Annotated in this window: 48 protein-coding genes and 3 tRNA genes (1 of these 51 running past the window's edge); 16 read left to right on the plus strand and 35 right to left on the minus strand. The window is 60.7% G+C overall.

Annotation, left to right across the window (positions count from 1 at the left end):
• The 16 genes from tnpA (CK501_RS17260) to CK501_RS13140 all read right to left on the minus strand — a co-directional run.
• On the minus strand, positions 1 to 106 hold a 106-nt coding region (tnpA, locus tag CK501_RS17260; protein ID WP_408607574.1), incomplete at its 3' end, for an IS66 family insertion sequence element accessory protein TnpA.
• A 71-nt stretch (positions 107 to 177) separates the two neighbouring features.
• Positions 178 to 279, minus strand: a complete 102-nt coding sequence (gene tnpA, locus CK501_RS17265) for an IS66 family insertion sequence element accessory protein TnpA (protein WP_408607573.1) — start codon at positions 277 to 279, stop codon at positions 178 to 180.
• A 297-nt stretch (positions 280 to 576) separates the two neighbouring features.
• Positions 577 to 1,680: a PDDEXK family nuclease gene (locus CK501_RS13075; RefSeq protein WP_095618194.1), complete on the minus strand. Its 1,104-nt coding sequence runs from the start codon at positions 1,678 to 1,680 to the stop codon at positions 577 to 579.
• Between the two features lie 138 nt (positions 1,681 to 1,818).
• Positions 1,819 to 2,799 carry an Abi family protein gene (locus tag CK501_RS13080; protein WP_198949519.1) on the minus strand — a complete coding sequence of 327 codons (981 nt, stop codon included), beginning with the start codon at positions 2,797 to 2,799 and terminating at the stop codon, positions 1,819 to 1,821.
• The gene (locus tag CK501_RS13085) at positions 2,799 to 4,538 is read right to left on the minus strand and encodes a restriction endonuclease subunit S (protein ID WP_095618195.1); all 1,740 of its coding nucleotides are present in this window, start codon (positions 4,536 to 4,538) and stop codon (positions 2,799 to 2,801) included. The genes CK501_RS13080 and CK501_RS13085 overlap by 1 nt, the downstream gene beginning before the upstream one ends.
• On the minus strand, positions 4,535 to 6,019 hold the full coding sequence (locus CK501_RS13090) for a type I restriction-modification system subunit M (RefSeq protein ID WP_095618196.1): 1,485 nt from the start codon (positions 6,017 to 6,019) through the stop codon (positions 4,535 to 4,537). The genes CK501_RS13085 and CK501_RS13090 overlap by 4 nt, the downstream gene beginning before the upstream one ends.
• A gap of 84 nt (positions 6,020 to 6,103) precedes the next feature.
• A complete protein-coding gene (gene hsdR / locus CK501_RS13095; protein WP_095618197.1) occupies positions 6,104 to 8,524 on the minus strand; it encodes an EcoAI/FtnUII family type I restriction enzme subunit R in 2,421 nt (806 codons plus the stop codon).
• Between the two features lie 865 nt (positions 8,525 to 9,389).
• Positions 9,390 to 9,773 carry a hypothetical protein gene (locus CK501_RS13100; RefSeq protein WP_095618198.1) on the minus strand — a complete coding sequence of 128 codons (384 nt, stop codon included), beginning with the start codon at positions 9,771 to 9,773 and terminating at the stop codon, positions 9,390 to 9,392.
• Positions 9,770 to 10,024 carry a hypothetical protein gene (locus CK501_RS13105; RefSeq protein WP_143421436.1) on the minus strand — a complete coding sequence of 85 codons (255 nt, stop codon included), beginning with the start codon at positions 10,022 to 10,024 and terminating at the stop codon, positions 9,770 to 9,772. Before CK501_RS13105 ends, CK501_RS13100 begins: the two co-directional genes overlap by 4 nt.
• A 355-nt stretch (positions 10,025 to 10,379) precedes the next feature.
• Positions 10,380 to 10,634, minus strand: a complete 255-nt coding sequence (locus CK501_RS17105) for an AlpA family transcriptional regulator (protein ID WP_332888983.1) — start codon at positions 10,632 to 10,634, stop codon at positions 10,380 to 10,382.
• A 52-nt stretch (positions 10,635 to 10,686) separates the two neighbouring features.
• Positions 10,687 to 11,304 (minus strand): hypothetical protein, encoded by a 618-nt coding sequence (locus tag CK501_RS13115; protein ID WP_143421437.1) that lies wholly within the window; start codon positions 11,302 to 11,304, stop codon positions 10,687 to 10,689.
• An 83-nt stretch (positions 11,305 to 11,387) separates the two neighbouring features.
• Entirely contained in the window at positions 11,388 to 12,641 is a 1,254-nt protein-coding gene (locus tag CK501_RS13120) for a tyrosine-type recombinase/integrase (protein WP_095618342.1), read from the minus strand.
• Positions 12,642 to 12,818: 177 nt separating this feature from the next.
• Positions 12,819 to 12,895 (minus strand) — tRNA-Val (locus tag CK501_RS13125).
• 6 nt (positions 12,896 to 12,901) lie between these two features.
• Positions 12,902 to 12,978 (minus strand) — tRNA-Asp (locus CK501_RS13130).
• Between the two features lie 90 nt (positions 12,979 to 13,068).
• Entirely contained in the window at positions 13,069 to 13,326 is a 258-nt protein-coding gene (locus CK501_RS13135) for a hypothetical protein (protein WP_095618202.1), read from the minus strand.
• A gap of 1 nt (position 13,327) precedes the next feature.
• Positions 13,328 to 14,155: a hypothetical protein gene (locus tag CK501_RS13140; protein WP_143421438.1), complete on the minus strand. Its 828-nt coding sequence runs from the start codon at positions 14,153 to 14,155 to the stop codon at positions 13,328 to 13,330.
• Positions 14,156 to 14,319: 164 nt separating this feature from the next.
• Between CK501_RS13140 and purE the strand changes: the two genes are divergently transcribed.
• The 3 genes from purE to CK501_RS13155 all read left to right on the plus strand — a co-directional run bounded on the left by purE (position 14,320) and on the right by CK501_RS13155 (position 18,108).
• On the plus strand, positions 14,320 to 14,817 hold the full coding sequence (gene purE / locus CK501_RS13145) for a 5-(carboxyamino)imidazole ribonucleotide mutase (protein ID WP_095618204.1): 498 nt from the start codon (positions 14,320 to 14,322) through the stop codon (positions 14,815 to 14,817).
• Positions 14,818 to 14,845: 28 nt separating this feature from the next.
• The gene (locus CK501_RS13150; protein WP_095618205.1) at positions 14,846 to 15,952 is read left to right on the plus strand and encodes a 5-(carboxyamino)imidazole ribonucleotide synthase; all 1,107 of its coding nucleotides are present in this window, start codon (positions 14,846 to 14,848) and stop codon (positions 15,950 to 15,952) included.
• 107 nt (positions 15,953 to 16,059) lie between these two features.
• Positions 16,060 to 18,108, plus strand: coding sequence for a putative bifunctional diguanylate cyclase/phosphodiesterase (locus tag CK501_RS13155; RefSeq protein WP_095618206.1), 2,049 nt, complete (start codon positions 16,060 to 16,062; stop codon positions 18,106 to 18,108).
• Between the two features lie 87 nt (positions 18,109 to 18,195).
• On the opposite strand, the gene gspD is transcribed toward CK501_RS13155, so the two are convergent.
• The 6 genes from gspD to CK501_RS13185 form a co-directional block, all read right to left on the minus strand.
• Positions 18,196 to 20,184: a type II secretion system secretin GspD gene (gene gspD, locus CK501_RS13160; protein ID WP_233128907.1), complete on the minus strand. Its 1,989-nt coding sequence runs from the start codon at positions 20,182 to 20,184 to the stop codon at positions 18,196 to 18,198.
• Between the two features lie 48 nt (positions 20,185 to 20,232).
• Positions 20,233 to 21,045, minus strand: coding sequence for a type II secretion system protein N (locus CK501_RS13165; RefSeq protein ID WP_095618207.1), 813 nt, complete (start codon positions 21,043 to 21,045; stop codon positions 20,233 to 20,235).
• Positions 21,042 to 21,866: a type II secretion system protein N gene (gene gspN / locus CK501_RS13170; RefSeq protein WP_095618208.1), complete on the minus strand. Its 825-nt coding sequence runs from the start codon at positions 21,864 to 21,866 to the stop codon at positions 21,042 to 21,044. Before gspN ends, CK501_RS13165 begins: the two co-directional genes overlap by 4 nt.
• A gap of 116 nt (positions 21,867 to 21,982) precedes the next feature.
• A complete protein-coding gene (groL, locus tag CK501_RS13175) occupies positions 21,983 to 23,632 on the minus strand; it encodes a chaperonin GroEL (RefSeq protein ID WP_095618209.1) in 1,650 nt (549 codons plus the stop codon).
• Between the two features lie 55 nt (positions 23,633 to 23,687).
• Entirely contained in the window at positions 23,688 to 23,978 is a 291-nt protein-coding gene (groES, locus tag CK501_RS13180) for a co-chaperone GroES (protein WP_095618210.1), read from the minus strand.
• Between the two features lie 127 nt (positions 23,979 to 24,105).
• Positions 24,106 to 24,609: an FxsA family protein gene (locus tag CK501_RS13185; protein ID WP_095618211.1), complete on the minus strand. Its 504-nt coding sequence runs from the start codon at positions 24,607 to 24,609 to the stop codon at positions 24,106 to 24,108.
• An 80-nt stretch (positions 24,610 to 24,689) separates the two neighbouring features.
• Here CK501_RS13185 and CK501_RS13190 point away from each other — a divergent pair, with 80 nt between their 5' ends.
• Positions 24,690 to 26,045 carry an AmpG family muropeptide MFS transporter gene (locus CK501_RS13190; protein WP_095618212.1) on the plus strand — a complete coding sequence of 452 codons (1,356 nt, stop codon included), beginning with the start codon at positions 24,690 to 24,692 and terminating at the stop codon, positions 26,043 to 26,045.
• A 158-nt stretch (positions 26,046 to 26,203) separates the two neighbouring features.
• Positions 26,204 to 27,184, plus strand: a complete 981-nt coding sequence (locus CK501_RS13195; protein WP_095618213.1) for a response regulator — start codon at positions 26,204 to 26,206, stop codon at positions 27,182 to 27,184.
• A gap of 238 nt (positions 27,185 to 27,422) precedes the next feature.
• Here CK501_RS13195 and CK501_RS13200 read toward each other — a convergent pair whose 3' ends face one another.
• The 5 genes from CK501_RS13200 to CK501_RS13220 form a co-directional block, all read right to left on the minus strand.
• On the minus strand, positions 27,423 to 28,982 hold the full coding sequence (locus tag CK501_RS13200; protein ID WP_095618214.1) for an FGGY-family carbohydrate kinase: 1,560 nt from the start codon (positions 28,980 to 28,982) through the stop codon (positions 27,423 to 27,425).
• Positions 28,979 to 30,577 (minus strand): glycerol-3-phosphate dehydrogenase/oxidase, encoded by a 1,599-nt coding sequence (locus CK501_RS13205; protein ID WP_095618215.1) that lies wholly within the window; start codon positions 30,575 to 30,577, stop codon positions 28,979 to 28,981. The genes CK501_RS13200 and CK501_RS13205 overlap by 4 nt, the downstream gene beginning before the upstream one ends.
• Positions 30,574 to 32,190, minus strand: coding sequence for an FAD-binding oxidoreductase (locus tag CK501_RS13210; RefSeq protein ID WP_095618216.1), 1,617 nt, complete (start codon positions 32,188 to 32,190; stop codon positions 30,574 to 30,576). Before CK501_RS13210 ends, CK501_RS13205 begins: the two co-directional genes overlap by 4 nt.
• Before the next feature lie 101 nt (positions 32,191 to 32,291).
• Positions 32,292 to 33,605 (minus strand): sensor domain-containing diguanylate cyclase, encoded by a 1,314-nt coding sequence (locus CK501_RS13215; protein ID WP_095618217.1) that lies wholly within the window; start codon positions 33,603 to 33,605, stop codon positions 32,292 to 32,294.
• Between the two features lie 117 nt (positions 33,606 to 33,722).
• Positions 33,723 to 35,918 (minus strand): sensor domain-containing phosphodiesterase, encoded by a 2,196-nt coding sequence (locus CK501_RS13220; protein ID WP_198949520.1) that lies wholly within the window; start codon positions 35,916 to 35,918, stop codon positions 33,723 to 33,725.
• A 201-nt stretch (positions 35,919 to 36,119) separates the two neighbouring features.
• Here CK501_RS13220 and CK501_RS13225 point away from each other — a divergent pair, with 201 nt between their 5' ends.
• Complete coding sequence (locus CK501_RS13225) at positions 36,120 to 37,328, plus strand: M24 family metallopeptidase (protein WP_095618218.1); 1,209 nt, start codon at positions 36,120 to 36,122, stop codon at positions 37,326 to 37,328.
• Positions 37,329 to 37,333: 5 nt separating this feature from the next.
• Here the strand turns inward: CK501_RS13225 and CK501_RS13230 are convergent, their stop codons facing one another.
• Positions 37,334 to 38,218 carry a LysR family transcriptional regulator gene (locus CK501_RS13230; RefSeq protein ID WP_095618219.1) on the minus strand — a complete coding sequence of 295 codons (885 nt, stop codon included), beginning with the start codon at positions 38,216 to 38,218 and terminating at the stop codon, positions 37,334 to 37,336.
• A 230-nt stretch (positions 38,219 to 38,448) separates the two neighbouring features.
• Here CK501_RS13230 and CK501_RS17110 point away from each other — a divergent pair, with 230 nt between their 5' ends.
• The 6 genes from CK501_RS17110 to CK501_RS13255 all read left to right on the plus strand — a co-directional run bounded on the left by CK501_RS17110 (position 38,449) and on the right by CK501_RS13255 (position 44,504).
• On the plus strand, positions 38,449 to 38,571 hold the full coding sequence (locus CK501_RS17110) for a hypothetical protein (RefSeq protein ID WP_269844205.1): 123 nt from the start codon (positions 38,449 to 38,451) through the stop codon (positions 38,569 to 38,571).
• 2 nt (positions 38,572 to 38,573) lie between these two features.
• Positions 38,574 to 40,055, plus strand: a complete 1,482-nt coding sequence (locus tag CK501_RS13235; protein WP_095618220.1) for a sodium:solute symporter family protein — start codon at positions 38,574 to 38,576, stop codon at positions 40,053 to 40,055.
• Positions 40,056 to 40,148: 93 nt separating this feature from the next.
• On the plus strand, positions 40,149 to 40,898 hold the full coding sequence (locus CK501_RS13240; RefSeq protein ID WP_095618221.1) for a 5-oxoprolinase subunit PxpA: 750 nt from the start codon (positions 40,149 to 40,151) through the stop codon (positions 40,896 to 40,898).
• A gap of 246 nt (positions 40,899 to 41,144) precedes the next feature.
• Positions 41,145 to 42,656 (plus strand): Na+/H+ antiporter NhaC, encoded by a 1,512-nt coding sequence (gene nhaC, locus CK501_RS13245; RefSeq protein ID WP_095618222.1) that lies wholly within the window; start codon positions 41,145 to 41,147, stop codon positions 42,654 to 42,656.
• Positions 42,657 to 42,877: 221 nt separating this feature from the next.
• Entirely contained in the window at positions 42,878 to 44,242 is a 1,365-nt protein-coding gene (locus CK501_RS13250; protein WP_095618223.1) for a type II toxin-antitoxin system HipA family toxin, read from the plus strand.
• Entirely contained in the window at positions 44,229 to 44,504 is a 276-nt protein-coding gene (locus tag CK501_RS13255; protein WP_158223124.1) for a helix-turn-helix domain-containing protein, read from the plus strand. Before CK501_RS13250 ends, CK501_RS13255 begins: the two co-directional genes overlap by 14 nt.
• 46 nt (positions 44,505 to 44,550) lie before the next feature.
• Here CK501_RS13255 and CK501_RS13260 read toward each other — a convergent pair whose 3' ends face one another.
• Positions 44,551 to 44,862, minus strand: a complete 312-nt coding sequence (locus tag CK501_RS13260; protein ID WP_095618225.1) for a hypothetical protein — start codon at positions 44,860 to 44,862, stop codon at positions 44,551 to 44,553.
• A gap of 187 nt (positions 44,863 to 45,049) precedes the next feature.
• On the opposite strand from CK501_RS13260, the gene CK501_RS13265 reads away from it, so the two are divergent.
• Entirely contained in the window at positions 45,050 to 45,949 is a 900-nt protein-coding gene (locus CK501_RS13265) for a LysR family transcriptional regulator (protein WP_095618226.1), read from the plus strand.
• A gap of 132 nt (positions 45,950 to 46,081) precedes the next feature.
• Here the strand turns inward: CK501_RS13265 and CK501_RS13270 are convergent.
• The 3 genes from CK501_RS13270 to CK501_RS13280 all read right to left on the minus strand — a co-directional run bounded on the left by CK501_RS13270 (position 46,082) and on the right by CK501_RS13280 (position 50,971).
• Positions 46,082 to 46,158, minus strand: a tRNA-Met gene (locus CK501_RS13270).
• 128 nt (positions 46,159 to 46,286) lie between these two features.
• Positions 46,287 to 49,619: an Ig-like domain-containing protein gene (locus CK501_RS13275; RefSeq protein ID WP_095618227.1), complete on the minus strand. Its 3,333-nt coding sequence runs from the start codon at positions 49,617 to 49,619 to the stop codon at positions 46,287 to 46,289.
• 14 nt (positions 49,620 to 49,633) lie between these two features.
• A complete protein-coding gene (locus tag CK501_RS13280) occupies positions 49,634 to 50,971 on the minus strand; it encodes an outer membrane protein transport protein (RefSeq protein ID WP_095618228.1) in 1,338 nt (445 codons plus the stop codon).
• A 432-nt stretch (positions 50,972 to 51,403) separates the two neighbouring features.
• Here CK501_RS13280 and CK501_RS13285 point away from each other — a divergent pair, with 432 nt between their 5' ends.
• Positions 51,404 to 52,441: a GGDEF domain-containing protein gene (locus CK501_RS13285; protein ID WP_095618229.1), complete on the plus strand. Its 1,038-nt coding sequence runs from the start codon at positions 51,404 to 51,406 to the stop codon at positions 52,439 to 52,441.
• Here the strand turns inward: CK501_RS13285 and CK501_RS13290 are convergent.
• On the minus strand, positions 52,417 to 53,427 hold the full coding sequence (locus CK501_RS13290; RefSeq protein WP_095618230.1) for an AraC family transcriptional regulator: 1,011 nt from the start codon (positions 53,425 to 53,427) through the stop codon (positions 52,417 to 52,419). The two genes, CK501_RS13285 and CK501_RS13290, sit on opposite strands and share 25 nt — an antisense overlap.
• Positions 53,428 to 53,539: 112 nt before the next feature.
• Between CK501_RS13290 and CK501_RS13295 the strand changes: the two genes are divergently transcribed.
• A complete protein-coding gene (locus CK501_RS13295; RefSeq protein ID WP_095618231.1) occupies positions 53,540 to 54,652 on the plus strand; it encodes a CaiB/BaiF CoA transferase family protein in 1,113 nt (370 codons plus the stop codon).
• 26 nt (positions 54,653 to 54,678) lie between these two features.
• Here CK501_RS13295 and CK501_RS13300 read toward each other — a convergent pair whose 3' ends face one another.
• Complete coding sequence (locus tag CK501_RS13300; protein ID WP_095618232.1) at positions 54,679 to 55,737, minus strand: NAD(P)-dependent alcohol dehydrogenase; 1,059 nt, start codon at positions 55,735 to 55,737, stop codon at positions 54,679 to 54,681.
• A 170-nt stretch (positions 55,738 to 55,907) separates the two neighbouring features.
• Between CK501_RS13300 and CK501_RS13305 the strand changes: the two genes are divergently transcribed.
• A complete protein-coding gene (locus CK501_RS13305) occupies positions 55,908 to 57,113 on the plus strand; it encodes a TraB/GumN family protein (protein ID WP_095618233.1) in 1,206 nt (401 codons plus the stop codon).
• 9 nt (positions 57,114 to 57,122) lie between these two features.
• Here CK501_RS13305 and rnhB read toward each other — a convergent pair whose 3' ends face one another.
• Positions 57,123 to 57,671 carry the 3' portion of a ribonuclease HII gene (gene rnhB, locus CK501_RS13310; protein WP_095618234.1) on the minus strand. The gene runs 42 nt beyond the window's last position, so the window shows 549 of its 591 coding nt (coding positions 43-591); its start codon lies off the right edge, out of view; the stop codon is at positions 57,123 to 57,125.

Genomic DNA, 57,671 nt, shown 5'->3' on the forward strand with positions numbered 1-57,671 from the left:
CATAGCCGATGCTCTGCTGCTTGCAGAACTGCATGGCTGACAAGCCGCTGTCTCGCTGTTGATCGACCAGGGCCTGCCATTGTTCGGGAGTGCGGCGTTTGCTCATGGGAGTAGTAACCTCGTATTGGAGAATTTGAGGCTACTGTAGGGCGCTATTCGCTGGAGTGGCAGGGTGTCTTAGAATGAACGCTTACTGCAGAACTGCATGGCTGACAAGCCGCTGTCTCGCTGTTGATCGACCAGGGCCTGCCATTGTTCGGGAGTGCGGCGTTTGCTCATGGGAGTAGTAACCTCGTATTGGAGAATTTGAGGCTACTGTAGGGCGCTATTCGCTGGAGTGGCAGGGTGTCTTAGAATGAACGCTTACTCACGTAAGCGTATTAGCCAAGGATAAGTGACGCTGATAGTCGGTTTTCCGATTTATAAAAAAATATCACCTCGTCTTTCTCGAAGCCCTGTCACGCCGCCATTCTTGCGTCTGAAAGAGGTGACTCGTAATACCTTCGGTAATACCGACAGGATCGCCCTCATTGTTGTCGCTGGATCCGAATTCAGCAGCCCTCAGGGTGTGTCACGCTATCCTTCGTGCCGAATACCGATACTCCAAACTTCCTGCAACCGCTCGACCGTGTGCCTCCACTTGGAGGAGCGTGGCTTGCATACGGTGTTCTGATTCCCGAAGAGTCCGACCTCCGAAAACGCATGATCCCGGCTTACCGTGTGCAGCCAGCGCACCGGCACCAGGTATTCTGCGGTATCGTCATCCGCTTGTGGATCCAGGTGGGGGTAAGGTTCGGACAGCGTCATCTGAATAAGTGTCTTGTGGCCATCGGACGTCTCAAACTCGTACTGGTCCGCACGACAGCGCTCCCCGGTGACGATCCCGACGCCAACGTAGCCGGTTTTAGGGATGTTGACCCATACCCGGTCCCCTTCCGAGAGCATGGCTAACGTCTTGGAGTACCAGGTCGCACCACCGCCTGCGATGAATCCAAGTCGCCGGGCATCTTCCCAGGGCCGGTCGTCACCGAAGGAGACGTAGAACTCCCCATTCCATGCCTCTTTGGGAGTGCGGCTGACCGCCCGCTCCTGGTTCTCCTCAGGGTCAATCATCCAGGCACGGCTGAGGTATTGATTGCCTTCATCCTCGAAGGCCGCAAAGAACAGAGCATTGATGGAGAGCTGTGCCACGTCATTGAGGTAGTTGATGATGCGCTCTGTGCTCGCATCGAGCTCCGTGGCGACGACCACCATCTGATGGCTTTCATTTACCGTGACACTGGCCAACGGTATGCCGAACTTGGCCTCGAAGGCATCGTCAATGGAGTCGTGCGGCTGGGCGTATTGTCGGGCAAACTCCCTGTAGATTTCAGAGATTCTGGAGTCCTCCAGAGTCATCACCCATGAGGCGTAATCGATCGCCTGGGCGACCACTTCCCGTGGGGTTTTGCCGCTTTTGAGCTCCACGATGATGATGGAGCCGTTAGCGTCCATTGCCAGCAGGTCAATGTACTTGTCGAAGTCGGTCCTGACCTGTCGGCCGATGAGGAGCCAGTCGGCACTGAGGATCGAAACATCCTTCATAACCATATCTTCCAGAAGAGACTCATCGGCCAGACCGGATGGTTTCAGTTTTCGAGGCTGGTCGCCGACCTTCCAAATGCCTTGTTCAATTGCCATAGCCGTAGAGCTCGTGTCTGTAACAAAATTGAATAAGCCAGAGCTTGATTACCCCGATTAGCGGGGCTACTATTCCCCATAACACGACCCCGGCCTCTTGGTTGTCCGCAACCTACGCTGGGGTTTTTTATTGCCTGCTCACCACCATGCCCTCCAATCCTCGGTAACGCCCATCCCGGATAGCGTAAGCTGTTTGGAGGAGTGCTGTTCCGGGAAGTTATCCAGATGGTCCGCCACACGCTGATGCCACTCCGTGTTAGGGCAGACAGCCTTCACCAACATCCTGGTAATGGCCAGTAGAAGAAATGGCTTGAAACGCGTTTCCTCATCCTCGATGAAAGCGTCACACCACCCCAGCACACCCGCTTGAGGCAGTTTCGGCTTGGACGTGATATTTCGGTTCCACAGGCGACTGTGGTGCGCAACCAGGTTCCTAAGGTAACTGAGACTGAATACCCAGCTATTGAACACTTTCCAGTCCGGCACGCCATAACGGTCAGCGATGGCTTGCTGGTCTCGCGGGTGCATCATGTTCAGGAGCTGGGAAATGGCGCCGAAATCCATCACTTCCACGGCGACCCAGATTGGCAGTTCATCGCCGTGCGTGCGGTGGTAATGTCGCACGAAGTCCTCTTTGGAGCGGGCCACGAGTCCTCTGTACTTGTTCAGCCAGGCATCGAATCGAGAAATGGGGTTGGACCGGCTGAAGGGCTTGGAAACAAATCGAGGGTGGAAGTGGGCTTTCGTGTTCTCGATATGGGCAAACGGACTGCGTCGCCCCAACAGGTAGGCGACGTCAACGCGCAGCGAGATCTCGATGCGCTCCAGAGCATCCGCCACGTACAGCCGTAATTGCTTGTCGAACAGGTACAGGCGCACCGCATCAACGAACTGCGTTCCGGGTTGAAATTCATCCAGCGCCCGGGTCGTCGGCTTGCCGGTCTTTGGATCCTCAATGACCTCAAAATGCCTGAATGGGTACCAGTAGGCACTAAGGCGGTAGTACCCGACACGCTCCAGGTAATCCAGAGCGGCAGGTTCATCGGTGACCACCATCCCTCGGGACTTCAGTAGCTCCAGCTGCTCTGCAAAGGACTTCCATGGTCTGTCGTAGGGCATCAGTTCAGGGCTCCTTCCACGACCGCTTCCGCCAATTGACAGCGGATTTCGCTGGTGCGGCTCAAGCGCTCCTTGAGTTGGTCGCAAAACGCCATAAGTTCATCAACTTTTCGAACAATTCGGTCCTGTTCTTGTTCAGGAGGGAGCGCAATCACGTATCCTCTCATGTCGCTGACGTTCACATGTTTCGCACCAATCCCTTTATGCATTGATAAAAGAGTTTCAAGGGCTAGCGGATTCGATAGAGTAATTCTCAAAAAATGTGGATTCGTATAAGTTGACGGGCGAAACAGCATGACTCTTTGCCCCAAGCAACACTCGAGTCCTTCAGGTATCACTACAGATTCGCCTACGCTCCCCTCACGAGCGAAAACAATATCGTTAGGCTCTGGCTTCAAACGATTATTTCGAGCCACAAACGTTTCATCAGAAACACACCTGACTTTCGAGGGTATGATTTTCCCAGCCTTGAAAGAATTCGTATCCAAGCACGTTTTCCCGGATTCGACAAATTTGGGAGTAGAGTGGGGACAATCAACTATATTGATGAAAACATCTTTCAGCCTAGCCCACTCCCAACCAGCAGGAAGCGTAAACAGTTTTTCGCCTTCAGAAATCGGAGCAAAATCTCTTTTCTTTTTCAGAGATCCTTCTTTTATCAGCCCCTTTTTCTCAGAAGAGATCTTCTCCAATAAACTTAAAGCAGAGTCGTCATCTGGGCTCTGTTCTACCAAACGCCCCATCACCGCCAGCTCCAGGATGGTCTGTTTGAGCTTGTCGATGCTCTGTTCGGTGGTAAACAGAGTATCGAAGTGGGCGGCGAGTCGTGCCCAGTTGTCGGCCAGTTCGGTTGCGTTTTCGGATTGGGTAAGGGTATTGAGCAGGGTGTCGACGAGGGTTTCGTGGGCCTCGAGCTGGTCACTGGTCTGCTGCTCCAGTCGGTCGCAGAGGGCCATGAGTTCATCGACTTTTTGGACGATGCGATGTTGTTCCTGTTCAGGGGGAAGCCCTAATACAGTCCCAATAATTTTCTCTCGGGAAATGTTCGGTTGAGCCCCGCCAGCTCCCATTTCAACAAATCTAGATCTATATGCTTTGAGCAGAAGAAGTAGAAATTTGTTGGATATGCCTGGCCATGGTGTGCATGCACAAACAGCTTGATTGGTGGTGCCTGGGACATTCAGTATTGAAGCTTTGCCAATGGTTGCGCCATACATGGCGATGAGCACATCGCCAGGGTTGTTCATGCGTACGGATGTTTCTTGTATCGCTAGGTCCGTGATGGTTTCTTCGGATGTATTGACGAAATCTTGGTAGAGCTCGCCCGATTTGAGCCAAGGGATCCCGCCGCCGTAGTAACTGGTATTCCCTCTCCTGGGTGTCGCTCCCGATCCCCAAACTCCAATATCGTTTAGCCTGCAATACTGCCAGTTCGCGGGAATGGGGAACGGGTATTCAGCGGCATTTATCGCCGGTAGCTCTTTTGGTTTTCTGATTGTCTTGGCTTTTACTTGCACCTGCTTTTCCTGTTCTATTTTGTCGAACAACACAGAGACAGGCTCATCATCAGAGTTTTGCTCAACAAGTTTCCCCCTAATCGCCAACTCCAGGATCAACTCTCGGAGTTTCTGAATACCAGTCAGCTCAACCTTGCCGTTCTTGCCTCGTCCGTTCGCCGCATGCGTGGTGGCACTCGTCCACAGGTCAAGATGTTCGGTAATCAGCTCCTGAGCGCTCATGCCTTATCCTCCTGAGAGCGGGAACTCAGCGCGTCATCGAGGATAGTCCGGATCTGGTCACGGATTTCCTGGATTTCCGTCTGTTGCTGTTCGTATTTGGCCAGCAGCTCATCCGGATCGTGGATTTCCTCTTCGTCCTGCCAGGGGTTCTTGATATCCAGGTTGTAGTCGCGTTCGCGGATCTCCTCGATGGAGACCTTCCAGGCCTGTTCCGTCTCCACGCGGCTGGCGAAGCCATCGCGCTCGCTGCCCCACCATTCGATCTCCGGCCCGAACTCCTCAAAACGCATGGGTTTGGTCTTGCTGTAGTTCTTGTAGCCCTCTGGGTAAGGGTGCTCATAGAACCACACGGTCTCGGTCGGCTGCCCTTTCGTGAAGAACAGCAGGTTGGTCTTGATGCCGGTGTAGGGGTTAAACACACCGTTGGGCAGGCGCACGATGGTGTGGAGGTTGCACTCGTTGAGCAGCTTTTCCTTGAGCCGGGTTTTCATACCCTCACCGAACAGAAAACCATCCGGCAGCACCACGGCGGCCCGGCCACCCTTTTTGAGCAGGTGAATGAACAGGGTCATGAACAGGTCGGCGGTTTCACGAGTCCGGAATGCCTGGGGGAAGTTGACTTCGATGCCGTCCTCCTCGGTACCGCCGAAGGGGGGATTGGCTACGATGACATCCACTCGGTCCCTGGGCCCCCAGTCCGTGAGCGGGCGCGCCAGGGTGTTGTCGTGGCGGATATTGTCGGGCACCTCGATGCCGTGCAGGATCATGTTGGTGGTCGCCAGCAGGTGCGGCAGGGGCTTCTTCTCTACGCCATGCACAGAGCGCTGCAGGACGCGCTCGTCGTCCGGCGTCTTCACGTAGTTCTGGCGCTTGTGCTCAATGGTTGAGGTGAGAAAGCCGCCGGTGCCACAGGCGGGATCCATCACGGTCTCGTTGAGCTGCGGATCAACGCGGTTGACCATAAACTCGGTGACGGCCCGGGGCGTGTAGAACTCGCCCGCATTGCCCGCACTCTGCAGGTCCTTGAGGATCTGTTCGTAGATGTCGCCAAGCTCGTGACGCTGGTCGGATCGGTTGAAGTCGATGCCTTCCTGCAGCTTGTTGATGACCTGCCGGATGAGGTGTCCGGACTTCATGTAGTTGTAGGCGTCCTCGAAGACGTTTCGGATCATGACCCCACGCAAGTCATCGCCTTCGGACTGGAGGTTCTGCAGGGTCGGGAACAGTTCGCTGTCGATGAACTGCTTGAGCTCCTCCCCGGTCATGCCCTCAGGGTCGGCCGCCCAGTTGCGCCAGCGCATGCGCTCCGGCAGGGGGGAGCGGTAGTCGTCATACAGGAATTCCCACTCGGCTTCCCGGTCGTCATAGATCTTCAGGAAAAGCATCCACACAAGCTGGCCGATGCGCTGCGCATCGCCGTCCACGCCGACGTCCTGGCGCATGGTGTCCTGAATACTCTTGATGGTCGTGCTGATAGCCATTAGGGGTGTGGTATCCGTTGTCGTTAGTCAAAAGGCGTTCACCCGGCATGCGCACGCATACCGGCCTATTGGATTCTCATCGGGTTATGACGGCTGCTGGTAGAGCTCGTCCTCGAGCTCGCGCACGGCCTCTCTGTAGCCCTGCTTGCCGCCAAAGGCGTTCGCCAATTCCATGGCCGAGCCCAGTTCGGTGAATGGCGCCAGGGTGAGCACCTTGGGGTCTTCAATGGGCTCGATGCCGACGTCTTTGTATTTCTCCAGCAGGCGCTCAAGAACATCCTGAGCCTGGTCGCCGTATCGCGTGAAGACGTTGCGCTTGCGCACCTGCTCCGCCCGCTCACGGCGTGTGAGCGCAGGCTGGTCGTAGACGATGTGGCAGATGACGTCGAAGGGATCCGGGTCGTCACCGAGCTTTTTGCCGACGTCCTTCATGAGGTCGTCCCAGAACACACCCACCTCCGCCAGCTCTTCGATAACACTCTGCTTGCGGTCGGCCTCATTCCAGCGTCGAACGAACTCGTCCATGGAGGCGAACTGTTCCTTGACCTTCTTGCGTGTGTAATCACGCAGGCTTTCGGTGATGAGCTTACCGTCCGGGCCCAGGTATTGGACACGTTCAGCGGCAACCGTAACCACCACATCGTCCACAATGTAGCGAGTCCGCTCCGGGGGCGGTTCAGGTTCACCACCTCCCGGCCCGTCAGGCCGCCAAGGCTGTTCCGGATCGGGACCGTATTCACCTGGCTCCTCGCCCTGTTCTGGCGTGGGCTTGGCTCCCGGGTCGTGTGGGTCATAGTCATCCCCGGGAACGGGGCTCTCGCCTGGCCCTGAGGGTTCATACACTTGCACCGGGTCACCGTCGAAGTCGGGGTCGGCGAACAGTTCCGTGGCTTTCTTGAAGTCGAGGATGGTGAACCAGTGCTTGTTGTAGTCCTCATCGATGCGCGTGCCACGGCCGATGATTTGCTTGAATTCGGTCATGGACTGGATGCGCTGGTCCAGCACGATGAGCTTGCAGGTCTTGGCGTCCACGCCGGTGGTCATGAGTTTACTGGTGGTGGCGATGACCGGGTAGGGCTCCTCTGGATTCGTGAAGTTGTCCAGCTCGGCCTTACCCTCCATGTTGTCGCCAGTGATGCGCATGACGTAGCGGCGGTTCTCGGCCGCGCGTTTGGGGTTGGCGTTGACCAGAGCCTGGCGCATGCGTTCGGCGTGGTCGATGTCTTCGCAGAACACGATGGTCTTTTGATACGGATTGGTCTGTTCCAGGAACTCAGTGACCTTCTTCGCCACCAGCTCTGTCCGCTTTTCCAGGATGAGGTCTTTGTCGAAGTCCTTCTGGTTGTAGATGCGATCCTCGATGAGGTTGCCGTGCTTGTCGGTCTGGCCCTTGTCCGGCCGCCAGCCTTGCAGGTCCCGGTCGAGGTCGATTCGAACCACCTTATAAGGCGCCAGGAAGCCATCCTCGATGCCTTGTTTCAGCGAGTAGGTGTAGAGCGGATCCCCGAAGTAGTTGATGTTGGAGACATCCTTCGTCTCTTTGGGGGTGGCTGTGAGGCCAATGTGCGTGGCGGACGAGAAATACTCGAGGATGGCCCGCCATGAGGAGTCCTCAGAGGCGCTGCTGCGGTGGCACTCGTCAATCACGACGAGGTCAAAGAAATCCGGGGAGAACTCCTTGTAGATGTTCTTGTCCTCCTCGACACCCGTCACGGCCTGATAGAGCGAAAGGTAGATCTCGAAGGATTTGTCGATGGTGCGGTTGCCGACCTTGGTCATAGCCTGCCCAAAGGGCTTGAACGCGCCGTTTTTCGCCTGATCCACCAGCACGTTGCGGTCCGCCAGGAATAGGATTCGTTTCTTCTGACCGGCTTTCCAGAGACGCCAGATAATCTGGAAGGCGGTGTAGGTCTTGCCGGTGCCGGTGGCCATGACGAGCAGGATTCGGTTCTGACCGCGCGCTATGGCCTCCACAGTGCGATTGATGGCCACCATCTGATAGTAACGTGGGGTCATCCCCCGCCCGTCATCATAATAGGGCTGTTCGGCGATGGTGCGCGCTGTGGATTCCAGCCCCTTCCACTGGCAGTAGCGTTGCCAGAGCCAGTCGGGCGATGGGAAATCGTCCAGCGTAATGGTGGCTTCGGTGTGGTCGCCCAGGCCGGTGTTGTCGTGGAAGAGGAAACCGTCCCCGTTGCTGCTGAAGGCGAACGGGACGTCGAGCGCTTCAGCGTAGGCCAGTGCCTGCTGCATGCCGTCACCGAGGCTGTGCTTGTTGTCCTTCGCCTCGATAACCGCGATGGGTTGGTTCTTCTGATAATTCAGGACGTAATCCGCGCGGCGAGGCCTGGCTCGGGAGTGCATGCGGCCACGCACAATGACCCGGCCATCGGTCAGCGGAAACTCCTCGCGCACCTGGCTCTTGATGTTCCAGCCTGCCTGTTCAATGGCGGGCGTGATGAACTTCGTGCAGATGTCGCGTTCGCTGAGCGTCTTCTTATCCATTGAGACAGCACCGACGGTTACTTGCTCCACTGATCTGTGGCTGGGCACATAGGCCTCAACCGCACCCGAAGTGCAGGGTAGTTCATGCAGGAAAGGGACGGAAGGAATGAGCCTTGATGGGCCATGCCTGGATCTATCTAATGCAAAGCCAACACAACCCGTCTCTGGTAGTCCGTGCTGAACTGAATCCATGCAACGCATCAAAGCCCACCTAATAATGAGCAGACAGAGCAAAGGTGAGGTCGACCGCATCCAAACGCACATGGATAACCTCACCCAAGGCACTCCGTGCACGTCCCTCGTGAGCTGAGCCGAAAATTTCAGCGCCTCTTCATCTCTTCGGACCGCCTCTTATGGAAACCTTAGCATTTCCTTATCGTTTCCTTCGTCTTTCTTATCGTTCACCGGCGGGCCCTTGCTGCAACCTCAGGGGTAATTGACCTGTGCCAACCTTGAGATTCAACCGCCCTCAAAAGCGCTATGCGCCGTTTCTGGCAGTCATCGGATGTCCCGTCCGGCATCGGTGCGCGGTCTCTTTTTAGCCTCTGAGGCGTTTTCTGACCCTTAACTTTTATTAGCTTTCGGCGACTATCCCTTCAGGGTGGACTGCCCCCAGCACTGCCTTAAAAGACTGACAAAGCCTCAGACGAACGCTCGTGAGTCTCGCTGGGCTCATACTCTGATGATGCCCCCTCACGGGCTGAACACATGGTACTAATAAGTGCCCGCCCTTTTACGCCTCGGGCCCTGCCCTGAAAACTCTATAAGTCGTTGATTGTTCGTTGGCCGAGGGCGCCATTTTACCCCTCGGAATCCGGGCGAGGGTGTCTTTTTACCCCTCGTAAAAGAGGGCGAGGGGTCCCTTTTACGCCTCGAAATTATTTGTGTGCCACCCCTTCCAGTCGTCTGTAGGCTGCTTTCCGTTGGGCGACGGAAAAAACGTCAAACGCCATTCCCTGGCCTTGCGTTCATTCCTCGGGTACACCATGGCGAGATCTATGAATCCGGCATCCTGTAGCTCATCAAACGCCGCTGACGCCGTCTTCTCCCTCACCCGACACTCTTCCGCCGCCTGGCGAACGCTGTATGCTATGCGGCCGTTGCGGCTGTGAGGATCACACTTCACTGTTAGCCTGAACAGCAGTAATTGAGCAACCTTCGATAGCGCTTTGCTCTCCGGCGAATCCAGTACTTCAGGGTACGCCTGAACATACCTACCGCCGCGTAACCTCGGAATCTTCCCGCTCATCGCTCACCCCGTGCATCCTTGCGACTCATTCCGGGTTTGCTGTCGAGTCCGCGTACTCCGTCTTCGCTCACCTCGGCAACCACGCGTGTGTCCGGTTCGCCAGGCCGTGCCAGCTCGATGACATAAACGCTGCCGGTTTCGCGGTGACGGTCGATTGCCCACGCCAGACACTGGGGCCACGACCCTGTAAAGCGATCCCCGCCCCGCTTCTTGTAGCTCGTCATATTGACCGCGATGAACACCCGCATCATGCACCCCCGAGCGTTGAGCTGTTGGCGAGGAGCTGGCGGGCATAACGCCGCGATGAAGCCTGGAGTCGGTAACGGCCGGGACGGCATGGCCGCCCGTCGCGATCCAACGACTCGACGCGCTCACAGGAGATCTGAAGCTCGAGCGCTCGGAGCTGATAGATACAATGCGGCCCATTACTAGTCCCTGCTATTCGGTCAACGCTTTCGCGCATAACTGGCCCATCCAATAGCGCGGCAAGCAGGCGCTGGTAGCGTGGCGCTAGCTTTCGACTCAGATCACGGGTTACGCTGTCATTGCTGGTGTCGTTGGCCCCCTGCATGCCCTGGCCGGTGGCGGGGGCTGGCGCTCCTTTGCTCATGTCGCATTGCCCCCTGCCCGCTCATCAATCCAGCGTTGTATGTCCGATTCACGCCAGGCCACGGCCCTTGAGCCTGTGAGGCTTACAGGACGCGGGAATTGGCCCCGCTTCATTGCAAGGTAAATGGATGACCGAGACATGGCCGTCCGGCGCATTACTTCGGGTAAGCGGTTCAGCGTTTCAGGCTGGTTTTTGACTTCGTTCGGGTTTGGATTAGCCACTATTGCACCTCTATGTTCTTTCGTGGACACAGGTGCAATTAGACAGGGGCATCTATCCAAATAGTCCCAATTGGGGCGAGCGCTATCCCAATTGGGATTTGATTGCTTTCAGGACTTTGGCAATGGTTTCCTCAGATTCCGGCACCTGGAGGCGATGCCAGGCAGCCTTTTCCTGAATGGTCCTAGCCGCCGGGTAATTCTGGCTTGTATCAATGCCCGCTTCCGCCAGCAGTGCGCGGATCAATTGCAGGTGGGTTGTTTCTTTCCGTGGATCGAGCTGTTCCGTATTGTCTCTGCTACTGTGCGCGCTGTTTTCAGAGGGTTTGCACGCTGGTTCTTCCTCTTGGTTATCAAGGCCGTCAGGAATGGCGTAGCCCTTTTTTGATAAAAAATTCAGTAGCTCATTCTGATTGACGATCCCCTCGCCATAATTATCTTCCGGATTCGTACCATTAACCCCAGTCACGTAAAGACCTTGGTATATCCAGTGTAGGATGAGTTTTCGCACGAATTGGCTTTTCAAGTGGCCTTTGTCTTCAAGTGATGCCATTCGACCACGTACGGAGCTGCTGAGGAGGTTGCGTTGGATGTACTCTGCTGCTGGATACGGATGCCCATTCACTCCATGGAGAAGGATGCGATGTTCCAAGTCAGGAAGCGTGATTTCGTGACTGTTTCGAGGTGAGTTGGTGTCTCGCATTACTACGCCCCCTCAGCACCCCTAGTTGAAGTAGGAGGCCGCATCAGGCGAGCAGGGTGTTACCGCTATTCGCCAGGCCAAGGCTAGATGCGACCATACTCGTTACCCGCAGGCAGCCCAATCGAGACTACATTGCTGCCACCGGCCTTCAGTTGATCCAGGTAATCCGCCCACTGCTGCATCATGCGAGTACGCTCATCGAGCCACTGAGTGCGGTTGTAGGCGCGTCCGTGGGTGTCCGCCACTCGGTGGCCCAGCTGCATCTCGACAAGCTCCACGGGGAAGCCCAGACGCTCTACAAGCATCGTGCGGGCGACGGCGCGGAAACCGTGGGCCGTCTGCCGATCCTTCATGCCCAGGTTGCGCAGCGCAGCGCTCAATGCGTTATCGCTCATGGGCCGGGCAGCGCTTCGGGCACCAGGGAAAACGAACCGGCTTCGGTGCTGACTCAATGGCTCCATGCGCTGCAAAGCGGCCAGGGCTTGATCCGACAATGGCACCACCAGCGGATCGCCGTTTTTCGTTATCGCCAGCTCGATGCGCCGGGCCTCGATGTCCACCTGTTCCCATTCCAGCGCCCTCAGATTGCCGGGGCGCAGCAGTAGAAGTGGCAGCAGCTCCAGGGCCGTCACCGTCTCCGGGGCACCCCGGTATCCGTCGATAGCGTTAAGAACCGGCACCAGGTCATCCGGTGTCGTCTGGGCAGCGAAGTGTTTTTGCCGGATCGGCGCGAGTGCTCCCTTGAGGTCAGCAGTGATGTCGCGGGTGGCAACGCCTCGGGCAACGCCATACCGCATGATTTGCCCAATAAGCGTTTTCACCCGATGAGCAGTGTCCACGTGGCCCTGGCGTTCAATGCGGCGCAGCACCTCCAGAATCTCCGGGGGCTGGATGTCAGCGATGGGACGTACCCCAATGTGGGGGTACACCATACGTTCGAGGCGGCGCTTGTTGCGGTTGAACGTGGACGCGCCCACCGACTCAGAGTGCACCTGCTCAAGCCATTCATCCGCGAGGGTCTGAAACGAGTTGTCGAGCTTCACGCGCCGTTGCTGTTGGCGCTCGCGCCGGGCCTGCACCGGGTCAATGCCCTGGCTTACCAGTTGCCGGGCACGGTCGCGCTCATCGCGGGCCTGTTTTAGGGGTACTTCGGGGTACACGCCAATTGCCAGCAGCCGCTCCCTACCCCCAAGCCGGTACTTCATCCGCCAGTAGCGCCCGCTCTTCTGGACATGCAGATACAGCCCGCCGCCGTCGAACAGCTTGGTATTGCCGTGGGTCTCGTAGAACGCCTTTTTCAGCGTGGAATCAGTCAGCCGATTCAGTTGTCTCGCCATGTTCGGAGCCTCGAGGTAGCAGATACCCCCGCATGCTTCGGTATACCCCAAAATGTACCCCAATTCTGCTGCACTGCCAAACAGGTTCAAGGGTGTCCAAGGGGTGCCTTACACGGGCCTAAACTCGGGTATTTTCAAGAGGTTATGGCGTTTTTCGGAATTGCAGGGAAGGGATAATGGTGGGTGGTGCTGGGATCGAACCAGCGACCCTCGGCTTGTAAGGCCGATGCTCTCCCTAACTGAGCTAACCACCCGAAAGATGGCGGAGCGGACGGGACTCGAACCCGCGACCTCCGGCGTGACAGGCCGGCATTCTAACCATCTGAACTACCGCTCCGAAACCGCTCTGCAGGGCTTTCCCTGCCGAACGAGATGCGCATTTTAAGCATTTCAGTAAAGCTGTCAAACCCCTTTCCGCGATTTTTTTTCAGGAATCCCCGGACTCCCGGCCGTCACCGCCCTCGATCACTTCCAGCGAGGGGCCACGCTGCCGGCGTTCGTTGAGCAGCGCTTCCACGTGCTTGCGCCGGGATCTGGGCACGGCCCGCTTTGCAAGCGTGCGGTTAAGCGCGTCCAGGCGGCGGGTAACCAGACCGGTGAGCGATTCCAGGTATTCGCTCTGCCAGGCTCCCCAGCGATCCAGCCGGCGGCGCAGCCGTTCTCCCGATCTCTGTCCACGGGCCATCTCAGGAGCCTCCTTCATTCTGGCTCTCCGACAGCCGGTCCACGCGCTCCTGCAGCTGCACAAAGCGCTGGGTCAGCTGGGCACGCGAACTGTCGATCGAATCCACCACGGACTCCAGTTCCGTCAGCTGCTCCTTCAGGGCGCTGACCTCGCCGCTTCCGGAAACTTCCTCTTCCAGTCCGGCCACGCTGCTTTCCAGCCCATCCAGTCGGGCCCGCAGTTCCTCCAGCGCCAACCTGCGGCCCTGTTGCAGCGACTGAATACGGCTGTCCAGGTCATCACGTACACCCTGAACCTGCTCTTCCACAGAGGCACGCAGCTCCCCGGCATCCGGCATGCCCTCGATGGACCCCGCCAGCTCATCAAGCCGACCCGCCTGGCTCTGCTGCCCGGCCCCAAGCTCCTCCACACGGGATTCGAGCGTGCCTGTCTGTTCCTCCAGCTTCTCGATGCGGGGCCGGTTGGTCTGGTGAGCTACGACCCAGAGCTTGCGCATCTCGTCGTCAAGCATCTCGAGCTGCTCGGAGATGGCCTGACCGGTCTCCTCGCGCTCCTCATCCACCACCCCGAGCTCCATCTGGTTGGTCCGGACATCGCTTTTCACCGTTGCCAGCCGGCTCTCAAGAGCGGCGATCCGCTGCGCCTGTTCCCATGCCAGCCAGCCCCCAGCACCTGCGCAGACCACAACGAGCACGAGCAGCAGCCATAGCGGGCGCATTCCGGGAGGCCCGGAACCACCACCGGCCTCCCCGGATCTGCCGCCTTTTCCGGAAGCGCCTCCATTTCCACGCTCAGCCAGTTGATCCTCGTCCGGTCTCAGTGACTCCATGCTGCTCTCCCAGCGTCGACAGGTGCTGCCTTTGATCGGGTTCAAGGCATGGTACCCCCGGTGCGGCACTGCGCAAAGCCCGGGCACTGGTTAGCATTTGCACTGCCCCGCCTGCGGGCATAGAATATCGCGCTTTCCCGCTGGACAGTGATGTGGAGTCACCCATGGCGCAACAGGCTCAGGTCGGACTCATCATGGGCTCAAAATCGGACTGGCCGACCATGGAGCACGCGGCCAGCGTGATGGACGAGCTCGGCGTTGCCTATGAACGCCGTGTCGTATCAGCCCACCGCACCCCGGATCTGCTCAGTGACTACGCCCGGGAGGCAAGGGACCGGGGACTGCAGGTCATCATCGCGGGCGCCGGCGGCGCCGCACACCTGCCGGGCATGGTTGCAGCCCACACCACACTGCCTGTTCTGGGTGTCCCTGTTGAGTCGCGTGCACTGAGCGGCCTGGACTCCCTGTACTCCATTGTGCAGATGCCTGGCGGTGTACCCGTGGGCACCCTCGCCATCGGCAAGGCCGGGGCCCGCAACGCCGGCCTCATGGCCGCACAGATCCTGTCCCTTTCCGATGCTGGCGTGGCGCAGGCGCTGAAGGCCTTCCGCGAGAAGCAGACGCAGGCTGTGCTCAACAGCCCGGACCCGGCAGCGGACTGAACCAAAACGAACACGGCAGGAGGGCACGATGAGAATCGGCATTCTCGGCGCGGGCCAGCTTGGCCGCATGCTGACACTGGATGGCATGCGCCTGGGGCATGAATTCAGCCTCTATGACCCGGCGGGCAAAGCCTCCGCGGGCGTCGGCACCATCTACAACGACCCCGACGGCCAGCACCTCGCAACCTTCCTCAACGAGACGGACGTGGTGACCTACGAGTTCGAGCACCTGCCGCTTGATCTGGTGAACCGCATTGCCACTGAAAAGCCCGTCCATCCAGTCCCCAGGGCCCTCCAGTGCTGCCAGAACCGCACTCTCGAGAAGGCCCTGTTCCGGGATCTGGGCATCAACACAGCACCTTTCGAGGTAGTGGAGTCAGCGGAGGCACTGCAGGCCGCAACACAGCGCTTGGGGGGCCGTGTTGTGGCCAAGTCCGCCACCGACGGCTACGACGGTAAGGGACAGGCGGTGCTCGATACCCCTGAACAGGCCCCGCAGGCCTGGCCCCGTCTCGGCTGTGACACAGCCATTGCCGAATCCTTTGTGCCTTTCAGGCGGGAGCTGTCCATTGTGGCCGCTCGCGGCCAGGACGGCGAAATGGCCTTCTATCCACTGGCCGAGAATATCCACCACCAGGGCATCCTGCGCTTCTCCATTGCACCGGCACCGCACGTCACGCCGGAGCTCGAGGACCAGGCCCAGCGCATGATCCGCACATTGATGAACGAGCTGGGCTATGTGGGCGTGCTGGCACTGGAAATGTTTGAAACGGAGGAAGGCCTGGTCGCCAACGAGATGGCCCCCCGTGTACACAACTCCGGTCACTGGAGCCAGAACGGCGCAGTCACCAGCCAGTTCGAGAACCATATCCGGGCCGTCTCGGGGCTGCCCCTGGGCGAAACGGCAGCCTTACAGCCCACCTGCATGATCAACCTGATCGGCGAAACAGGACCGGTGGCGGAGATCCTCAGGCTGCCCTACACCCACCTGCACCTCTATGGAAAGGCCGGGCGGTCGGGGCGCAAGGTGGGCCACATCAACATCCTTGCGGATTCACTGGAGGAGCTGCGCTGGCGCGCCATGAACACCGCAAGCCTGCTGCCGGAGTGTCCGGAGTTCGACTGGCGACCCTGATGGGTGGCCTACTCCCTGCGCTGATTTTCAGCTTTTCACACAGACCTGCTACGCTTGTGCAGAGCCGGGGTTTCCCGGAGGGAGTGACAAGGAATCCGGACTGATCCATGAGGACACTTTTCCAGCCCGAACGCCGTCTCGGCTACCGTATCCTGCGCTGGGTACTGATCACGGCGTTCACTGTCGGCCTGATGATCGGCAGCATCCAGATCTTCATCGATTTCCGAACCGTTTCAAACGAGCTCGATGAACGTTCCCAGCAGACGCTCGCCCTGGTCCGGGAGGCTGCGACCCAGGCCGTCTACAGCATTGACGAGGACCTTGCGGAACAGGTGATTGATGGCCTGTTCGAGCAGCACTCCATCCGCGGTGGCGAGATCGTCCATCCCGATGGCATGCCCCTGGCACGGGACGACCGTTCGCTCACGGACAGCCCCTACCGCTCCCTCACTGACGTGATCTTCGGGCAACAGCGCACCTACAGTGTGGACCTGGTGCGCACCCAGGGTGACGAAAGGGTCAAGTACGGCGAGCTGATCATCGAGGTGGACACCGCACCCCAGGCCACGCTCTGGCTTGAGCGCGCTTCTCTCATCCTGCTTTCCGGTATCGCCCGCGCCCTGATCCTCGGCCTGGTGCTCTACGTGGTCTACCACCTGCTGGTGACACGCCCACTGTTCCGCATTGCCGAGGATCTCTCGAGTGTTGATCCCGCCGACCCCGGCCAGCATCTTCTCCGGACCCCCAAGGGCCACGACCGCGACGAGCTCGACACCTGGGTCAAGGCCACCAACGAGCTTCTCACCGCCATCTCCGAGACCCAGCAGAAACACCAGGATGCCCAGGACCGCATCACCCGCCTGTCACGCTATGATGCGCTCACAGGCCTTCCCAACCGGGATATGTTCCTGAGTCTGCTCAACGGTGCCCTGGAGAACGCACGCCGCCAGCGTGGCATGGTGGCGATCTTCTGCCTCGGACTGGACGACTTCAAGACACTCAATGAGCAGTACGGCTTCTCCAGCGGTGACCAGCTGCTGCAGGTGATCGCCGAGAGGATTACGAACAACAGCCAGGACAATCTGGTCAACGGCGGGCGACTCGGTGCGGACCAGTTCGCGGTCATCCAGGGCGGCATCCGGGAAACCTACCAGGCAGCCGCCATGGCCGAATGGCTTCTACACGAGCTCAGCCGCCCGGTCACCGTCAGTGGCAAGGAAATCAGCGTCACCGCCACCATCGGCGTCGCGGTCTATCCGGACGATGCCCTGCAGTCCGACCGCCTTCTCCAGAAAGCCGAACAGTCCATGACTCTCGCCAAATCCGAGGGCCGCAACCGGTTCCAGTTCTACGTGGCCAGCGTCGATCAGGCCATCCGCGAGCGCAAACACCTGGAGAGGGATCTGGACATGGCCCTGGCCCAGCGTCAGTTCCATCTGGTGTACCAGCCCCAGGTGGATATGGACACCCGCCGCGTTCTGGGCGCCGAAGCCCTGCTGCGCTGGCACCACCCCGAGCGGGGTTTCATTCCGCCGGATGAGTTCATTCCGCTGGCGGAACTCAATCTGTCCATCATTGAGATCGGTTACTGGGTGCTGGACGAGGCCTGCCGTCAGGCCCGGGAATGGATGGATCAGGGTCTGGCCCTGCGGATGTCGGTCAATCTCTCTCCGGTGCAGCTGCGCCAGAACAACATCGTGGACGTGATCCTCGGCATCCTGCGCCAGCACGACCTGCCGCCCTCCCGCCTGGAACTGGAGGTCACAGAAACCAGTTTCATGCAGAACCTGGATGATGCCATCGGCAAGCTCTCACGCCTGAGGGACGAAGGCATCCGCGTGGCGGTGGACGACTTCGGCACCGGCTATTCCTCGCTGACCTACCTCAAGCGGCTGCCGGTACACCACCTGAAAATCGACAAACAGTTCATCCGGGATCTTCTCGCCAATGAGGAGGATACCCAGATCGCCAACACCATCATTGATCTTGGCCGCAGCCTCAGCCTCGATGTGATCGCCGAGGGCGTGGAGACCGAGGAACAGAGCGTCTACCTGGTGAACCGCGGCTGCGTCATGGCCCAGGGCTACTACTTCAGCAAGCCGGTGGATGTGGAACAGTTCCAGGCCTTCATCGATACATTCGAAACAACCCCGTAACATCGGACCCGCGCCCGAAACCACCTGTTACAACCGGTTGCACTCCGGGGTGATCCACCCCGGTTGAGTTACACCAGTCGTGGGTGCTCACTCAATCGGCGGCAGCGGATTACCCTCGAACATTTTCTCCATCGCGGGCCGCTCAGGCTGTTCGCCTTCCGTCTCCTCCCCATTCATGCCCAGGTTCACTTCCCAAAGGCGCTTGAACCGGGTACGCGCCACCTCATCAGCCTCGCCTTCCTCACGCAGGATGGTCGGCCTGAGGAACACGATCAGGTTGCGTTTCTGGCGGGTTGTGGTCTCGCTGCGGAACAGCGCGCCAAGTAGCGGAATGTCGCCCAGCAGCGGCACCTTGCTCTGGGAAACCCGGTAGTCCTCGTTGATCAGGCCACCCAGAACAATGGTCTCCTCATCATCGGCCAGCACCGTGGTCTTGATCTCACGTTTTTCGGTGATCAGGTCTGCCGCACTTTCCAGTGACTGACCGATATCCTCGGTGGTCTGCTCTACCGCCAGCTTCACCACATCATCCGCACTGATGCTTGGCTTGACGTTCAGGGTCAGACCAATGTCCTTGCGCTCAATGGTGGTGAAGGGATTGGTGAGCCCATCGCCGGTGCTGGTGGACTGCCCGGTACGGAACGGCACATTCTGCCCCACGATGATCTCGGATTCCTCGTTGTCGAGGGTGATAATCGAGGGCGTAGACAGCAGGTTGGCCTTGCTGGACGTGGACAGCGCCTGGATCAGCACCCCCCAGGTGATGCCATTCGAATCACGATCCCCGGCCCCGATGGAGAGCCCGGAACCAAGGCCGAGGTTGCCACCGTCCTCACCGCCGGTCGACCCACCAAGGATCTGGCCCAGGACTGTGTTGAGGCTCACGCCGACATTCTCAAAATTGGTTCCGGCCACAGGCGCGGCGGAATCCCCGGATTCATCCCCGGCCGCCCACTGGACGCCCAGATCCTGGCCCGCCTCATTACTGATCTCGACAATGGCGGCCTCGATCAGCACCTGGGCACGGCGCACGTCCAGCTGCTCCACGATGAACTCAATCTCGCTCATCATCTGTGGTTCAGCGCGTACTACCAGGGCATTGAGACCCTCATCCGCATAGACGGACACATCGGTTTCGCCGCCACTGCCCTGGTTACCCCCTTCGCCTTCGGTGATTTCACCCATGAGTCCGCTCAGCATCTCGCTGAGCTTGGCGGCATCCGCATGGCTGAGCCGGATGACCTTGGTGGTGCCGCGGCTGGTACTGGGTGTATCCAGTTTCTCCACCAGTTCCCGCACCTTTTCGCGGAAGGTACTGGTGCCGCGCAGGATGAGGCGGTTACTGCGTTCGTCAGCAACCACGCTGGCGGAACGGCTGTCGTCACTGCCGGCCCGGCCACTGAGCTGATCCGGACCCAGTTCCTCCAGAAGCTCCACCATGTCACCGACATAGGCCTCTTCCAGCTGAACCACTTCCACTTCGGAATCGGTGGGCTTGTCGAGATCGTCAATCAGGCGCTGCATGCGCTGGATATTGGACCTGTGATCACTGATGATCAGCGCATTGGCGGCGGAAACCCCGGCCAGATGCCCGTAACTGGCCACCATGGGCCTGAGGATGGGCACCAGCTGCATGGCGCTGACGTTCTCCACATGGATTACGCGGGTCATCAACTGCTCGGAAGGCACATCCATGAAGCGGGTGATGTCCTCGGCCGTCTGCTTGGCGTCACTCTGCTGGATCACCTTGATCGCATCCTCACCCGGAATGGCGGTGAACCCGTGTACATGCAGCACCGACAGGAAGAGGTCATACACCTCATCCTTGTTCATCGGGGTTTCCGAGACCACGGTCACCTTGCCCTTGACGCGCGGATCAACCACGAAGCTGTAACCGGTAATGTCCGAGACCTGGTCCACCAGGGCGCGTATATCGGCATCCTTGAGATTGACCGTCCAGGTTTCGGAGTCCCCGGCTTCGGCCACCTCCTGGTTGCCGGCCCCGTTGTCGTCCTGGGCCATGAGAGGCATGGAAGCCAGCAGTGCCAGCGCAAACGCGAGAAACAGTCGTTGCATGCGGATCATTGGATAACCAGTGCCCGTTGTTGTTGTCTGGTTCGCCGGTTACGGAACCGGAACCGTGAATGAAAAGCGCGTGCCCCCACGCTTAATCTCAAGATCAAGCCGATCCGAGTTCATCCAGCGCTCCAGATTGGCCCGGTCGGCCTCGATGTCGCCCAGCTGCTGCCCGTTAACGGAAATGATCACATCACCGGGCTGCAGGTTCATGTCCGAAAGCTTGTCGTTGGTACCGTCATACACATACCCGGGCCCGTCCTCATTGGGCCGGAAGCCCGCCCGGGCAATCGCCTCTTCAGGATCCTCTTCCAGCGCCTCGATGGCCCGCTCAACCCCGGCCCGGCTATCTTCCGTTCTTTCCCCGGCAGCCGCAACCCCGCCAAGTGTGAGCCCGTCGTCATCAAAACCCAGCGACTCCACTTCACCGTTACGCTGCAGCAGGATCCGGTCCGGCTCCACGGCCACCAGCTCCGCGCCACCGGGCAGCTCATCGCCGACCGCGTAACGCTCGGCAGCGCCGTCCCGCCCGGAGAGGATAGCACTGGAGCCTTTCCCGCGGGTGGCCAGAAAGACGCCGTGGAGCGTCAGTGTAAGCCCTGTCTCCGGGGCGGTTTCCCTTTCAACCCGGGACACATTGCCCTGTTCACCGGAGGCGGCACGGCCGAAAAGCGCGATTTCCCTGAGCGGGATACTGCTGCCCGCTGCCCGCTGGGGGTCGCCCTGCGTAAGCGCGAGCTCGACCGGGTCTGATGGCGCCGGCCAGATCACACGCCAGGTCCACTGGCCGCCTTTCCAGCCCAGCTGGACCACCAGAACCACCAACAGCAGATGCGCGAGACGGACCGGCCAGCGGCTCATGGCGCCACCTGCTGGCTCACACGGAAGACCACATCCCCGGGCGCCGCATCCGGTGCGAAGTCCAGCCCCAGCAGATCAATCCAGCGCTTGTAGAGCTCAACCTCGGCGCGACCACTGGCATCCACCACCAGGCGCACCGCCGGTTCCGACGTGCCCTGCTCCATCAGGACCAGCTCCGGCTGGCCATTATTGCTGGTTAGGCGCCCCTCAATGGGCGGCATGCGTGACTGGCGGGGCTGACTGCCCATGGGCCAGGTCACGCTGCCACCCGGCCACTGGCCCTTCCCCTGGAAGCCCCCCAAACCCTGTTCCGGCCCCCAGACACCGAAGAAGCTCTCCAGCGTCATGACTCCGGGAATGCGCAGGGGCTGGATGCCCAGGTCGTGGGCCGTGATCTCCTCCAGGTCCACCCGGGCGCGGCGCAGCAGCATCCGCACACGGCCATCCAGCATGGCGGTCACACTGCCCTCGGCTTGCGAGCCGGGCGAATGAAGCCGCCATTCCAGGGGCACGAATCCATGGATGAGCGAGCCCGGTTGCAGCTGCCAGCTCAGGCGCAGGGGCAAGCCCTGCACGCGCAGCCAGGCATCACCGGACCAGACGGTCCCGCCCACCTGCTGCACTTCAACCACCTCGGGAACGGGAACCTGGCGCGCCACCTGGGCCCAGACCCAACCCGCCGGCAGGTAGACCACCAGCGCGACCAGCCAGGTCATGACGAAAAGAAGGACCAGAAGAAACAACCGCAGCGGCCCGACGCGAAAGCGGGGGTGCTCAGCGCCGGCGGATGAGTCTGTATTCTGGAGGGACGATCTGCGCATCCTTACGACAACCACTGCGATGGAGGCGCGCACAGGATAACCATAAAAAACCCCCGAGGCGAACCGCCACGGGGGTTTTCATGGAGCCGGTCACACCGGCGGTGGGAAGGGGGCGTTTACATCATGCCGCCCATGCCTCCCATGCCGCCCATGTCCGGCATGCCGCCGCCGGCACCGCCGCCGTCATTCTCTTCCGGCTGGTCGGCGATCATGCACTCGGTGGTGATCATCAGACCGGCTACGGATGCCGCTGCCTGCAGTGCGGAGCGGGTTACCTTGGCCGGGTCGATGATGCCGGCTTCGAGCATGTCGGTGTACTCGCCGGTAGCAGCGTTGTACCCGTAGTTGCCCTTGCCCTGGAGCACCTTGTCGACCACCACGGCCGGCTCGTCACCGGAGTTGTAGGCGATCTGCTTGAGCGGTGCTTCCATGGCACGACGCAGCAGGTTGATGCCCATCTGGCGCTCTTCGTTGTCGCCCTTGAGGCCTTCAATCGCCTGCAGCGCGCGGACCAGGGTTACACCACCACCAGCCACGATGCCCTCTTCAACGGCAGCGCGTGTGGAGTGCAGTGCGTCCTCAACGCGGGCCTTTTTCTCCTTCATCTCAACTTCGGAGCCAGCGCCCACCTTGATCACGGCAACACCACCGGCCAGCTTGGCAAGGCGCTCCTGGAGCTTCTCCTTGTCATAATCGGAGGTGCTTTCCTCGATCTGCTTCTTGATCTGGCCGGTGCGGGCTTCAATGTCCTGCTGCTGGCCGTTGCCGTTGATGACGGTGCTGTCTTCCTTGCTGATGTTGACGCGCTTGGCGCTGCCCAGGTCATCCAGGGAGACGTTCTCAAGCGTCAGGCCAACTTCTTCGGAGATCACGGTACCGCCGGTAAGAACAGCGATGTCCTGCATCATCTCCTTGCGACGGTCACCGAAGCCAGGTGCCTTCACGGCCGCAACCTTGACGATGCCGCGCATGTTGTTGACCACCAGGGTCGCCAGCGCTTCGCTTTCAACGTCCTCGGCGATGATCAGCAGCGGCTTGCCGGACTTGGAGACCGCTTCCAGCGTCGGCAGCAGGTCGCGCACGTTGGAGATCTTCTTGTCCACGAGCAGGATGTAGGGGTCGTCCAGCTCGACGGTCATGCTCTCGTTGTTGTTGATGAAGTAGGGCGAGAGGTAGCCGCGGTCGAACTGCATGCCCTCGACCACTTCCAGCTCGTCCTCAAGGCCACGGCCTTCCTCAACAGTAATGACACCTTCCTGACCGACCTTATCCATCGCATCCGCGATCAGTGCGCCGACGGTCTCGTCGCTGTTGGCGGAGATGGTGCCCACCTGGGCGATGGTCTTGGAATCGTTGCAGGGGGTGGAGAGCTTGCGGATCTCTTCCACGGCCGACTGGCACGCCTTGTCGATGCCGCGCTTGAGGTCCATGGGGTTCATGCCCGCGGTTACAGCCTTCACACCCTCGCGCACGATGGCCTGGGCCAGAACGGTAGCGGTGGTGGTGCCGTCGCCGGCGTTGTCGTTGGTCTGGGAAGCGACTTCCTTGACCATCTGAGCGCCCATGTTCTCGAACTTGTCCTCAAGCTCGATTTCCTTGGCAACGCTCACGCCATCCTTGGTGACGTTCGGAGCACCGAAGGACTTTTCCATTACCACGTTCCGGCCCTTGGGACCGAGAGTAACCTTGACCGCGTCAGCCAGCGTATTAACGCCCGTTACCATCTGCTTGCGGGCGTGATCGGAGAACTTGATCTCTTTCGCCATAGTCTTCTGTTCCTGTTTCTTGACTGTTGAATCTCGTCAGGTGCCCGGGGCTGCTTCAGCCTTCCAGCACACCGTAGATGTCGTTCTCGCTCATGATCAGCAGTTCCTCGCCGTCGACCTTGACGGTGTTACCGGCGAACTGCCCGAACACAACCTGATCACCGGCTTTCACCGCCGGCTTGCGTACTTCGCCGTTATCCAGGGTCTTGCCCTCGCCTACGGCCAGAACCTCGCCCTGGGAAGGTTTCTCCTGGGCATTACCGGGCAGCACGATGCCACCGGCGGTCTTCTCTTCTTCTTCCTTGCGACGCACGACTACGCGATCGTGTAACGGACGGATTTTCATTGCTGCTTGTCTCCAGTTTCGGTTCGTCGGTTAAGCAATGAGTTGAGATTACCCAAAGCACATTGGCCTTGTGCTGCCCTAAGTTGGGGATGCACTGCCTGTTTTCAATCCCCACCCGGAAAATTTTTCAGTGTCGATCCAGGCGGTCGGGATCGTCCTCATCACGACGCTGCTGTTCGTACTCGCCCTCGATGATGATGTTGCCGTCCGCATCCCGGCGCGGCCCGCGCTCCCGGTACGCGTGGTATTCGTAATGCCCGCCCATGGACGCGCCCCCGTTGAACACCATACGATTCATCACGTAATGGCTCAGCCAGCGCCGGGTAAAGGGGATCAGGCAGGCAAAGCCCACGGCGTCCGTGATGAACCCCGGGGTCAACAGCAGGGCACCCCCGATGGCCAGCAGCAGCCCTTCCGCCATCTCGCGCGCCGGCAGCTCACCGCTGGCCATGCGCTGGTTGGCGCGCAGCAGGGTCGCGGCGCCCTGCTGGCGCAGCATGGCGGCACCGATGACAGCGGTCAGCAGCACCAGGCCAACCGTCGGCAGGGCACCAATCATGCCCCCGACTTCAATGAGGACCACCATCTCGATGATGGGAACGATAATGAAGGCAATCAGAAAAACGGGCATGCGGTCTCCGCGACTTGGTCGTTGTATGCATCACCATCGGGGCGAAGCGGCTGGACTTCAACCATACAGAAGCGTAATCCATGACTGAGTCCTCGCCACAGGAAACGCTGTACCCCGGCTGGCGGGTCTATCTGAACCCACGCGTCATCGGCATGCTGTTCCTGGGGTTCTCCGCCGGCCTGCCCCTGCTGCTGGTGGGCGGCACCTTCACCGCCTGGCTGCGGGACCTGGGCATCGAGCTGGCTGCCATCGGCTTCCTCAGCTGGGTCGGCATGGCCCATTCCATCAAGGTGCTCTGGGCACCGCTGGTGGACCGGCTGCCACTGCCCGGTCTGAGCCGGGTGCTCGGGCGTCGGCGTTCCTGGATGCTGGCCGCGCAGGTCGCGGTTGCGGTGAGCCTGCTGGGAATGGCCCTGACCGATCCCCGCGAGCAGCTCTGGCTGATCGCGGTCTGGGCGGTTGTCGCGGCTTTCGGGTCCGCGACCCAGGATGTCGCCATCGATGCCTACCGCGTGGAAGCCGCACCGGATACCCACCAGGCCGCCATGGCCGCCACCTACGTTACCGGCTACCGCGTCGCGATCCTGGCCGCGGGCGCCGGCGCCCTGCACGTGGCCGCCGTGGGCAGCTGGTCACTGTCCTATGGGGCTATGGCCGCGCTCATGGCTGTCGGGATGGTCACCACCCTGATCAGCCGTGAGCCCGTCGCCGAAGTGGATCGCTTTGCCCCGGAATCGGAAGAGCGGGTCATCCAGTACCTGGCGGACACCCAGCATACCGGCCTCCGCCAGCGCGTCACCGCCTGGTTCATCGGCGCCGTGATCTGCCCCTTCACGGACTTCTTCCTGCGCTATGGCAGAGCGGCCATCGCCATCCTGCTGTTCGTGGCCACCTTCCGCATCAGCGACATCTTCATGGGGGTCATGGCCAACCCCTTCTACCTGGACCTGGGCTTTACCAAGGAACAGATCGCCAATATCGCCGCCGCCTTCGGCCTTGCCATGACCCTGGTGGGCGCGGCGGTCGGCGGCCTCATGGTGGCCCGTTTCGGCATTGCCCGCATGCTGATCGGCACCGCTTTCATGGCCCCGGCAACCAACCTGACCTTCGCCTGGCTGGCCGGGCTGGGGCCGGAAACCATCGGGCTGGTCGCCGCCATCGTGGCGGACAACGTCACAGGCGGCCTGTCCATCTCGGTCTTCATCGCCTACCTTTCAAGCCTCACCAACACCCGCTATACCGCCACCCAGTACGCGCTGTTCAGCTCCCTGATGACACTGCCTGGCCAGTTCCTGGGAGGCTTTACCGGCGTCGTGGCCGAGAATGTGGGTTGGATCGGTTTTTTCCTGATCACCGCAGGACTGGGCATCCCCGCCATCCTGCTCGCCGTGGCCCTGCTCTGGCTCGCCCACCCGGATCGCCCCACCACCCCGTAGGAGCGGCCATGGCCGCTCCTACGTGCGATGCAGCTCACACCCTCGCCATCCCTCAAAAACGTTTTGCATTGTCGCCGGCACCCGCCGGTTTTTGGCGTCTATAATGGGCCGGAAACGCATCACTTCTGACCACAACGGATAACAACAACGGACTCCGAATGACCCCCGAACTGCCCATCCTCGTCGTGGACGATGCCCGTTTCAGCAGCGCCGTCGTCAGCCGCACCCTCAAACAGGCCGGTTACACCAACCTCCAGGTGGTCAATACCGCAGCGGATGCCCTCAAGACCCTCGACCGCGACCCCATCAGCATTCTCATCGCGGACTGGCTGATGCCGGAGATGGACGGGCTTGAACTGACGGACCGGGTCCGCCAGCAGGATGAGCAGACCAACCACTACACCTACATCATCCTGCTGACCGGCAAGGAAAGCGTCGAAGCCCTGAGCAAGGCGTTCGACCGCGGTGTGGACGACTTCATCTACAAATCCGACATGACCAAACAGCTCCTGCCCCGGGTTTTCGCGGCGGACAGACTGGCGGAACGCCACAACACCCTGCTCCACACCAATCAACTGCTGATGGAAGAAAACCGGCAGCTTGAAGCCCACAACGTCGTGGACCCGGAGACAGGACTGGGGAATGCCCGCTACGCCCGTCAGCGCCTGCAGCAGGCCCTGGACTACACCGAGTCGCGCGGCGGTGCCGTGGGCTATGTCCTCATCGGCATCCGCTACTGGGAACGCCACTGCCGGGAACAGCCCGCCCCGGTTCAGAACGAGCTCCTGGAGACACTTGCCCGGCGCATGACCGGGCTGGTCCGGCCACTGGATGCCCTGTGCCGGATCGGGCATGATCGCTACGCGGTCATCGCACACTTCCCGGACGCGGACAACTGCCGGCCAGCCGCCTTCCGCCGCCTGCATGAAGGCATCAACCACAAGGCGCTCAAGACCAGCCGCGGCTTCATTTCAGTGGAAGCCGACGCAACGCTCTGCATTGCCAGTGAGAGGGAAGCCACGCCCACGGCCGATGCAATGGAAGCTGCTGTGGAGGAGGGGCTCAGCAACGCCCGCCAGTCACGGACGCTCACACGGGCCCAGGCTGCGGCCCCCAGGAGCAAGCCGGCGACCGGTTAGTACTGTGACCGCGTTCACATTCCGTTACGCGCGCTCACCGTCATTCAACAGACGGCGCCCCTCTCCAGACGCATACTGAATACGTGGATTTGAGCAGTATCCCCCGGGGCGGAAGAGACAGCAGTACTTTCGCCGGCAACCGGGCACTGCAACAGGATCCCAGGGATTATGAATTTTTCAGGCTTTTCATTCTTCCCTTACGACTTCTTATTCAGGCGGACCTCTGGTCCGCCTTTTTTTATTCGGGATACCCGGTAATCGCTCGGATCCGGTGATACAGGGGTGACAGCCGCGAATACATCCGCTGATACACCTCCCGGTATAACCGATCGTAGAGCGCCTGACGCTCCGGGTCCGGATCGAAGCGCTCCCCAAGCCGGGTCATGGCTGCCACTGCCGAATCGTAATCCGCGTACCAGCCAAGCCCGACGGCCGCGTTGATCGCTGCCCCCAGGCCTGACGTTTCATAGGTATGCGGCCGCTCCGCGGGCAGGCCGAAGATGTCCGCCGTCAGCTGCAGGGCCTCATCGCTCTGGGACCCTCCCCCCGCCACACGCAGGCACTGCACCGGCACACGGTTGCGCCGCTCAAGCCGCTCCTTGCCCTCACGCAGCGCATAGGCCAGCCCCTCCAGGATAGCCCGGTAGATATGAGCTCGGGTATGCACATCCCCGAAGCCGATGATGGCGCCCTTGGCCTCCGGCCCCGGCTGGCGTACCCCCGGTGACCAGTACGGTTGCAGCATCAGGCCCATGGAACCGGGCGGCACCTCACGCACCAGTTCATCGAAGAGGGCTTCCGGGGCAATGCCCCGTTCCTTGGCAATCGCCTGCTCCCGCTGCCCGAACTGGCGCTTGAACCAGCTCACCATCCAGAAGCCCCGGTAGATCATCACCTCGCCGGAATAACGCCCCGGCACCGCTGAGGGGTAAGGCGGCAGGAATCGGGTGGGCTCCACGTAGCGGTTGTTGGTGGTATTGATGGTGGCCGTGGTGCCATAGCTCATGCAGGCGGTTTCCGGGGAGAGGCCGCCGCAGCCAAGGATCTCACAGGCTTTGTCGGAAGCAGCCGCCAGTACGGGAACGCCAGAGGGCAGCCCCAGATGCGTAGCGGCCCCGGGTGTCAGCTCCCCCATGCGCTCCCCCGGCCGGACCAGCTCAGGCAGCATGCTGCGCTTCACTGCCATCAGCTGCCATTTGAGGTCATTTGGTCGGCACCAGTCGTGGCGCCTGTAGTCGAACGGCAGGTAGCCCACCTGGCTGCCGGTGGAATCCACGAAACGCCCGGTCAGCCGCCAGTTGAGATAACCGGAGAGCAGCAGGTAATGGCTGGTCCGGGCCCAGACATCCGGCTGGTTGTGGGCAATCCAGTTGGCCTGTGTCTGCTCCCCCAGCTTCTGGATGGTTCCGGACAGGCCCAGCAGCCTGAGCACCACACGCCAGAAAGGCGGTACCCGAACAGGCCCGGGGGCACGGCGCTGGTCCAGCCAGACAATCGCCGGGCGCAGGGGGGTACCATTGGCATCCAGGTTCACCACCGTGCCGCGCTGTGTTGTCAGGGCGACGCCGGCAACAGCTTCCCGCGGGACGGCCGTGTTGTCCCAGAGTTGCGCGCAGGCCCGGCCAATGCTCTGCCAGTAGTAGTCCGGATCCTGCTCCGCCCAGCCCGGTTCCGGAGAGCGGTAGGGGTCGATCCCGTCCTGCCCCTTGCCCACCAGCTCGCCCCGGCCATTGAACAGCAGCGCCCGTGTGCTCTGGGTGCCGTTGTCGATGGCAAGAATGAGCGGCTCGACACTCATGCCCCGGACTCCGGCGGCAGGTGGTAGCTGGCGCGCCAGAGCTCGCGATAGCGTGTGCATTCCTGCTGCCAGCGGGCATCATCCCATCCCAGCGGCGTCTGGCAGTACTCACGCAGAACCTCCAGCCAGGGCGCACCGCCCTCCGGCAGCAACAGCCCCAGCCGGGTCCGGCGCAGCAGCAGGTCATCCAGATGACCGATCCGCTCATTCCGGCAGCTCCACACGAGTTCCGCCAGCAGCGTATCCGTATGGCCAATGGGCATCAGGGGGCCGGCTTCCAGGACCTCTTCCACCCGGCTGCCGTAATGGCCACACAGGCGCTGCCACTGCCAGGCCGTGAGGGCATTGGGCCGGGCCATTGCCGAAGCCGGCGAGAAGACCTGCTCATCCAGCTCACGGCGAATGCCGTTGTCGGTGCGCACATGGTCCAGCACCTCCAGCGCGATCAGACGGAAGGTGGTCAGTTTGCCACCGGCAACACTGATAACCCCCTGGTCGTTCCAGATGACGTGTTCCCGTTTCTCTTTCGAGGGTTTTTTCTTCCGGCCCCCGCTGTCGGACACAACCGGCCTCACACCGGACCAGGTGCTGATCAGGTCCGTCTCGCCCAGATGTGCATCCGGGAAGGCGTCGTGCACGGCTTCCAGCAGATACTCCATTTCCGCCCGGCTGAGCACCGCCTCTTTCTGCAGATCCTGGTCATGATCCAGATCCGTCGTGCCGACCACGGTCACGCCTTCCCAGGGATAGACGAACATGGGGCGGTGATCCCGGGGATGGATGAGTGACAGGCTCACCGAGACAGGCAGTTTCCAGAACGGGAAGACCAGGTGACTGCCGCGCAGGGGGCGGATGCGCTGGTCACCACCGAGCTGGCTGCGCAGGCGATCCGTCCAGGCGCCGGTGGCGTGGACGATGTGTCGAGCCCGCAACTCATAACCTCTGTCAGCCAGCTCGTCATGGACGGTCACGCTCCCTTCACCGCCGTCAGACGGTGGTGTCACGGTCTCGGCCCGCACGTAGTTGACCGCCCGACCCCCGGCGTTCGTGGCCTCCTGCAGGATGCGCAGCACCAGGCGGGCGTCATCGGTCACCGCGTCCGAAAAACGGGTACCACCGCGCAGGCCCTCACGGCGAAGTCCCGGCACCCAGCGCAGAACGGATTCACCCGGAAAGAAGCGGCGGGTCCGACGCTGGGCCAGGAAGTCGTAAACCCTGAGCAGCAGGCCGAACAGACCCGGCCCGGGGAACTGGCGATTGAAGTGCGGCATGATGTAGTAGAGGTTATCCACCAGTCCCGGGGCCTCATTCATCATACGCTCGCGCTCCTGCACCGCATCCCGGGTCAGGCGGTAATCCCCGCTGGCCAGGTAGCGCAGCCCCCCATGCACCATCTTGGAGGAACGGCTGGAGGTTCCCCAGGCAAAGTCCCGCTGCTCCACCAGCAGGGCCCGGTAGCCTTCCCGGGCAGCCTCGCGCAGGATGCCGGCGCCGGTTATGCCACCACCGATGATCACGATGTCCCAGGGGTCGTCCCCGCCGAGCAGGGCTGCCGTGTCACGGCGTTCTTCGCGGATACCGCTCGCTTCCGTCATGCCTGCTCCTCCGGCTCATGCTGAAGCAGTACGCCCGGTGCCAGACGCTGATCCGGGTCCATATAGCGGCTCATGGCATGCAGCATACCGATGGTGACCGGCCCCTTCTCAGTGGGCAGGTAGGGCGCATGGTCCTTACCGACCCCGTGCTGGTGGCTGATGGTCCCCCGATTATTGACGATGGTTTGCGAGGCAGCCTGTTTCAGCCGGGCCCAGCGCTCATGGGTGGCCTCGTAGCTGCCCGCGCACCGGAACACATAGGTGGTGTAGATGCTGCAGCCCTGGCCGTAGACGTGGGACAGGTGGGTGAACACATGCACCGGTTCGCCCTCGGACTGAAGGCCTTCGCGCAGCGTGGTCTCGATGCGCTCCATCAGGGTATCCACATTATCCCAATCCGTGGCCGTTTCCAGGGTATCCACAGCATAGCCCTGCTCCCACAGCGTCTCGCGCAGGTAGGGCATGGTGAAGCGCTTCTGTTCCCACTTCCTGCCCAGGTAGGTGCCGGTGTAGACGCCGTCATTGCGGCGGCTGATCCGTTTCAGTTCGCGCAGCCCGGTGCGGCACTGGGCCTTTGTCCCCGTCAGACCAACCGTCATCATGCATTTCCCTTCAGCCGCGCCACGCCAGCCCAGATAGCGCTCCAGCATCCCGATCATTGTCGGGTGGCCCGCCAGGGCCAGCTGGGTCTCCGTCTCCACGGCGTTACTCAGGCGCAGCATGGAAAGCGGCGTGCGGTTCTGCACCAGCTGGCGGGCACACAGACGTGCGCGCTCCCAGTCCGGGAAGAACAACACATGGAAGGACTCATGGTCCGCCACCGGCGTGACGCGGACCTTCACTTCAGTGATGACACCGAAACGCCCTTCCGAGCCGAGCACCATCTCACGGGGGTCCGGGCCGGCGGCCGAGGCGGGGAAGGTAGGAATCTCCCAGGTCCCCCGGAAGGTTTCCACGCGGCCGCCTGCGAGAAGCTGCTCAATGCGGCCATAGCGCAGCGACTGCTGGCCACTGGAACGACTGGCAACCCAGCCACCGATGGTGGATAACTCGAAGGACTGGGGAAAATGACCGAGGGTGTAGCCATGGGCCAGGAGCTGGGATTCCACCAGCGGGCCCGGCGTGCCGGCACCAAAGGTGGCGATCTGGCTCTCGGCGTCCAGATCCATCAGACGGTTCATGCGCTCCAGCGAGAGTGTGAGAATGGGCTTACCGGAATCCTCCGGGTTGATATGCCCGGCCACACTGGTACCGCCACCATAGGGAATCACCACAAGATCCCGTTCCCGGGCCCATTGCAGAAGCTCCGCCACCTCCTCACTGTGCTCGGGCAGCGCCACTGCGTCCGGAAAGACCCCGAAATCCCCGCTGCGCATGGCCAGCCAGTCCGCCAGGCTCTGACCCCGGGCATGACGCACACGGGTCTCCGGATCCGTGTGGACTCCCTTGTGTTCTTCCGGGATACGGGATGCCGGTACGTCCGCACACACCTGCTCAAGGCTCGCCTCGGACAGTGGGGAGGCAACACCCAGGCGGGCTTTCAGGAAATCCTGCCCCACAGGCGGCAGGGGCAGATGGAAGCTGGCGTCACCCCAGCCGTTCCAGCGTCGCATGCGATGAGTCTCCATTCAGGCTTTTGGCTTGAAGCCCGTGATACACCATCGCCTGCGTGATTGTCCACCAGAGTTAGAGTTTTTGCTCTATATGGCCCGATTCATACACCCTTGATAACCCGGTTACGGCCAGTCGCCTTGCTCCGGTAAAGCGCCGCATCAGCTCGCTGCAGGGCCTGTTCAGGGTGGGTATCCTCTTTTTCGAAACGACTGACACCCGCGCTGAGCGTCACCTGGAGCGTCTCGCCCCGGCTTGTTGTGCAGGTGTACCCCGCAATTTCCAGTCGCAGGCGCTCCGCGAGATCCATAGCCTCATCAATCACCGTTCCCGGGAGCAGCAGGCCGAACTCTTCGCCGCCAAGACGGCAGGGCACGTCGCTCTCCCGGACACGTTCAGCCAGTGTGTGTGCCACGTGCCGGATCATCTCATCCCCCGCCCCGTGACCATAGGTATCGTTAACGGTCTTGAAATGGTCAATATCGATCATGACCACCGCTGCCGGGATGTTGCGACGGTTGAAAAGCTCATAGCTCTCGTTCAGCCGCTCCATGAAAACCCGTCGATTGGGAATCTGGGTCAGTGGATCCGTGAAAGAGAGTTCACGAAGGCGATCCTCCTGCTCCTTCTGCTCAGTGATGTCCCTGACCGTACCGATGAAAATCCGGTCATCCCCGGCAGACGTGTAATCCCCGCGCGCATGAACCCATCGCACCGAGCCATCCGGACGAACAACGCGATGCTCAACATCAAAGAGGCCAGTCTGCCTTGCCTGCACCTCCCTCGCATCAACAAACGCCAGATCCTCGGGATGGACAAAGGTCCGGAAGGCATCCACAGAGGGAGTGAACCGGTCACTGGATACCCCGAAAATCTCGAAGACTTTTTCCGACCAGTAAAGAACCCCCTCACCCAGACTCGCCTTCCAGTAGCCGAGATTACCGATTTCCTGGGCCCTCTCGAGGGTCTGGATCAGTTCGCGGTTAGCCTCTGATTCTTCGCGTAAGCTCTGCTCGAGGTCCTTGTGGGAGGTGATGTCCAGGTGGGCCCCGCTGACCCACTCGGGCTGACCATCCGGTGTCCAGCTGACCACCCGGCCGAAATCCCGGATCCAGATCAGGCGGCCATCCCGGTGGCGCACACGCACTTCGCAGTCATAGACGGAGGCATGGCCCTCAAAGTGCGCCTTCAATGCCTGTTCCGAGACCGGGTGATCCTCTTCACTGAGAAAGTGCAGCCATGTATCGATGGATGTGGGCCCAAGCTCCTCCAGGGTGTAACCCAGCATTCTGGCCCAATAGTCGTTGAACTCGGTCTCACCGGTCTGCACGTTCCAGATCCAGGTTCCAAGTTCAGCAACATCAATGATGGTTTCGAGCGCGGAAACCCGATCGCCAGAAACTGGGGGCTGCCCCATACGTCACTCCAGTAGCTCGCACCGACCAGACATCGTCAATGTACGCCAGCCACAGCCCTGTTAAAGTGTGGATAATACGTAATGTAGCACAATGAAACAATTGCGGATGCACATTGTTCAGCTGCGATCAGGAAAGCGGGTGGGCAGGGATGCCAGCTCGGCAACAGGCAGGGCCCTGGAGAACAGGAATCCCTGAAGAAGATCGCAGCCGCGGGCGATGAGGTCGTCGCGCTGCGCCTCGGTTTCAACCCCTTCGGCCACCACCTTCAACTGCATATGGTGAGCCATGGTAATGATGCCCTGAACGATCGCCATGTTGTCGGGGTTGGTGAGAATATCCCGAATGAAGGAAATGTCGAGTTTGACCTTGCTGGCGGGCAGGTCCCGGAGGTAGCGCAGGCTGGAGTAGCCGGTGCCGAAGTCATCAATGGAGACCGTCACGCCCAGCTCCCTGAGCTGCTTCATCAGCTCGATGGTCTCCTGGGCGTTTTCCATAAGCACCCCCTCGGTCACTTCCAGTTCCAGCAGATGGCCCGGCAGTCCGGTTTCCGCCAGAATGGCCCGGACCTCTTCCACAAAGTTACGGCGCCGGAACTGCAGAGTGGAAATGTTCACCGCCACCGGAACCACCCGGTGGCCTTCCCGCCAGCGCTGCATGCCATCCTCGCACGCGCGCCTGAGTACCCAGCGGCCAACCTCGATGATCTGGCCCGTCTGCTCAGCAAGGGGAATGAACACCCCCGGCGATATCATTCCCCGCTGCGGATGGTGCCAGCGCACCAGCGCCTCCACTCCACGCCAGGAACCGCTCACCGCATCAATCACTGGCTGATAATGCAGCTCCAGCTCATTGCGCTCCATTGCCAGACGCAGGTCATGGCGCAGAATAATCTCGTCCTGTGTGGCAGGGCGGCGCTCCTGCTCATACCAGTGCCAGGTATTCATACCCCGACTCTTCGCCACCTCCATGGCAATGTCCGCATGCTGGATGAGAATGGGCGCCTCGGATTCGCCATCATCCATGGCCAGGCCGGCGCTGGCGCTGAGATGCATCGCATGCCCCTCAACCTCAAAGGGGTCCTCCAGTGCTGAGAGTATCGCCTCCGCCCTGCGCTCCACCATCGCCGGCTCTTCAACCTCTGGCAGCAGCACAACAAACTCGTCAGCCACAAGCCGTGAGAGTACGCAGTCCTCTCCCAGAAGCTTCTGGAGACGCTCCGCCACCCGCTGCAGCAGCGTGTTCCCAACACGGTGTCCGAACCCTTCGTTGATGGGTTTGAAGCCATCCAGGTCCAGATACATCACTGCAACAGCCCGCCCTTCGCGGCGGCGCTCATGCAGGGCGTGCAGCAGTTGCTCCTCAAAAACCACCCGGTTAACGAGCCCGGTTACGGCATCGTAGCTGTTATGGAACGCAATCAGCCGCTCATGCTCCTTGCGGAGGGAGATATCCCGGCAGACGCCAAAGACCCCGACAATCTCCCCCTCCACCTGGATCGGGAAATTGGTCACCTCAAGATCGTAGGGTTCCCCAGTGGAAAACACGCCCCGCGTCTGATAGGTGACATGGCCTCCGGAACGGGCCTGAGCAAATGCCTCTCGGGTCTTTTTCTGGAACGGCTCCGCCACGAACTCATTGAAATGGTGCCCCGCGTACTCCGCCTTTGAGTAGCCGGTAATGCGGGCGAATGCCGCGTTACCCCGCCTCAGATAGCCGTCCAGATCGAATTCATAGACGCCATCCGGATGGTGCTCATACAGGGATTGATAACGGGCTGTCAGATCCTGGTAACGGTGCCAGTCGCGATTCCTCACAATAGCCAGCGCCGCCAGGGCGGCCGCCTGCTGGAGATTGAAGAGATCCGCGCTTGAAGGCGAGACGGCCTGGCGGTAATAGGTGGCGAATGTCCCCAGCAGCTCCCCGTCCGAGGCGGACATAATGGGTACAGACCAGCACGCCTGCAGCCCCTCCGCCAATGCCACATCGCGGAACCCCTCCCAGCGCGGATCAGCGCCGATATCCTCCGTCACCACAAGCTCCCGATACCAGGCGGCACTGCCGCAGGCGCCCACGTCGGGGGCCACCGGAACCCCCTGCATGGCCTGGGTGAAACGCTCCGAAAACCTGCCTCCAGGCACCAACCCTATAGTGTGACTCTGTGGATCGTACTGCATGAGCGACACCAGCGCTCGGGGCAGCATCTGCTCCGCAAAGCGGGCAATCTCCCCTAGCACGTCAGCCAGGGGTTGGTGCTCGGCGATCATCCGGTGAATGCGTTGCTGGGTATGGATGAGGGGCTGCTGAGAGATCATTGATGGAATCCGGGCAGTTTTTAGGGACGTTTTTTCTCCTTACTGTAGGTTGTAGTTGATAATCCTCAACATTCAATTGTTACTGTCCACCGGCGCATTTCCGATACCAATACCACCATTTGAACTACTCATTTGCCTGTGGCGCTCCATGCAAAGATAGTGTTCCGCTCCGCCTGCAAGCAATGAACACGGAGTGCTTCCATGGAACTGCCATCACTGATCGAGATCCCCAACGGTGAAAAGGTAACGCCCACCTTTTCCATTGATGAACTGCAACGGCGCCTCGGCAAGCTGCGAAAGCACATGGCCGAGAATGATGTGGACGCCGTTGTCCTGACGTCCTACCACAACATCAACTACTTCAGTGACTTCGTGTACTGCCGGTTCGGGCGGGACTACGGGCTGGTGGTCACCCAGGAGCGCTACACCACCGTCACCGCCAACATCGACGGCGGCCAGCCCTACCGGCGCAACCAGCTGGGCGACAACATCATCTACACCGACTGGCAGAAGGACAATTTCTTCAAGGCCATCCGGGAGCTGTGCGGCGGATGCCGGCGCGTGGGCATCGAGTACGACCACGTCACCCTGCAGAACCACACCAAATTCCAGGACGCGCTCGGAAAGACTGAACTCGTGGACATCGGCGTGCCCACCATGCAGATGCGGATGCTCAAATCCCAGGAGGAGATTGCGCTGATCAAACAGGGCGCGCGCATCGCGGATCTGGGCGGCTCAGCAGTCCGCGACGCCATCGCCGCAGGGGTTCCCGAATACGAGGTGGCACTGGCCGGCGAGCAGGCCATGGTGCGCGAGATCGCCCGGACTTACCCGCACACGGACCTGATGGATACCTGGGTCTGGTTCCAGTCCGGCATCAACACCGATGGCGCCCATAACCCGGTGACCAGCCGGCGGGTGCAGAAGGGCGACATCCTGAGCCTGAATACCTTCCCCATGATCTCCGGCTACTACACCGCACTGGAGCGCACCCTGTTCTGCGACCATGCCTCCGACGAGCACCTGCGCCTGTGGCGGATCAACTGCCAGGTACACGAACGCGGCCAGGAACTGATCCGCCCCGGCGTGCGCTGCTGCGACATCGCCCACGAACTCAACAAGATCTACGCGGAACACGATCTGCTGCAGTACCGTTCCTTCGGCTACGGCCACTCCTTCGGCACCCTCAGCCACTACTACGGCCGCGAGGCGGGGCTGGAACTGCGCGAGGATGTCGAAACCGTGCTGGAGCCGAACATGGTGGTTTCCATGGAGCCGATGATCACGATCCCGGAAGGCATGCCGGGCGCCGGCGGTTACCGCGAGCACGACATCCTGGTGGTGAACGAGCACGGGGCGGAGAACATCACCCGCTTCCCCTACGGCCCCGAGCACAACATCGTGCAGTGATCCCCTCAGCGGCCACCCAGTGCGGGCACGGGGGACAGTTCCGCCAGCCCGCTACGCAGGAAATCCAGTACCTGCTGGGTGGCCACGTTCAGCTCATTCTGCCGGTAGTACAGGCTCACACTCACCGCTCCCAGCGGCGGCAGGACCTCGGTCTGTTCATGAGCCCTTACATTGGCCGGTACCACTGAGGCCGCCAGGGCCGTCACACCCAACCCTTCCTCCACGGCGGACATGATCCCGAGAAGACTGGGGCTGGTGTACGCGATGCGATACGGCACCCCGGCCTCCTCAAGCGCTGTCTCCATCATAGCCCGGTAGATGCAGCCCTGCGGGTAGGTCACCAGTGGCACAATATCCGCCTCCGCCACGCTGGGGTCGTTCACGACCCACGCCAGCTGATCCACGCGCTGATCCTGCTCATCCAGAGGCGCCGCCCCTCCCTCGGGCTCCATCACCAGGCAGACGTCGTAATAGTTGCGCTGGAAGCGCTGATGGATGGATTTGCTGACGTCGCTGTCCACCTCCACCGTGATGTTGGGGTAGATGTTCGACAGCTCCCGCAGTGCCCGCGGCAGAAAGGCCAGTTCAAAGTCATTGGGAATCCCCAGCCGCACCCGGCCCGAGACGTTCTCCCCCTTGATGCGGGCCACCACCTGATCATTGATCTGCAGGATCTGCTGGGCCGCTTCATAGAGGTACTCCCCATCCTCGGTCAGCTCCAGGTTGCTGCCGCGTGAGAAGATATTCGTACCCAGCGTGGACTCCAGCTTCTTGATCTGGAGGCTGATGGCCGGCTGGGAACGGCCCAGCAGCTCCCCCGCATGGGTGAATCCTCCCAGATCCTTGATGGTCACGAAAGTCCGCAGAAAGTCGATCGGTATGTTGGTCATCGGTGTCTATGCCCATTTGGTCATGTTATGGCGGTATCAGGAGTTCAAATCCAGAGCCGGTTTTATTAGCGCCGCATCTTGGTAAGGTGTGCACCCGGCATACGTGGAACTACTTAAAAAGCGCTGCCAAGGCAGCCACCGGCAGGTGAGCGCCCGGAAGACGCTTTTTCAGCAGTTCCGGCCGCCCGAAAGAAAAGCATGTCTTTCAGAAACGACAGGAGTTGTGACAGATGAATTCTTGGGTTCTTGCAACATTCGCCATTCTCACCGGCGTGATGCTCGCGCATTCCGCCGCCACCTTCGTCAAACGTGAACTGGACAGGAAGCCGGCCAACACCTCAACACGGAGTTGACCATGGATCCTTACACGATCTTCAACTGGGGGCTTCTGGCCCTCACTTTTGTTCTTCTCATCGTCATCGGCTACCTCACCTCGCGCTACATCACCAAGGACTCCGAAGGCGGCTTTCTGGTAGCCGGGCGCTCACTCGGGCCCTTTGTGGCAGCGGGCACCATTGTAGCAACCGGCTTCAGTGGATGGGGGTTCATCGGCTCCCCCGGGGTCACCTACAAGTTCGGCGCCATCGAGGTTCTGGGGAACTTCTTCTTCGCCCCCGCGATGATGATTGCCGTACTGTACTTTGCGCGTTTCCTGCAGAGCCGTGCCCTGGAGATGGGCAGCAACACCATTCCCGAATACGTGGCACAGAGCCACGGTGGCGGCACCATGGGGCGGGTGCTCCAGGGCGTGGCCGGCATCATCACCATTCTGCTTCTGCTGGTGTTCCTGACCAGCCAGATCAAGGCTGTGGGCCTTCTGGGCGCCGAGTGGCTCGATATCGAACTGGGCACCAGCGCCACCCTGATGATCTCGGTGATCATCATCTACACCATGCTTGGCGGCCTGGCGGCTGTAGCCTGGACGGATACCGTCATGGTCTGCGGGATGGCCGTGGCCGCTGTGCTGATCATGATCCAGATCTTCACCAGCGTGGACCTGACCGCCTGGCAGAGCTCGCTCAACAGCATCGACCCGGAACTGCTCAACCCTACCACTGGTGCACACTACGGTGACAGCGTGGGAACCGTCTTCCTGGTCCTGCCCTACGCCTTCCTGTTCTCCGCGGTGCTGCCCTACATGGCCATCCGCTTCCTGGCCATGAAGCCGGGCATCAAGTTCCACAAGGTCGGCGTCTATGTGGCGATCCTGGGGGCACTGCTCAGCCTGATCCCGATCGTCGGGCTCTACATGCGCATGCAGTTCCCTGAACTGGAGGATCCGGACCGGGCCATGCCGATGTATCTGGAGCACTTCATGCACCCGGCCATCCAGGGGCTGATCACGCTGTTCATCCTGTTCGCCATGAAGTCCACGGCCAACTCCCTGCTGCACACCGTGGCCTCGGCCACCTCCCATGACCTGCGCCTGGCGCTGTTCGGTGAGCACCACAGTGACCACGGGGCGCTGACCATCAACCGTATCGCGGTGGTGATCCTGGGGATTGTGGGTCTTCTGATGATGCTCTACGCACCGCCTTTCATGCTTTCCTGGCTGGGCATACTGGGCTCCGGCACGCTCATGGCCAGCATGATCGGCCCGGTGTTCATCTCCACCTTCTGGCAGGGCAGCGGCTGGGGCGCGCTCACGGCCATGATCGTAGGCTTCTGCACCAGCGGCTACATGATGCTGTTCATGGAGGTGGGCTGGCTGATCGGCCCGCTGACCGGATGTGCCGTATCGTCCGCGTGTTACGTGGGGGTCTCTCTGCTGACCGACCGCACACGCACAGGCGCTGAAACCGACGCCACGAACCTCACCGGAACCTCCTCCACCTGAGGCGGAGGTTCCTGCTTTCCCCACCCCCTCAGGAATGCAGTATCCTTGGCCTGTTACCGCACTGATTCTCAACGCTGAGGTGGTGAAACGACCGTGACAGGACTGCGACTGAACGCGGACATGGGTGAAAGCTTCGGCCCCTGGGCAATGGGGATGGACGAGGCCGTCATGCCGGTGGTGGATCTGGCCAACGTCGCCTGTGGCTTCCACGCCTCGGATCAGGACCACATGCGGCGAACCGTGCAGCTGGCGGTGAGCCATGGCGTGACCATCGGCGCCCACCCGGCCTACCCCGACCTCATGGGGTTCGGGCGGCGTTCCATGGCCTGTTCAGCGGATGAGATCGAAAACCTCGTGCTCTACCAGATCGGGGCCCTCAGCGCCTTCTGCCGGGCGGCGGGCACTGATGTGCATTACGTCAAACCGCACGGGGCGCTCTACAACGACATGATGAAAAACCATGACATCCTGGCGGCGGTCATGCGCGCGGTTAAGGCGTTCGACCCGGGGGTGGCGCTCATGACCCTGTCCACCCGCGACAACCACCCGGTGCGCTCCCTGGCCGCCGCCCACGGCGTTCCCCTCTGGCTGGAAGCCTTTGCCGACCGCGCCTACGACGATGACGGCCACCTGCTCAGCCGGAGCAACCCCGGTGCCGTACACGCAGACCCGGAAACCATCATCGAGCAGGCCCGCCGGATCGCCCGGGGCGAAACACTCACCACCAGCGGCGGCGGTGAACTGATCCTGGAAGCGGATACCCTCTGCGTCCATGGCGACAACCCGGATTCCATCGCCGCCATCCGCCGCATCCGCGACGCCATCCATCAGCCAGCGCCATGATGATGACACCCCGACTGGCCCCCGACCATCCCCGTGCCTGCGGCACCACCCAGCGTGAATGGCGCCATTTATTTTCCTTATGGACGCATCAGTAGTTCAAATCCATAAGCGGTTTTATTAGCTCCCTATCCTGATAAGGTATGCCACCCCAAACGGGGCGTACTACCTGTCTGATCCAGAACTTCATTGTCCCGCAACGTTCACACCCTGGCCGCAACGCCGGGATAAACGTCATGGAGAAGTACTATGAGCTCTGATGATCCAAAACCAGGTCTTGGCCTGGCCTTTCTGCCCATTGCACTGACCTTTGTGGTGCTGGGCATCCAGTTGTTTGTATTCGATACCTTCACGCCGCACGTTCCCCTGGTCCTGGGGATCGCCATAACCGCCCTGATGGGCCGCTACATCGGCCTGAGCTGGAAGGATATGGAAGAAGGCATGCTGCAGGTGGTGAGCCTGGGCCTGCCCGCGGTGGGTATCCTGATACTGGTGGGCATGATCACCGGTGTCTGGATCGCCAGCGGCACCGTGCCGACCCTGATCTTCTACGGTCTGGAACTGCTGGACCCGACCATCTTCCTGGCCGCAGCGACCCTCCTGTGCGCCGTGGTCTCCGTGTCCCTGGGCACCTCCTGGGGGACCGTGGGCACCGTGGGCCTGGCGCTGATGGGCATCGGGGCCGGTTTCGGACTGCCCGCCCACTGGACAGCGGCGGCCGTGGTCTCGGGCGCGTTCTTCGGTGACAAGCTCTCGCCCCTTTCCGACACCACCAACCTGGCACCGGCCGTCACGGGCGTCTACCTGTTCTCCCACATCCGCAACCTGCTGCCCACCACCCTGCCAACCATGGCGATCGCACTGGTGCTCTATGGCATTGCCGGGTTCTGGCTGATTGACGATCAGGCCGCGTCCTTCGAGCGCATCGCCGCTATCAACGAAGGGCTTTCCAGCAGCTTCACCCTGTCCTGGTGGACGGTGCTGCCGGTCATCCTGGTGATCGCAATGGCCGTCAAGCGCCTTCCCGCCCTGCCGGTGCTGTTCACCGGCGTGCTTCTGGGTGGCCTGACCGCCGTGATCTTCCAGGGGGCCTCAATCCAGAACCTGTTCGCCTTCGCCTTCTCCGGTTATGAGATCAGCACCGGCGTGAACGAGATCGACAACCTGCTCAACCGGGGCGGCATCCAATCGATGACCTGGGTGATCACGCTGCTTCTGATCGCGCTTTCCTTCGGCGGCATCCTGGAGCGCACCGGCTGCATGAAAGTGCTCATCGAGGCGCTGGTCACCCGAGCACTGACCTTCCCGCGTCTCCAGACCTCCGCCATCGGCAGCTCCATGGCCACCAACATCATCGCCGGCGACCCCTACCTGGCCATCACCCTGACAGGGCGCATGTTCGGCCCGGCCTACCGTGGCAAGGGGTACTCGATGCTCAACCTCTCCCGCGCCACCGAGGAAGGCGGCACACTGATCTCGCCGCTGATCCCCTGGAACGCCGGCGGCGCCGTGGTGATCACCTCGCTCGGGCTGACCGTCTCCGGGGCGGACATGACCGACCTGCTCTACATCCCGCTGGCCTTCGCCTGCTGGCTCTCACCGCTGTTCGGCGTGCTCTACGCCTACACCGGCTGGTTCTCGCCCAAGGCCAGCGAGGACGAACAGCAGGAGTGGATCGAGAATGACGAGGACATCATGGACATGGACCAGTTCCACAAGGACGTGCAGCGCACACGCAACAGCGTGTACCGGATGAACTGACCCCTGCCCAACCCCACCGGGAGCGGCGCAATCCGCTTCCGGTTTCCCTCCATGCCCCTGGCGTCCGACGAGTCCAGCTTTATTTCCGGGTCCATGTACCGGATCGATGGGGGTATGGGCGCCCGGTAGTGCTCAGCCGACCCCCTATTTTTCAACTTTACTGGAAGAAAGAGGCATCTAATGCTACCTTTTAGCCAGTTTACTTGAAAAACAGGAAGCCAATGTCTGAATACCAATCACTTACGCTTCAGGCTTTCTGGGCGGATGAGTGGCACGATGCAGCGGATGTCGTTTTCAGCGAACCGGAGCTGGGCCTGCTGAGCAATAACATCAGAATCTCCTATCGTTCAGGCTATGTAGACAAAGCGCTGGATTTACGCCCCCTTCCCGCAGGCGAGCACCTTGAGTTGTTCGATGAGCGGGCGCTCTCCATCAATCTGCCCGCCTCCTTTCTGGGAGACTACATCGGCTCAGATGTTGTGGCTTTTCTACGCGACATCATTCCCCAAGGGGCCGGCCGACGTCACTTGGCACGTGTCCTGGGCTATCCAGAGAATATTGAACAATCGGCCGATATCCCTCTGTTGAGAGAAGGGTGTATCACACCTATCGGTAATCTCCGCATCCGGGAGGCAGCAGAGTCATTCCAGCAACGACTGGAAACCAGTGAGGCACGCGGATTCAGCGCGGACGAGATAAACAACCGGGCGGATGAGCTGATTGAACACGCCCGCTACCTCCATCTTGCAATTGGAAGCGCCAGCGGTGTCGGCGGCGATGCTCCCAAATTGATGCTCACGGAAGCGGAGGACGGGCTCTTCTACATGGAGGGAACCTGTAGCGACTCGCAGGCCGTGCGGCACTGGATCATCAAGTTCGCAAGGGGGCGGCGCAACCAACGCGACCAGGACGTTCTCCGAGGTGAAGCCGCTGTTTATCAGGCTCTGGCACAGACCCACATTCGCTCTATCGAGAAGGCACATCTGGCCGAGGGCGAGCACGGGCCCGCCCTGTGGTTGCTGCGCTTTGATCGCAGAACAGGTGACAGCAGCAGGGTGCAGCGGTTGGGTATGGAGTCTATCTACAGTCTCATGGGCATGCTCGGCGATGGTGCCGCGCTTTCCCATAACCAAGTGGCCCGCAAGCTGATGGAACGCTTCAGGGATGACAGCATGTTGGTCGACTACCTTCTGAACGACCTTATCAACGAAGCCATCGGCAACCGGGATAATCATGGTCGCAACACAGCTTTCCTCAAGGATGAAGGTCACTTTCGCATGGCACCCGCTTTTGATCTGGCCCCAATGGTTCTGGACCCTGAAGGTATTTCGCGCTCTTCGGCCTGGGATGGGGACTGGCGCGCGGGCCCTCGTGGTAACTATCCAGCCATACTGGACTCGCTCGCAATGGATGCCAAAAGCGCCCGCCACCAGATGGAGCAAGCGCTTAACAGCGCCAGAGACCTTCGGAACCGCCTGGCGGGACACGGCGCACCCTCTGCCATGCTCGACCACCAAGGGGTACGCCTGGAGCTGGTGGACACGGTAATCAATGAGCTTGCAGGAGCGCCCGATGCCCAGAGTTAGCGCTGTCGACCCGGAAACCCGAATTGCCCAACGGGAGGAGCTGGAACGCCAACTGGCGGAAGGCACCATCACTCTTGGCCAGGCCATCAAGCGGATGCGACAGAACTGGGCTGGCATTACCCAGCAACGGATGGCCCAGCTTGCCGGCATTTCCGTGACGACGCTCTCCGGCCTTGAGCGCGACAATGGAAACGCGACCCTGGATACCGTTCAGCGGGTACTGAGGGTTCTGGGCGCCCGCCTGACCATCCAACTCCGATAACCCCACAAGGCAAGGGCGCCCGGCCACCTCCTGATGGATTCCCTGGTCAGGTCAGGGTTTCCAGTGCATGAATGGCATCAACCTTCAATGGGAGCTGGCTGGCCCAGAGAATATCGTCGCGGCTATAGCCCGTCTCACATGCCATCTGGTCGCCATAAGCCAGTAACGGCAGCATGTGGCGGCGGAACAGCAGACGACGACGGCAGCGCCACCAGCCCATATCCAGCGCCCTGATCAGCCCCATCGATGGCATAGCTGGCATGTAGAATCCGCTCTGGCGCGGCTTGGGCGGCGGGGCCAATCCGTTCGCTTTTTCCCAGGCTTGCCAGAAGTGCTGGGTCAGGCTCATCTCATTCATCGCGTTCCTCCATTCGCATTCCTGCTGTTCAGCCAGCAGGGACCAGGCACCTGCCAAGCAGATGCGGTTAGTCTTCAATAAGTGCGAGAGTCGCGACCTCTAATTGCTTAGCCTGGCGCCTCATTTTGGATAACTCAAACAAAAAGTTTTAAACTCCGCGTTAAGTTTTTCTGAAAAGTGGGGCGTTATGAGCCAACCGCCTACCAGGCCATCCAGCCGTGCCGCATTACCGCTGCTGGATAGCGAGGTACTGCGCACCTTTGTCACGATTGCGGAGAGCGGTAGTTTTACCCGGGCAGCCCAACAGCTCTTTCGAACGCCTTCCGCACTGAGCATGCAGATCAAACGTCTGGAAGAGACGTTGGGCCAATCCCTGTTTGTGCGCGAAGCGCGCCATGTGCGCCTTACCGCCGAGGGAGAAGTGCTCCTGGGCTACGGGCGGCGGTTGCTCAAGCTGAATGCGGAAGCCGTTACCCAGTTTCTGGCTCCCTCGCTGGAAGGGCGCGTGGGATTCGGGATAACTGACGACGTCGTGGGGCGCATCCTACCCAATGTGTTATCCCAATTTGCCCGATCGCATCCGGCCGTTCAGGTCGATGTTGTGGTTGGACACAGCATCGACCTGTTCGCAAAGCTGGATGACGGCGAACTTGATCTGGCGCTGGTGATGGGAAGTGAGTCACGACAGGATTTGCACAGGGAAGTGATTCATAGTGAAACACTGGTATGGGTCGGCCGTGAGGACGGGATTGCTGTGGAACAAAGGCCCCTGCCGGTAACCCTGGCCCAACATGGGTGTGAATGGCGCAGAATCACGTTGAACGCCCTGGATGGGGCTGGCGTTGATTATCGAATCGCCTACTCCTGCGACTATTGTTCCGGCCAGGAAGCGGCCATTCTGGCGGATCTTGCGATTACAGCCTTCCCGAAAGGCCTGATCCGGCCACCGCTAAAGCGCCTTACCAACGACTCACTGCCGCCACTGGGTGGTTACCAGGTGGCGCTGGTGAATCATCCAGGCCACAGCGAGGCCAGCAGGGCACTGGCTGAGCATGTGCTGGAGGCGTGCCGGCCGGATGTCTCATGAGATCTCTGTTCGAGTTCCAGGCTGGAGAGCCCTTCCGTCACACAGGTGTCACATATGTGTCACAGAGAAAATCGGGAGGCCTGAAACGAAAAAAGGCAGATCAGTAAGTAACTGATCTGCCTTTCAGGAATCTGGTAGCGGGGGCTGGATTCGAACCAACGACCTTCGGGTTATGAGCCCGACGAGCTACCTGACTGCTCCACCCCGCAACTGCTTTGTCATCTCTGGGCCTTGGCCCGTCGATGTGGTGCGTATCCTATGGAATTGCGCCCCGCCCGTCAAGGGCTTGGGAATCGATTTTCACTAAAAAGGCCAGCCCGGAGGCTGGCCTGATTGGTTACTGTTCAGATGCTGTCTGTCGTAACCGCTGAGGTAAATCTTTTACCGGATTGGATATGAAGTTCAGGTAGATACCGTCTCGAGGAATTTCTAAAGGAATTGTAAAACTAACAATCCCCGGCAAATCTCCAATCTCAAGAGCATCTATATTGACGTTGATTTCAGGATGGTTGCTATTTTTTTGCACAACCTGCATGCGGCCATCATCAAAGAAAGTAATATCCCCTTTCAATTCGAGTGGGAATGGCTTGCTGAACAAGTCATGCGAGGCCCCAAGAGAGGGCTCAAGCGCGGGCGCATCGAGGGCGAGGTCCACCTTTGTCTTGAAAACTGGCGAACCATTGTCATCCCCCTCCACAATGATGCCCGGAATCAACTTGGTTCGGCTGCAATCACTGGTACAGCTAGGCTTATCCTGTGCGTAACGCATCCGGAGTAACTGAGGCCCAGTTGCTTGCTCACTCTCCCCAAGAACTTCAAGGCCCTCCAAGTAAACACTTGCTGACGTTGTCGCAAGCATCGTTGGATAAAGGAGCACTCCCACGCCACGCTTGCCGGTTTCCAGATCTTTCGCAGGCCCAACTACTTCAGTATTGAGCCCATAAGTCTGGTAAATAAACTTCTTTTCCGGACATTGCGTGTCTTCATCGTACCCCGCGCAACCAACTGCCGCACCGGAAGGCAAAAGAGACAGTCCATTAACTTTCTGCCCAACAACCTGCAGCTTGGCCGCGTTTGCTGAAGGCTTGTAGCCTCCTTCGCCGTTGGGTAGGTGATCCCAAGGCTCCAAGCAGTCAGTACCATCAAGGCTGGCGCAATCGATCTCGTAATTTGAGTTGACGTCACGAATAGGAAGATTTCTCAAAGGAGTAAACACTGACTGGCGGGTTGCCCCTTCTTCAAACTCCAACCAATCCACATCCTCAACTTGCCGTTTTGCCACGCCCTCAAAATAGATAGTCATAGGCTGGCCGCCATTGTCAGTCGGATCTTCAAGAAGATCTGTCTGCAATGCCTGCCCATTCGCTCCGCAGATGACATTGCTGCAGTCACCGCTTTCCGCAGACACCATGGTGTATCGGTAGAAACTGTCTTCATCCCACGGCTCGTCTGGGTAAAAACGAACCCTCTGGTTGTTCTTCTCCAGCCGGCCTTCGACAGTTTCAGCCTCACCAATTGTTCCCCCAACATCGGACTGGGAGACCTTTTCGACAATAAAGGTCTCTCCAAGACGGATGGAATCACGGTTCATGGACTGTGAGAAGACGACGACAATTGGTCGGTCTGCCGGCATTTTTGTCACAGGTAGTACATCACCGGCTTCTCCATCGGGTGCCGCGTCCCAGCACTGGCCGTGCGTCCCTTCTTCGAGATCCACAGCATCTTGCGTTGTTTCACATGGATAGCCGGGATAAGTCGTGAGAGCGATAGGAGACCGTGGTGTCACCCCTGAGCCATCATCAATTGCGGGCAGCGAAAAGGTAAGCGGCCCTATAGCCCTTCCATTGCCCGCTAGGTCCGTCAACTTATTGGTGATATCGACCCTATAATCAACACCGTGCTTCAGACCACCTTCCGGGTTGATTGTGACGGTTGTGCCATCAACCTTTGTACTGAAATCCTGAACCGGAAAATTATTGGCATACAGCGAAATACCTTCCTCAACAGAGCTCTCCCTAATAGGCTCATTGAAGTTCAGGATCACCGGATCACCCGGGCGCTGCATGGCCTGACGAGTATCGGGGACAGCGTTCTCGGGGCCCGGCATCCAACTCAACAGCTTCGGCCCCTCATCGTCCACCGGCCGAAGGTCAGCAGCATCCGTGGGCGCATCCTCGGAGATATCGCCTTTCAGATTGAAGGCGATGGTGGAGTCGGTGTACTCCTGGCCGAGCAGTTCCGGCTCAACAACACCAATCGCATCGATGGTGAGCACACCATCCCGGACCATGGCGATACCACGGAGTTCAACACTCATCAGATCCTGGGAAAGCGCAGCGTTCGGCTGCTCGCTCTCGGTGTTCATGGCAATGTCCATGAAGAGCGTGACGTGCCGTGGCGCGTTGTCGTTATCCGTATAGGGGTTGGGGCTGAGGTAACCGTTGGCGTCCGAGATCATGGTGACCTTGATGTCACCAGTGGTCTCCTGGGGCCCGTAGTTGCCATCGCCCTCACGGGCCTTGAGGATCGGAACCTCGCCACCCACCTTCACATCAATGCTTGTACTGCGCAGGACGCTGTTACGCGGAATGCGCAGCGGCAGCGGCTCGTCCGAGCCGAAACTGGGGGCGTAGCCAAGCTCCGCGAAGAGAGACCCTGTCTGCTGGGAGGTGTCAGTCACACCCTGTAGCACTGAGTTCAGGGTTACCCCGTTGATGACCTGGCCATTCAGGATGGACTTGGTAGCCTGGGACTCACTCTCACCACTTGCCAGGCCGGAATCCACGGTGATCTGTTCCGCCACCACGGTCGGACCGGTTTCACGGGGCGTGTACTTGAACTCCTGGTTCAGGAGCTGGTCACCATCCGTCTTGCTGGGCACATTGTCCAGGCTGAGGGTGTAGGTTTCCCCCGCTTCCAGAACATCATCCCGGCTGCCGCACGCCGCAAGGGATTCTGTCACGCAGGGATCAACGCTGATGTTGTTGCCCCGGACGATGACATTGGCATCAACCGCCTCACCGCTGCTGTCAGTGAGCTCAATGGTACCGCCTTTATCCCGCCACTGCGGGTGCACCGGGTGGGTGGTCCTGAGCCGGAAGGTTGAAAAGTTCATTGGTCCAAACTGACCCGGCTCGCTCTTCTGGCTGTCCGGCAGCGGCACGGCAGAGGCGACCTCGAACGAGTCCGTGCCCTCAACCCTGTTATTGGGACCGTCATACAGGTTCCGGGTTGAGAACTGGATGCCGGGCTCGCCCTGGGCATTGGGTTCAGTGATCGAAGAACCATCCGCCGCCAGGAGCGGACCGCCTTCAAAGGTCACACTGTAGTCTGACTGGGCGTCGAGCCCACCATTCGGGGTGAGCACCAGGCTGCGTCCGCCGTCCACTTTTTCCAGGGAATACTGAACGTCTTTTTCGCCATCCTTCTGGAGCTGGATCTTGCTGGTCGCCTCCCCTTCCGAATCCGCTATTGCATGGGAGAACCGCATCACTACCTCAGCTTCGGGGCTGACGTCGGCCTGGCCATCAGTTGGATAGGAATAACTCAGGTAGGTATCACCACCCGAGCCCGAGGCTGAGACTTCGATATCATCGGATTGCTCTTCACCACCCATGCAACCCGTAAGCAGCAGAAGGGGAATCAGAGCCAGGGTATATTGTTGTTTCATGGCATGATCTCCGCTTAGAACTTCAGTGTGACGGAGCCACTGACGACGTGAATTTCGCCATCTGCAGTGACCGGCTGTGTGTTGCCGTCATTGTCTTCAATGGTGAAGTCGCGCTCCTCCAGCTGCTGGTACTGGTAACCGATATCAAACCGGACCGGATACCGCAGAAAACGTGTCCGTTCATAGGTGGCGCTGAGCCCCAGCCCGGCAATGATGCGGTCATTGTCAATGTAGTTGAGCTTGGGGGTGCGCGAGCTTGTCAGTGGTGATTCCTCATAGGCTAGGCCGCCGAGCAGTTTGACAGGGCCAAACAGGTCCATTTCAGCCCCAATGCGGGGGACTACAGTATCCTGAAACTCCGCTTTCTGAGAGGTGCTGCCGGAGGCATCCTCCTGATCCTTAATGGTGTCCGCCTCAAGCTCATCTTCCAGCCCGGACCATTCACGTTTCTCCACCGTAAAGCCAGCACGCCATCCATCCCCTTTGTACTGGGTACCAAAGGCGTAGATTTCGGGCTGATAGGAATCAATGGTGGATACAGCGAGACTCAGGCCTGGGTCAGGAATGGTCTGCTTTACAATGATGTTCGATTCAACGGCCGTGGACGATGCGGAGCTGTTTCGAAAGCTCAACGCACTTTCAAAACCGCTGAGGAAGCAGCTGCTATCCGGGCAGAAGGTATCTCCCCAGTTCAGGGTCAGCCCGAGAATGGAGCGGATATTGGGCTCCGCCTCCACGGAGAGCTCCTCCTGCTCAGTTTCTCCGGCGAGCGTGGAGGTAGCATTCAAGGTCGCAGTAGCATCAAGCGTGATACGGGACGCGGCCCCTAGACTGATGCCCCGCCAGATTTTGGTGCCAGCGCCGAGGGAAAGAAACAGCGGCTCACGTCCGTAACGCATGTACTGACCTGTCTCAGATGCCTCGGCCCCAAACGCAAGCATCTCCTTGCCGTATTTTTCCACACCGGCAATAAAGCCGAGATGGATCGGATGCCCGGACTGGAGCAGCGAGGCAACGTTGGTTTTCATACCAAGAAGAACGCTCTGACTCGGGTCATTAGAGACCACATCACTGTCGGTGTTCGGCCGTTGCGCCCGCAGCTCCTGTTCAGCGTGCATGATCGCCTGGGTCAGCTCCCCGCGCTCGTCCTTCACCAGCGCAGCCGGGTTGTAGTAGTTCGCTGAGACCTGGGAATTGAACATGGACAGCGCCTGGGCGGTGGCCAGGTCTTCCGGGAAGATCCCGTAGCTGGTGCCAATGTTGCCCATGCTGGCATGGGTGCCCGCGCTGGCTCCTGCGAGTGCAATGCCAAGTGCGAGGCGTCGAAGTGCGGTTCCGTGCGTGGTCTGCATAGAGGCTCCTACTGCTCTTGTTATCCGAGCCTGATTCCAGGCGATCGCGTTTTATGAAGTGTGATTCAATTGGTCATTTACAGTTCGTTACACTTGCAATTCTATAGCCCTCCCTCCCATACACTTTGGCCAAACCGACGTCCGTTTGCGTCAAAGGAGGCAGTATGTGGCAGTCCTTTCCGTCCCGCCGGGTTATCCTTGACTAATATCAATAACTTAAACCCAGCGGGCACGCCATTGCGCAAATGTTGCCCAGCGTTGCGTTTTGTTAAATGAGGCACTTGCGTGACACAGATCACACAACAAAACAGAGTTCCCGTGCGGAGGCTTCGTGGGACGTGGTGGACTGACGGCGCGAACCACCCATGGTAGGCTTCAGCGCTGAGTTCACGGGGCCTTTAAAGCACACTGCCAGCGGGATGACAAACCGCCATGCCGGAAGCCTTCCAGCACTACCCTGACGACATCTCCCTCGAGTCCCTGCTCGAGCATGCCCGCCGCAATGAGCGCATCGCACGTAACCTGTTTGAGATTGAGCGGGAGATCATGGGGTGTCGCGACTGCGCTGCCTTTCTGGACCGGCTGGTGGACCGCGTGCGCGATCGCTTTGACCTGGATGAGGTCTGGCTGGTCCTGACGGACGTGGAGGCCAACCAGCCACTATGGGAGATGCTGAGCGAGGACGGTGCCCTGAGCCTGCGCGTGAACGCACCCGCTGCGGACTTCCTCCGCCTTACCGGCAGCAGCCAGAAGCCCATACTGATTCCGGACACCCGCAGCTGCCAGCACCTGATCCCGCCCGCCTGGCAGAGCAGCATCCAGTCCATGGCCATACTGCCGCTGGTGGTTGAGGAAAGGCTGGCCGGTGGCCTGGTGTTGGGGACCCGCACAGCAGGGCGCTACAGTCGGGATATGGGAGCGTTCTTCCTGGAGCAGCTGGCGGTCAAGGCCTCCCTGGGGCTGGATTCCGCTTTTGCCCGGGAACAGCTTCGCCGTCTCGCGACCCGGGATTCCCTGACCGGTCTGCGCAACCGCCGCGAGATGGAGACAGTCCTGCAGAAGGAGCTGAGCCGTTCCCGCCGTTACCAGATGCCGCTGTCACTGCTGTTCATTGACTGTGACGGCTTCAAGCGGATCAATGACGAGCACGGCCATGAATGCGGCGATGCCTACCTGTGCCACCTGGGCGAATGCCTGCGCCGCCAGCTGCGCGAGGACGACAGCGTCTTCCGGTTTGCCGGGGATGAATTCGTGGTGGTCCTGCCCAACCAGAGCGTCCAGGCGGCCACGCACATCGCCACCCGCCTGCAGCAGGGGCTGGCGGATGAGCCGCTCGAGTGGGCGGGCCATTCGATTCCCCTGGCATTCAGCGTGGGCGTGGCGGGCAACGAGCAGCCTGGCCTGGACGACTCACGCGCCCTGCTGCGCCACGCGGACCAGCGCCTTTACGAGCAGAAGCGCGAGCGATAGGCCCCGGGCGTCACCCCCGTCCACTTCTTGAAGGCCCGATGGAAAGTCGAGGTCTCAGTGAACCCGGCCCGGTGCGCGATCTCGTTGATGGACAGCTGATCCCGCGTGAGGTGGACAATGGCGATGTCCCGCCGCAGGTTGTCCTTGATCTCCTGGAACGAGGTGTTCTCCGCCCGCAGTCGCCGGCGCAGGGTCTGGGGGCTGGTGTTGAGCTGCTGGGCGATGGCCTCGAAATCCGGTATGGGCTGGGTGAAGTCGCGCCCGATCAGGGCCCGGATACGGGCGGTGTAGCTGTTGCGGTCATCAGGCCTCGCCATCAGGTCCGCCGGCGAGGTCATCAGGAAGTGGCGCATCTCCAGCTCATCCCGGATCACTGGCTCCTGCAGGTAACGCACAGGGAAAGCCAAGCCGGTCTGCGGCTGGTCAAACAGCATCGGCGCATGGAAGATGCCGCGGTATTCATGGCTGTGGGCCGGCTCCGGGTAGTCAAAGCTGACCCGGGTTAACGGTATGCCCTGGCCAATGAGCCAGGAGCTGAGCCGGTGCCAGATCACCAGCAGCGATTCCCGGAGAAAGCGGTGGCTGTCGTCGCTGAGCGGTGCTTCCGTCTCGAGCGTGATCAGGGCCTCTTCACCACGGATACTCAGCGGCATGGTGATGCCCGTTTCGAACAGGCCATAGAAGTGGCTGGCACGGCGCAGCACACAGTCCAGATTGTCGCAGTGGATCACCAGCTGGCACAGGGTCGCAAAGGTCCCGGGGCGGCTGCGTGCCGGGGCGAAGCCCATGAACTCGTCCTTCATGGTGGCCCAGATCACCTGCATCAGCCGGGTGTACTGGTTACCGGTCACCCGTGCCTGTTCCTGCTCGATGAGCTCCGGCTCAATCCCCGCCTCACGCATCATGGCATGGGTGTCATACCCCTGGCGCCTGGCGCCGGCCAGGGCTGCGGTTACAAAGTGGGCAGAGACAGTAAGGCGTGCCATGGGCGTCCGTGTCGGTGAGCGGATTGGTCAATGGATCTGAGCATCGGCGCCGGTGGACGCCTGTTCACAGGTGCGTATGGTAGAGCCATCCGCAAGAGAGGACAAAACCCAGATGACGGGACCACTTACATCGCTGAAGGTACTCGACTTCTCCACCCTGCTCCCGGGCCCCTACGCCACCATGATGCTGGCGGACATGGGTGCCGAGGTCCTGCGGGTGGAATCACCGGAGCGTATGGATCTCACGCGCATGACCCCGCCCCACGACGGTGGCGTCTCCACCGCGCACGCCTACCTCAACCGCGGCAAGCGCAGCGTGACGCTGAACCTCAAGGAGCCGGAGGCCGTGGCCTGGGTGAAGGAACGGATTCACGAGTACGATGTGCTGGTGGAGCAGTTCCGCCCCGGGGTGATGGCACGCTTCGGACTGGACTATGACAGCCTGAGCGCCCTGCATCCGGGGCTGGTCTACTGCAGCATCACCGGTTACGGCCAGACCGGCCCCTACCGGGACCGGGCCGGGCACGACATCAACTATCTGGCGCTTTCCGGCGTGGCCAGTTACAGCGGCCGCGCGGAGACCGGGCCGCCACCGCTGGGCATCCAGGTGGCGGATGTGGCTGGCGGCTCGCACCACGCGGTCATGGGCATACTGGCGGCGGTCACGCACCAGCGCCAGAGCGGCGAGGGCCAGCACGTGGACATCAGCATGACCGATGCCGCCTTCGCCATGAACGCCATGGCTGGCGCCGCCTGGCTGGCCGCCGGCGAGGAACCTGAGCCGGAAGGTGGCATGCTCAACGGCGGTGCCTTCTACGACTACTACCGGACCGCGGACGGACGCTGGCTCTCGGTCGGCAGCCTGGAGCCGCCGTTCGCGAAGCAGCTGTTCAGCGTGATCGGCGAGCCGGAACTGGCCGCCAAGGGGCTGAGCCCGAAACCTGAGGACCAGAAAGCGCTCAAGAGCGCACTCCGGGAAGCCATAGCAGGGAAGACACTGGCGCAATGGCAGGCGATCTTCAGTGAGCAGGATGCCTGCGTGGAGCCGGTCCTGACCCTGAGAGAAGCCACAGAGCACCCCCAGATCCAGGCCCGGCATATGGTGATCGAGGTGGACCGGGGGGACGGCACCACCCAGAAGCAGCCCGGCCACCCACTGAAGTTCAGCACCACGCCGTGCGCAAGCGCCTTCATCGGGCGGCCCCTCGGAGCGGATAACCCGTAGGAGCAGCCATGGCTGCTCCTACGGCGTCAGCCCGCCTGCTTCAGGCTGTCCATATCGATCACATACCGGTACTTGACCTCGCCCTTCTTCACCTTCTCGTACGCCTCGTTGATGTGCTGCATATCGAGCATCTCGATATCGCAGCGCACATCATGCTCGGCGCAGAAATCCAGCATCTCCTGGGTCTCCGGCATACCACCGATCAGTGACCCGGCGAGGACGCGGCGTTTGCCCACCAGGGCGCCGGCATTCACGGCAGGGTCCACCGGTTCCAGAAGCCCCACCAGGATGTGGGTTCCGTCGTACTTGAGGCAGTTCAGGTAGGGGTTGAGGTCGTGCTGCACAGGAACGGTGTCGAGCATGAAATCGAAGCTCTCTGCCGCATCCTTCATCTGCTGTTCATCCGTGGAAACGATGACGTGATGAGCCCCCTGGTGCTTCGCTTCCGCGACCTTGCTCTCGGAACGGGTGAAGATGGTGACCTCGGCGCCCAGTGCCCGGGCGAATTTCACGCCCATGTGGCCAAGGCCGCCCATACCGATCACGCCCACCCTGTGGCCGGGCTTCACGCCATAGTGGCGCAGCGGGGAATAGGTGGTGATGCCGGCGCACAGCAGGGGCGCTGCGTGGGCCATTTCCAGCTTCTCCGGGATGCTCACCACAAAGTGTTCGCTCACGACCACCTTCTCAGAGTAGCCGCCAAAGGTAATGGAGCCGTCATGGCGGTCCTCGCCGTTGTAGGTGGGGGTCATGCCCTGAAGGCAGTACTGTTCCAGTCCATCCTTACAGGCCTCGCATTCACGGCAGGAATCCACCATGCAGCCCACGCCCACGCGGTCACCCACGGAGTAACCCTTGACCTGGTCGCCAACGGCCGTGACACGACCGACAATCTCATGCCCGGGCACCAGCGGGTACTTGGTGATCCCCCAGTCATTCTGGGCGAAGTGGATGTCCGTGTGGCAGACCCCGCAATAGTCGATCTCGATGGCAACGTCATCCGCTCTCAGCTCCCGGCGATCAATGCCGTGGGGTGCAAGACCGGAATCCGGTGCCGTGGCGGCGTAGGCTTTGGTATTGGCCATGACTATCGCTCCTCGTTTTCAATTAGTGTGATATCAATCACGCCGCGATAATGCGCCCCACCCCACCGGCCCGTCAAACCCGTCACAGGTACGCTATAGGCCCTGATTCGCTTGCGGGGCAGGCTCCTACAGGTGACAATCGCGACTTTGTCCAAGTGAGTACGCTGCCCATGGGCGAACAGGATCATCAGGGCCCGCGCGCCGTTGTTGAGCATGCCGGAACCACCTTCACCATTGTGGGCACGGCTCATGTGTCGAAAGCCTCGGCGGATGAAGTCTCGGAACTGATCCGCTCCGGCGGCTACGATGCCGTGGCGCTGGAGCTGTGCGATTCCCGCTACCAGAACCTGGCCGATCCGGACCGGATGGCGAAAATGGACCTTTTCGAGGTGCTGCGCAACGGCCAGGCAGGCATGGTAGCGGCGCATCTGGCCATGGGCGCCTTCCAGCAGCGGGTCGCGGACCAGTCCGGCATCGAGCCGGGCGCGGAGATGAAGGCGGCCCTGCGCGAGGCCCAGGCTTCCGGGCTGCCCGTGACCATGATCGACCGCGACATCGGCACCACCCTGCGCCGGGTCTGGCGCGGCGTGTCCTGGTGGCAGCGCATGCAGCTGGGCAGTGGCCTGTTCGCCAGCCTGCTCACCCGGGAGACGGTCAGCCCGGAAAGCATTGAACAGCTCAAGGAAGGCGACGTACTGGAATCCACCTTTGCCGAGTTCGCGGAACAGTCCGAGCAGCTCTACCGGCCACTGATTTCCGAACGTGACCGCTACATGGCCCTGAGACTGATGGAGTCCATGGCCGGCAAGGGTTACAACAATGTGCTTGTGGTCATCGGTGCCGGCCACCTGAAGGGGCTGAGCAGCCACCTTGAGGGCGAGCCCGCAGCCGACCCGGTTTCAGAGCGTGAAAGCCTGGAGCAGGTGCCCCCCAGCGGGCGCTTCCTGCGCTACCTGCCCTGGGTCGTGGCGGCTCTGGTGATTGCCGGTTTCGTGATCGGTTTCAGCCGGGATACGGAACTGGGTGTCAAGCTTGTCTCGGAGTGGTTCCTGATCAATGGCGCGCTTTCGGCACTGGGTTCCGCCATTGCCCTGGCCCACCCGCTGACCATTGTGGCGACCTTCCTGGCGGCCCCACTGACCTCGCTCAATCCGACGGTGGGCGCGGGTTTTGTGGCGGCGGGCGTGGAACTTCTTCTGCGCCGGCCCAAGGTGGCGGATTTCTCGAACCTTCGCCACGATGTGGCTGAGATGAAGGGCTGGTGGCGCAACCGGGTCTCGCGCACCCTGCTGATCTTCATCCTTTCCTCGGTGGGGTCGGCGGCCGGCACCTACATCGCCGGTTTCCGGATCTTTGATCAGCTGGTCGGGGGCTGAACGCGCCCCTCAGAGCTTGCTGACGGGCGAGAAGGAGCGCCGGTGCACCGGGCTCGGGCCCTGGGCATGCAATGCCTCGATGTGAACCTTGGTGGGGTAGCCCTTGTGCCCGGCCAGGCCATACCCCGGATACTGCTGGTCCAGCTCGACCATTTCCCGGTCCCGGGTGACCTTGGCCAGGATACTGGCGGCCGCAATGGCATCCACGCGGCCATCGCCCTTCACCACGGGCGAGGAGGGCCACTGCCAGTCCGGGCAGCGGTGACCGTCCACCAGAACGTATTCGGCTGGTGGCGCCAGGGCGGCCACTGCCCGCTCCATGGCCAGCATGGTGGCGCCATGGATGTTGAGTTCGTCGATCTCCGCCACCTCGCAACGCCCCAGCGCCCAGCTCAGGGCCCGCTCCTGGATGACGCCAAACAGGGCCTCGCGCTTGCGTTCACTGAGCTTCTTGGAGTCCCTGAGCCCTTCCACCGGATGGTCCGGGTCCAGGATCACGGCCGCTGTCACCACCGGGCCGGCAAGAGGCCCGCGGCCCACTTCATCCACGCCGGCCAG

It is taken from the genome of Halovibrio salipaludis (genome assembly GCF_002286965.1).
GTDB classification, from domain to species: Bacteria; Pseudomonadota; Gammaproteobacteria; order Pseudomonadales; family Oleiphilaceae; genus Halospina; species Halospina salipaludis.

Coding starts and splice junctions, on each gene's coding strand:
- tnpA (WP_408607573.1), bottom strand. CDS start 279: ATGAGCAAACGCCGCACTCCCGAACAATGGCAGGCCCTGGTCGATCAA.
- CK501_RS13075 (WP_095618194.1), bottom strand. CDS start 1,680: ATGGCAATTGAACAAGGCATTTGGAAGGTCGGCGACCAGCCTCGAAAA.
- CK501_RS13080 (WP_198949519.1), bottom strand. CDS start 2,799: ATGCCCTACGACAGACCATGGAAGTCCTTTGCAGAGCAGCTGGAGCTA.
- CK501_RS13085 (WP_095618195.1), bottom strand. CDS start 4,538: ATGAGCGCTCAGGAGCTGATTACCGAACATCTTGACCTGTGGACGAGT.
- CK501_RS13090 (WP_095618196.1), bottom strand. CDS start 6,019: ATGGCTATCAGCACGACCATCAAGAGTATTCAGGACACCATGCGCCAG.
- hsdR (WP_095618197.1), bottom strand. CDS start 8,524: ATGGATAAGAAGACGCTCAGCGAACGCGACATCTGCACGAAGTTCATC.
- CK501_RS13100 (WP_095618198.1), bottom strand. CDS start 9,773: ATGAGCGGGAAGATTCCGAGGTTACGCGGCGGTAGGTATGTTCAGGCG.
- CK501_RS13105 (WP_143421436.1), bottom strand. CDS start 10,024: ATGATGCGGGTGTTCATCGCGGTCAATATGACGAGCTACAAGAAGCGG.
- CK501_RS13115 (WP_143421437.1), bottom strand. CDS start 11,304: ATGCGAGACACCAACTCACCTCGAAACAGTCACGAAATCACGCTTCCT.
- CK501_RS13120 (WP_095618342.1), bottom strand. CDS start 12,641: ATGGCGAGACAACTGAATCGGCTGACTGATTCCACGCTGAAAAAGGCG.
- CK501_RS13135 (WP_095618202.1), bottom strand. CDS start 13,326: ATGGCCCGTGGACAGAGATCGGGAGAACGGCTGCGCCGCCGGCTGGAT.
- CK501_RS13140 (WP_143421438.1), bottom strand. CDS start 14,155: ATGGAGTCACTGAGACCGGACGAGGATCAACTGGCTGAGCGTGGAAAT.
- purE (WP_095618204.1), top strand. CDS start 14,320: ATGGCGCAACAGGCTCAGGTCGGACTCATCATGGGCTCAAAATCGGAC.
- CK501_RS13150 (WP_095618205.1), top strand. CDS start 14,846: ATGAGAATCGGCATTCTCGGCGCGGGCCAGCTTGGCCGCATGCTGACA.
- CK501_RS13155 (WP_095618206.1), top strand. CDS start 16,060: ATGAGGACACTTTTCCAGCCCGAACGCCGTCTCGGCTACCGTATCCTG.
- gspD (WP_233128907.1), bottom strand. CDS start 20,184: ATGCAACGACTGTTTCTCGCGTTTGCGCTGGCACTGCTGGCTTCCATG.
- CK501_RS13165 (WP_095618207.1), bottom strand. CDS start 21,045: ATGAGCCGCTGGCCGGTCCGTCTCGCGCATCTGCTGTTGGTGGTTCTG.
- gspN (WP_095618208.1), bottom strand. CDS start 21,866: ATGCGCAGATCGTCCCTCCAGAATACAGACTCATCCGCCGGCGCTGAG.
- groL (WP_095618209.1), bottom strand. CDS start 23,632: ATGGCGAAAGAGATCAAGTTCTCCGATCACGCCCGCAAGCAGATGGTA.
- groES (WP_095618210.1), bottom strand. CDS start 23,978: ATGAAAATCCGTCCGTTACACGATCGCGTAGTCGTGCGTCGCAAGGAA.
- CK501_RS13185 (WP_095618211.1), bottom strand. CDS start 24,609: ATGCCCGTTTTTCTGATTGCCTTCATTATCGTTCCCATCATCGAGATG.
- CK501_RS13190 (WP_095618212.1), top strand. CDS start 24,690: ATGACTGAGTCCTCGCCACAGGAAACGCTGTACCCCGGCTGGCGGGTC.
- CK501_RS13195 (WP_095618213.1), top strand. CDS start 26,204: ATGACCCCCGAACTGCCCATCCTCGTCGTGGACGATGCCCGTTTCAGC.
- CK501_RS13200 (WP_095618214.1), bottom strand. CDS start 28,982: ATGAGTGTCGAGCCGCTCATTCTTGCCATCGACAACGGCACCCAGAGC.
- CK501_RS13205 (WP_095618215.1), bottom strand. CDS start 30,577: ATGACGGAAGCGAGCGGTATCCGCGAAGAACGCCGTGACACGGCAGCC.
- CK501_RS13210 (WP_095618216.1), bottom strand. CDS start 32,190: ATGCGACGCTGGAACGGCTGGGGTGACGCCAGCTTCCATCTGCCCCTG.
- CK501_RS13215 (WP_095618217.1), bottom strand. CDS start 33,605: ATGGGGCAGCCCCCAGTTTCTGGCGATCGGGTTTCCGCGCTCGAAACC.
- CK501_RS13220 (WP_198949520.1), bottom strand. CDS start 35,918: ATGATCTCTCAGCAGCCCCTCATCCATACCCAGCAACGCATTCACCGG.
- CK501_RS13225 (WP_095618218.1), top strand. CDS start 36,120: ATGGAACTGCCATCACTGATCGAGATCCCCAACGGTGAAAAGGTAACG.
- CK501_RS13230 (WP_095618219.1), bottom strand. CDS start 38,218: ATGACCAACATACCGATCGACTTTCTGCGGACTTTCGTGACCATCAAG.
- CK501_RS17110 (WP_269844205.1), top strand. CDS start 38,449: ATGAATTCTTGGGTTCTTGCAACATTCGCCATTCTCACCGGCGTGATG.
- CK501_RS13235 (WP_095618220.1), top strand. CDS start 38,574: ATGGATCCTTACACGATCTTCAACTGGGGGCTTCTGGCCCTCACTTTT.
- nhaC (WP_095618222.1), top strand. CDS start 41,145: ATGAGCTCTGATGATCCAAAACCAGGTCTTGGCCTGGCCTTTCTGCCC.
- CK501_RS13250 (WP_095618223.1), top strand. CDS start 42,878: ATGTCTGAATACCAATCACTTACGCTTCAGGCTTTCTGGGCGGATGAG.
- CK501_RS13255 (WP_158223124.1), top strand. CDS start 44,229: ATGCCCAGAGTTAGCGCTGTCGACCCGGAAACCCGAATTGCCCAACGG.
- CK501_RS13260 (WP_095618225.1), bottom strand. CDS start 44,862: ATGAATGAGATGAGCCTGACCCAGCACTTCTGGCAAGCCTGGGAAAAA.
- CK501_RS13265 (WP_095618226.1), top strand. CDS start 45,050: ATGAGCCAACCGCCTACCAGGCCATCCAGCCGTGCCGCATTACCGCTG.
- CK501_RS13275 (WP_095618227.1), bottom strand. CDS start 49,619: ATGAAACAACAATATACCCTGGCTCTGATTCCCCTTCTGCTGCTTACG.
- CK501_RS13280 (WP_095618228.1), bottom strand. CDS start 50,971: ATGCAGACCACGCACGGAACCGCACTTCGACGCCTCGCACTTGGCATT.
- CK501_RS13285 (WP_095618229.1), top strand. CDS start 51,404: ATGCCGGAAGCCTTCCAGCACTACCCTGACGACATCTCCCTCGAGTCC.
- CK501_RS13290 (WP_095618230.1), bottom strand. CDS start 53,427: ATGGCACGCCTTACTGTCTCTGCCCACTTTGTAACCGCAGCCCTGGCC.
- CK501_RS13295 (WP_095618231.1), top strand. CDS start 53,540: ATGACGGGACCACTTACATCGCTGAAGGTACTCGACTTCTCCACCCTG.
- CK501_RS13300 (WP_095618232.1), bottom strand. CDS start 55,737: ATGGCCAATACCAAAGCCTACGCCGCCACGGCACCGGATTCCGGTCTT.
- CK501_RS13305 (WP_095618233.1), top strand. CDS start 55,908: ATGGGCGAACAGGATCATCAGGGCCCGCGCGCCGTTGTTGAGCATGCC.